The sequence below is a fragment of the Legionella nagasakiensis genome (genome assembly GCF_900639915.1).
GTDB lineage: Bacteria > Pseudomonadota > Gammaproteobacteria > Legionellales > Legionellaceae > Legionella_A > Legionella_A nagasakiensis.
This window is the reverse complement of sequence record NZ_CAAAID010000003.1, coordinates 115,343-173,013: the sequence shown is the minus strand read 5'-3', so window position 1 is coordinate 173,013 and position 57,671 is coordinate 115,343. Positions and strand designations below refer to the sequence as shown.

Sequence of the window (57,671 nt, the reverse complement as noted above, 5' to 3'; positions counted from 1 at the left end):
GAAATGCATGATTTGGCAGAGATGGGTGTTGCGGCGCATTGGAAATATAAGGAAGGTGGAGTACAGAAAAAAGAGAGCCACGAACGTAAGATAGAATGGTTGCGCGAAGTTTTAGCCTGGCATCGTGAAATGGCATCGAATCAAGGGGTTTCAGAAGCCATTGAGAGGGAGTTTCTCGAAGACCGAGTCTATGTGTTTACACCAGATGGTGATGTGCTTGATTTACCCCAAGGTGTAACGCCGCTTGATTTTGCCTATCAGGTTCATAGTGAAATTGGTCATCGTTGTCGTGGTGCAAAAGTGAATGGCCATATTGTACCGCTCACGTATGTTCTAAAAACAGGTGATAAAGTAGAAGTATTAACGGGCAAGGATGCTAGGCCGTCTCGTGATTGGATTAATCCTCATCTTAATTACCTGAAAACCTCACGCGCCAAAGCGAAGGTATTGCATTGGTTTAGAATGCAAGATTTTGATCGCAACAAGGCAGAAGGTCATGAAATACTGGATAAGGAATTAAAAGCATTAGGTCTTAAAACGGATCGTTTACAAGACGTGGCTGTTTCTTTTAATTTGAAAACGCTGGATGATCTATATGCAGCACTTGGACGAGGTGATATTAAGTTAGGACAGATTTTAAATCGTTTGACGCCTTCTGAAACGGCTGCAGAAACGGTACAAAATATTGTCAAGCCACAAACAAAACCAGGTGTTTCAGGAAGTGATTTACGAATTGAAGGGGTTGGCAATTTATTGACTCATATGGCACGCTGCTGTCAACCGGTGCCTGGTGATGATGTGATCGGTTATATTACTCTTGGTCGTGGTGTCTCCGTTCATCGCACGGATTGTCCTAATATTCTCCATGCTGGTGAAAGACAACGGCAACGATTTTTACAAGTGAATTGGGGCAGCAGCACACGTGAACACTATGTAGTTGATGTCCTTATCAAAGCGTTTGACCGTTCCGGACTCTTGCGTGATGTAACTTCGTTGCTTGCTAACGAGAAAGCGCATGTGTATGCATTGCAGACTCAAACCAACAAGCAGGAGAATACATCCTACATTACTCTAAAGGTTGAGATCGATGGTTTAAATAGCTTATCACGTTTACTCAATAAGCTGAGCCAGATTCCCAATGTTCTTGAAGCAAGAAGACAGGTATAAGAAGAGGTTTACCTATTTTGCTAACTTCGTAGTCTGGATAGCATGAAGCGATATCCGGGAATTACAAGACACTGAACCCTGGTTAACGCTTGCGTTAACCAGGCTACAAAGATGTTATTGATTGAATGTTTCCCATAGAGCGACATGAGCACCTGTTGGATCGGTGATGATGGCAAATTGCCCGAATTCTCCTGCTTTCGTTACTGGAACTTTAATCGTAGCGCCATGTTGTTGTACTTTTTTAAGACTGTTTTCCAGGTTTTCTACCAGGATATAACTCATCCAATGAGGTGGGATTTGATTCACTTGATCTTTAGGAATTTCCCAAATCCCTGCAAACTCTTTCTCGCCTAATTTAATTAATGTATAGGTCGTGCCATTCATAGAGTGATCAGAAAATTTCCAACCAAAGGCATTGCCATAAAATTCTTTGGCGGCTTTCACGTTTGGGGTTGCCAGCTCATTCCAGCAGAACTCTCCTACTTTGGGTCCATTCACCATGACTTATCTCCTATTGTGTTAAGTTTAGTTGACATTTGCTGATATGACGCGAAAATAAGGATGGTTTAGGTTATATTTAAGTAAATGTCAAATGTCAGAATACTTTAGACGAACGATTATCGAACAGACTCATAGCCAGTGGCATCCAATACTTTATGAAGCGCTTAACCATGTAGATGCTGATTATTTGCAGCACCTACAAACACATCATGATTGGTTACCTGGCGAGAAAAAATTGTTTGCAGCCTTTAGTATACCTTTGCAAGCTACTCAATACGTTCTCATGGGAGAATCGCCTTATCCTCGAGCCCAATCTGCAAATGGCTATGCTTTTTGGGATGATTCAGTGGGGTCACTGTGGAGCCAAAATGGATTAAGCAAAGAAGTCAATCGCGCCACTTCTTTACGCAACTGGATAAAAATGCTTCTCTATGCACGCGAAGATTTGCAAGAAGATTTTTCCCAACAGGCAATTGCCCAACTTGACAAAGAAGGTTATGTAAAAACAGCGCAGCAATTATTTAATGCTTTTATTAATCATGGATTTTTGCTTTTAAATGCCTCCTTAGTTTATAGTGAAGGAAAGGTGAATTACCATGCCCGCTACTGGCGGCCATTTATTCATGAATTGCTTAATCAATTGGCTGAATTAAAGCCATCTTTGCAATTGGTTTTATTGGGACATGTGGCAAAACAGGTTCCTGAAGCTGAACTTTTTCCAAGTCTTATCGCTGAACATCCTTATAACATTAGTTTTATCACTAACCCTGAGGTAGTGGCATTTTTTAAGCCACTGGATTTACTAAGAGATCATGAATAAGAAAACGACAATTGATTCACAAGAGATTGCTAAATTTGCCCAACTGTCTACTCAATGGTGGAATAAGGATGGTCCTCTTAAAACATTGCATGATATTAATGCCGCACGTCTTCAATTCATACAGAAATTTGTTGATTTATCTGCGTGCCATGTGTTGGACGTAGGCTGCGGTGGAGGAATTTTGGCGGAAAGTATGGCCAAGTTAGGAGCGAATGTTACTGGTCTTGATGTTGAAGAGGATGCAATTACTGTAGCGCGTGCTCATGCAAAAGAAAGTGGACTGGATCTCTGCTATGTAGGTCAACCAATCGAGTCTTTTGAGACAAGATTGTTTGATGTTGTGACGTGCATGGAAATGCTGGAACATGCATCTGAGCCGCAGGTGGTCATTGAACACTGTTCTCGTTTGCTAAAACAAGGTGGTTATTTATTTTTATCAACTATAAATAGAACGCCAATGGCGTATGCCACAGCAATCATTGCTGCCGAATATATTCTTGAATTGTTACCGCGCCAAACGCATGAATTTAAAAAATTTATTAGACCAAGCGAGCTGACAGCAATGACGCGAGCCGTTGGCTTGGAAAGCATTGCAATGTCAGGTATGTCTTATAATCCTTTTAGCCGCGCTGCTTCATTGCAGAAGTCGGTTCGTGTTAATTACTTATTGGCTTGTCAGAAGTCATAATCCGACATGCCACACGTTGTCTTTTTTACTAAAAATACGGTGTTGCGGAATGTTGGATAATTAAAGAAATCCACCTATTAGGCACGTGATTTGGTTTTTTTCTCTATATAGCGTTGCTGATAACGTTGATGAGCATATTTTGCTTGCTCATCAGTAACAACATCTACTTCATTTCCAAATAAATCCACCCGGGCAGCGTTTGCTTTTTGGCAATGAAGGTAAGCTGGCGATGCACTATAGTAATTTAATGCCTCACGTAAGGTTTTTTTACTAAATGGAGGGGCATCCAGACGTTCATAAAAATCAATGATGTCGTCAAATATACCTATTTTTAGCGGTTTAACCTGGTTTGCTTTTTTAAAAAAAGCAGCGGGGAAGTGTTCTGTTAGCCAGTCAATCGTCTTGAGTTTATCTTTTTTAGCAGTACTTTCTTGATTCATGTGAGGGCTCGGTAGCTTATTTCACTCACTTAAATTATCATAACTCAGAGTTATGAACAAATATAATTGCGTGTAATATTGCATATTTTGGCTTTAATCAGCATGAGTAAGGATTAATGACTTAAATCCTTATAAGAAATTTCTTGGTTTTTCTTGAGATATTACTTAAATTTAAGCATTTTGCGCTTGCCTATTTTATAACTAAATGAAAAATATAGATTAATTATTTAATCTATAAAACATATCATAAATAATTTCATCAGCTTGCCTTGCATATAGACAATTAGACTGCTAAATTTAAGAAAGACTTCAAGGAATGAAGCTCTTGAAAAGGACTTTGATCAGATGGATCTGATCGTCATGGACGAGTTGCAAGACACTATGTCTTGATTGGAAGACTGTGAAAAGCCAGGGTGTGCCCCTGGCTTTATTTTTTTTAGAGACTGACTCAGAGTCTTCAAACTTGAGCCAGAATGTGTTGATTTTTGAGTACCGCAGCGCAGTGTACATAGAAGTACATGAGCAGCGGAGTACAAAAAAATTAACGGTTTATGGCCAAGATCGGAGCTTTTGAATAGGCTTTAAGCAATGGCATATCCTGAGTGAGACAGATACTTCTTGTCAGGATAATAAGCAAATACAATAGAGCCGCCTTTAATTGTATTGATGACCGGCTTTGCTAGTGTTTGAGCGATGGATGGGCATCCCCAACTTCGACCCGCACGTCCTGCTTTTCTGATAAAATTTGGTTCTACATACCAAGCTCCATGAATGACTACCCGGCGATTGTATGCATTATCATTAAATCCCTTTTCGAGCCCATGCAAATTTAGTGAATAGCCTTTTGAACCAAAATAGGTGTCACGAGTTACATAGGTTCCCAGGCTGGTTTCTTTGCTAGATGGTGTATTTGAAAAATGATGAGGAATATCTAATCCGGAGTTTTTTCCATGAGCAACATGCGTGTTATATAAAAGTTTTTCTTTATTAATATCAAACACCCACATGCGCTGTTTTGAGGAAGGAAGCGAATAATCGATCACCGTAAGAACTGGTTTTTTTACCTTACCTTTTTCTTTTGCTTTTTGATAAGCAGCAAGTGCTAATTTAAGCACTTTTTTATTAAGCGTTGGCGCTTTTTGACTTAAGTGCTTCGTTTCCGTATTGATATCAAAAGCGGGCTTTGCAAAACTTGGCGCGCTTGATGTCATGTTGCTAGTCAGCAGTGCTACAGAAATTAAAGTAAAAATTGTATTCATAATACTCCATTTTCTAATTAGTTGCCCTAAAGGAAATGCGGCTATCTTCCATGGTCGTCATTAAACCTGAGTATATAGGTACTAAAAATCAACGCATGACTTTTAACCGCAATACGACCCACAGACCCGCTAGAAGCGTTTTAAACGTGGTTATTATATTGACAAGTTAGGTAAAAGTAAAATCACAAGAGTTTTGATTGTCCATCAAGGGGGAATATTAATCAATTCAGATGGTTAAAATATGCATAAAAGCAAATTTTGTTTTAATAAAAATAAAAAAGATCAATAATTGATCAAAATAATCCCCGGTTTTATTTGTTTTTAGTTTAATCAAAAAACTAAAAGTTCATTTGATGAACACAAAATATTCATTAAATGATGGATTAACAGGTAGAAAGCCACGTATCATGAGTAAAAATTATAAATTTAATTTAATTTAAGACTAAATTAAATTATCCTTCTCGAACATCAGAATTCTATTGGTTTGGGGGCAATATGCTGGACAGACGAACATTACAACCGCCGAAAGGGTTACGCGCTACAATTAATGAAGCTTATCATGAAAATGAATCAAAGAATATCATGCATCTGCTTGAAAATGCTACCTTGACTCACGAGCAGATAAACGCTGTAAAAGAGGTTGCAATCCAGTTAGTAGAGGCCGTTCGTCGCGAGCGTAAAAAAAGTACAGGTATTGATTCTTTTCTTACAGAATATGCTCTGTCCAGCAATGAAGGGATTGCATTAATGTGTCTTGCTGAAGCGCTTCTACGGGTCCCTGATGCGGCAACGGTCGATCGATTAATTAAAGATAAGATTGTTCATGCAGATTGGGAATCACATCGTGGTCAAAGCCCATCATTTTTTGTTAATGCTACGACTTGGGCATTAATGTTAACAGGTAAAGTATTGTCGCCTGAAAAAGCCGAATCGGTTTTAAGCAAAGCATTAATGAAAGTGGTTAATCGTAGCAGTGAAACGGTGATACGCAAGGCAGTAGATAAGGCCATGCGAATTATGAGTAAGCAATTCGTGATGGGACGTACCATTAAAGAAGCATTAACACGGGCGAAGAAAAAAGAAGCATATGGTTATCGTTATTCGTATGATATGTTAGGGGAAGCGGCACTGACAGCCATTGATGCGGAACGATATTATGATGCTTACAGTAAAGCAATTCATGCAATTGGAAGCCAAACTGCAACAAGAGGAAATGTTTATAGTAATCCAGGTATTTCAATAAAATTGTCTGCTTTATATCCCAGATATCAAGAGTCGCAATCTGAACAAGTCATAGAAGAATTAACACCAAGATTGTTAGCTTTAGCGCAGTTGGCAAAAAAATTTAATATAGCACTTACCGTGGATGCTGAAGAATCTGAACGACTTGATTTGTCGCTTGATGTTATTGAACGAGCTTTTAATGATCCCAGTCTGGATGGCTGGAATGGATTTGGAATGGCGGTGCAATCTTACCAAAAAAGAGCGTTTTATCTTCTTGATTGGATTGCCGCGTTGGCCCGAAGTAAGAAGCGGCGTGTGATGGTGCGTTTGATTAAGGGCGCCTATTGGGACAGTGAAATTAAAAAAACACAAATGCAAGGGTTGCAAGATTACCCAGTTTTTACTAGAAAACCATTTACAGATGTTTCTTTTCAGGCGTGCGCTAAAAAGCTGCTGACGATGACGGATGCAATTTACCCGCAGTTTGCTACTCATAATGCCTATTCAGTGGCTTTAATTTTAAATTTGGTTGGCGATTATCGTGATTTCGAGTTTCAATGTCTGCATGGTATGGGCACAGAACTGTATGATCAGATTGTACCTGTCAATCGTTATGGAATTCCTTGCCGTATCTATGCACCTGTTGGCAGTCATGAAGATTTGTTGCCTTATCTTGTGCGTCGTTTATTGGAAAATGGTGCAAATTCATCCTTTGTAAACCGCATTGTCGATGATAAAGCACCTATTAGTCATCTCGTTGAAGATCCAGTGAGTAAAGCAAAACAATTACTCAGTAAAATGAATCAGAATATACCGTTGCCAGCATCAATATTTTTGCCTGAGAGAAAGAATTCAACTGGAATTGATTTAACGAATAGAAAGTATATTGCTGATCTGCAACAACAATTCGCAAAAATGGATTTAACTCATTGGCAAGCAGCTCCTATTCTTGCAGGCAGAATGAAGGAAAATAGCGAGGCTTGTGATGTGATGTCTCCTCAGCATACAGGTCGTAAGATTGGGCAAGTGATTTATGCTACCAACCAGGATATTGATTGGGCTTTAACTAAAGCTGTGGAAACTTTTTCGCAATGGAGCACGACGACAGTAGAAGTCAGATGTGAATTAATCGAAACATTTGCCGGTTTGCTGGAAGAAAATAAAGCTACAATTCTTGCTTTGGCAATGCTAGAGGCCGGAAAAACTTGGAATGACAGCATTGCTGAGCTACGAGAAGCGGTTGATTTTTGTCATTATTACACAGCAAAAGCAAAGCAAATGATGACTAAACCAATACGTTTGCAGGGCTACACAGGTGAGTTAAATGAATTAAGTTTACATCCTCGTGGCGTGATTCTGTGCATCAGTCCATGGAATTTCCCATTGGCAATTTTTACAGGGCAAGTTGTTGCAGCGCTTGTGACAGGTAACTGTGTTATCGCTAAGCCTGCAGAACAGACATCGCTTATTGCTCATTTTGCGGTGCAATTGATGATTAAAGCGGGAATTTCGCCTGGCGTCATACAATTATTGCCAGGGCGAGGGGAAAGCGTTGGTGCAGCGTTGGTCGCTGATAAGCGTATAAAAGGGGTTATTTTTACCGGTTCAACCCAAACTGCTGCACACATCAATAAAACACTGGCAACTCGGGGTGGTGAAATTATTCCGTTGATAGCAGAAACAGGTGGACAAAATGCCATGATTGTTGATTCTTCTGCGCTGCTTGAACAAGTCATCATGGATGTATTGACTTCTGCGTTTGGATCTGCCGGTCAACGATGTTCGGCATTAAGAGTCATTTATGTACAGGAGGATGTTTATCCACGATTTGTTGAGTTGCTCAAAGGTGCTATGGCTGAATTATGTATAGGCGATCCTCAATGGTTAACCACAGATATAGGTCCTGTCATTGATAAAGAGGCGTTATTCGTATTAAAAAAACATGTAGAAACCATGAAGAAAGACTATGAGATCATTTATCAATGTAAATTAAGTGAAGATTGTGAGCAGGGGTATTTTATGCCGCCAACTGCCATTGCTATTGATAATATGAACGCTTTAGAGAAGGAAGTATTCGGGCCTGTTTTGCATGTGATTCGTTTCAAACATAAGGCTCTTGATGAGGTGATTGCGCAAGTGAATAATACAGGGTATGGTCTGACGTTAGGCATTCACAGTCGTATTAATCAAACGGTTGAATATATTCGCCAGCGGATTCATGCAGGAAATTGTTATGTCAACCGTAATATGATTGGTGCTGTAGTCGGGTTACAACCGTTTGGCGGAGAAGGATTGTCAGGCACCGGCCCCAAGGCAGGGGGGCCTCATTATTTACAGCGTTTATGCCATGAAAGAACTTATACCGTGGATACAACGGCTGCTGGGGGGAATGCGAGCTTGATGTCCTTACCTGAAGAATAGATGCACTCATTCATTCTTTTTATGGGTTCATTGGGCTGGATGGGCCCAATGAACCCATAAACTGTATCAGTGTAAATAGTCCTATATGGATTTATGTTTTTTTGCCAATAACCATGGCAGCAAGACAAAGATAACCAATCCGCCGATTAAAAACATTTCAAAAAACCATTTATTCTTAATTGGAATTTGAGTGGGAGGAACAAAGCCAATCATAATGGCTATAATGCAGCAAAGTATGCCTAGGCTTGCAACAAGCCACATGACAAAGTTGCCGCCAGGAATTTTATAGGCACCTGATTGCTCGGGCCGACTATAACGTAAGCGGATGGCTGCTGAAAACATAAATACATAAACTAATAGAGCCATTTGTGCACATAAATCGCTTAAAATCCAGTACGCTGCATTGATAGAGTCAAATAAAATAAATACACTGCTTAATAAAGTAAAGATAACCCCTTGTGTGATAAGAATAGTCACCGGCGCTCCATAGTGATTTACGTGAGTAAAAGCAGATGGAATACAGCCATCTCGCGCGGCAACCAGCAATCCTTTTGTTGGGCCGATAATCCAGGCAGAAACGCCACTGAGGCCGCCTAAGATGATAAATGCAGCCGTTAGGGACGTCATCCATGGCATGTGATAGGAATTAAAAAAAATCGCGTAGGCATCGATTAATCCGGAGACAACGCTTAGGGTATGATTGGGAACCACAATAACAATCGCCAGAGATCCAAGCACTAAGGTGGAAAATATAATAATCGTAGAATATAAGAGGGCGCGTGGATAATCGCGCTGAGGATTTTTTACTTCTTCTGCATGGACAGCCGACATTTCCATGCCGAGCAAACCAAACAATACGGCTGAAAATAAAGACAAATTACCTAGTGAACTAAAATCAGGTAGCCAGGTAATAGGCGTTTCAACAGCAAGAGGACGGCCTTGGCTTATCCATATAATGCCTAAAATAGTAATGCCTATCATGGGTAAGAGGGTACCAATGGATGCGCCAATAACGCTGACCAGACTCGAAATTTTCATGCCAAAACAATTCAGAAAGGTAAATAGCCAGAATAAACTGACAATTGTACCTAACAAATAGAATTTGTGATTGGCGAGTTGAGGGGCAAAAAGATAGGCCAGTGTGGCAGCAATAAATGCAAGAATCGTTGGATACCATACAACGTTGTAAATCCATTGTAACCATATCGTAATAAATCCTGCCCGTCGACCAAATGCTTCTCGCACCCAAATGTAGATACCGCCTGTTTCAGGATAGGCGGTAGCCAATTCGGCAGCAACTAAGGCAACGGGAATAAAAAAAGCGATGGCCGCAATTAAATAATAGGAAACAAGTGTTAGGCCAAGTTTTGCCGTCAAGGGTAACGTGCGTAAGCTATCAACGGCGATGACATTGATCATAACCAGCGAAAAAACACTTAAAACTCGTTTTGAATGACGCACGCATAGTCCTTAATGGCAAATAAGTGATGGGAGATAAGGTTATACTCAATTGTCGAAAAATTAACAGGTTCATTACGTAATTGCAATGAGCTTCGTCGTACTCTCAAGTTTTAAAAGATTCACTTTGATATTGATTGACAAGATTATGTAATGTTTCTTCTCGCTCAGAGAGCGCTAATCGGTCATAGTTGGGTAAGTTCTTATTTTGGATCATGTCATGTAATGCGATTCCTTGTTTTAACAAAGCAGAGATTAATTTCTTATTTTTCAATAATGCTGTTATTTGAATAATCATGTCATAAATAGCAAGAATAACTGTTAAATCGGATAATGCTGCCTGTCTTAATCGATTTAATCCAGCTTCAACAATGCCTTGATAAGTAAAAGATCGATAAGCTAGTAATATTTTGTCCTGATAATGAAATTCACTTAATTCAATGTGATCTTGATGTTCAAGATATAGAAATAATTCACCTAATAAAAAGACACAGTCACGTGCTGTATATGGGTCATTGATTCCGGGTGATAAAGCGCGTACTGCAATTTCTGAAATTTGTTCAAATCCATACTCAACATCTTGTTTCAGTAGTCGTATAGAAATGATATTAATTGTCGATTGTAGAGTGTTTAATGAAATTTTTTCTAATGTTTTTTCATCTTCAGCAGATATGATAATTACTTCATCTTGGTGATAGACATAGTCACCTGAACGAACATTAACTTGTAAGAATATATTATTTTCACATGCAATTGTTTTTAATTTTTTGTAATCAATTCCTTGTATATATCCATTTGTTCCTGCGGATACACTTTTTATTATTTTTCTGGGCTTTAATTCTGAGCTTTTATGACTGTTTGCTGTGTTTTCTTGCTGAATGGATGAAATGGCGGATTTAGTTTGGGATATAATTAAAGAAAGAATACCATCAATTTGAATCGATTTCATAACGTTGTTAACAAAGGCAACAAGAATAGTAATACAGCCAAGTGCTAAAATAAAAGCATAAATGGTTTGCGCACCACGTGTAATTGTGTTTGTTTCAGAGTAAATGCAAAATAAACAGTAAAGAAAGGTACCCAGAAAAATACCTAACGTTATTTGAGTGTTTTTAGAGTGGATAAAATTTGGTAATAAACGTGGGCCGAATTGATTAGATACAGTAGATAGAATTAACATGCTAATAGAAAACGTGACACTAATTAAAGTCATTAATGAACTGGCAAGAATATTAAGAATAGTTTGTTGTTTATCTTCAGATATTGAAAGGTAAGGGCTATTTATTATATTTTCTATGCCTAAGCTCAATGCAATTCCAATAAAATTTATGATGAGGACAAGAAGTGAAGGTAAAAGCCATGGCTTATCCAATAATAAAGAAAGTTTCTGCTGATTAATTTTATTCAATACCGACATAATGATTCCTTTTGGGGATAGCATTTCTTTGAATTATTCTACAATTAATGATTGATAGAACTTTTCAAAAATATAACGCTTTTTAAGTGATAAACTTGTTAAATGAGAATCCAGGCTGTTAGCAGCCAGGATTCTGGTTGAACTTAAGATAAGCAATATTCGTCAGTTATTTCAGATTTCGCAGAACATATTGTAAAATCCCACCATGCCGATAATATTCAAGTTCATTCAGTGTATCAATTCGACACAATACCTCAATGTGTTGTTCACTACCATCTTCGCGACTAATAGTAACATCGAGCAGATCACCTGGTCTTAGCGAATCATTCACGGCAATACTAATTCGTTCACTACCCTTAAGCTGCAGGGTGTTTCGGGTTGTGCCAGGAAGAAACTGTAACGGTAAAACACCCATTCCGATGAGGTTTGAACGATGAATACGTTCGAAGCTTTCTGTGATGACTGCTTTAACCCCTAATAAGTTGGTGCCTTTGGCTGCCCAGTCACGCGAAGAGCCTGTTCCATATTCTTTACCAGCAATAACCACTAATGGTTGTTGTTTTTGCTGATAAAGCATGGCTGCATCATAGATTGGCATCGTTTTATTGGTCGGAATATGTCGAGTAACACCACCTTCTACTCCTGGGGTCATTTCGTTACGGATACGAATATTGGCGAATGTGCCACGCATCATAACTTCATGATTGCCGCGTCGTGAGCCATAGGAGTTAAAGTCCGTTTCACTCACTCCTTTGGATTTTAAATAAAGACCTGCGGGGGAATTCGCTTTAATTGCGCCGGCCGGCGAGATGTGATCGGTGGTAATTGAGTCTCCTAAAAGAGCCAGAATATAGGCTTTATTCACTGGTTTAATAGGTTCTGGATGTTCTTTTAAGTCTTGAAAAAATGGTGGATGTTGGATATAGGTTGAATATTCATTCCATTCATAGGTTTTGCCATGACTGGTTTGGATGGCTTGCCATTGCTCATCGCCTTTAAACACTTCAGAGTATTCTTTCTTGAACATGCTGCCATTGACTTTTGCAACTTCAGAGGCAACTTCTAGGTGTGTTGGCCAAATATCTTTGAGATAGACGTCCTTACCTTCTTTATCTTTACCTATAGAGTCTTGAGTTAAATCAATGCAGGTTGTGCCCGTTAATGCATAGGCGACGACCAACGGGGGGGATGCAAGCCAGTTTGCTCGTACCTGAGGATGCACGCGTCCTTCAAAGTTACGGTTTCCGGATAATACAGAGCACACCACTAAATCATGATCTGTGATGCTTTCGGCGATGGAATTGGGTAATGGACCAGAATTACCAATGCATGTTGTGCAGCCATAACCGACTAAATTGAACCCTAATTGATCGAGATAGGTTTGTAAGCCTGCTTGTTTTAAATAGTCTGTGACAACTTTTGAGCCAGGAGCCAGAGATGATTTGACCCAGGGTTTTCTTTGTAATCCTTTCTCAATGGCTTTTTTGGCAACCAATCCTGCTGCCATTAGAACATTTGGATTTGATGTATTCGTACAACTTGTGATGGCAGCGATGACGACATCCCCATGGCTGAGCGTAAAGTCTTCATTTTTTACCGTAAATGTTTTGTCCTTTTCTTGTATTTTGTCAGCCTGTTTCAGGAAAGCAGAGAATTCTTGCGGCAGAGTGCTTAACGTTACTTTATCCTGAGGGCGTTTGGGGCCCGCCAATGAAGGTTCAACGGTGTCAAGATCCAAACTTATCGTATCGGTAAAGAGTGGGTCGCTTGCCTCTTCATCGTACCAAAGTCCTTGTGCTTTACAATACGTTTCAACCAAAGCAATGGTATGTTCATCACGGCCCGTTAGACGAAGATAGCGTAGTGTTTCGTGGTCAACAGGAAAAAATCCGCAAGTTGCACCATATTCAGGAGCCATATTTGAAATGGTAGCACGATCGGCAAGAGGCAATTGGGCAAGACCTGAACCATAGAATTCCACAAATTTACCAACCACCCCTTTTTGTCGTAACATTTGCGTTACTGTTAAAACCAAGTCGGTTGCAGTGATTCCCTCTTTTAATTTACCGGTCAATTTAAAGCCAATGACTTCAGGAATAAGCATTGATACAGGTTGGCCGAGCATGGCTGCTTCCGCTTCAATTCCCCCTACACCCCAGCCCAGAACACCTAAGCCATTAATCATTGTCGTGTGGGAATCTGTGCCGACGAGCGTATCGGGGTAGGCATAATGCATGCCATTTTGCTCGCTGCTCCATACCGTTTTGCCAAGGTATTCTAAATTCACTTGGTGGCATATGCCTGTGCCAGGGGGAACCACTTGAAAATTAGCAAACGCTTTTTGTCCCCAACGCAAAAACTCATAACGCTCTTTATTACGTTGCATTTCAATGGCTGTGTTGATTTTCATCGCTTCTTGGGAAGCGTATTGGTCGACCATGATTGAATGGTCAATGACTAAATCTACTGGCGATAACGGAGAAATTTTCTCGGCATTACCTCCCATTTTTTCAATAGCATCCCGCATGGCAGCCAGATCAACGACCGCAGGAACACCGGTAAAGTCTTGCATTAATACACGGGCCGGTCGATAGGCGATTTCGTGTTGTGAGCTTCTGGTGTCTAACCAATCCGCAATGGCCTTAATGTCATCCGTAGTGACGGTATGCCCATCCTCAAACCGCAATAAATTTTCAAATAAAACCTTAAGAGAATAGGGTAATCGGCTGATTCCTTTAAAATGTTTTTTTTCAGCTTCTTTAAGACTGTAATAATGATACGTTTTGCCATCAACGTGTAATTGACTGTGAGTGGATAGACTGTCTTGACCTACTTGCATAAACCAGCTCCTGAAATCAAAATGGCAATCATATCTTAAAATTGAAAAGTTTTCATGAGGGTATTCTGCTTTTTAAAAGAACGGATGAGTAATGGATGACGATTCGTGAGTTGGGATAACTCTAGTCTGTAAATCTATTTAACCTGGTTCATGCTTATGTATTGACCAGGTTAAATAAAGAATTGCAGGAATGTCTGTTGATGACGTACATGGATTAATAACAACGTCGTACGCAACGGATAACACGTCCCCAACGATTGACTAAACATCGTTGTTTGCAATAACGGTTAATACGTTGCCAGCCTGTCCAATAGCGACTATATCTATATCTAGGTCCATATCGATGTCGTGGGTAAGGGCCATAATAATAGCTTAAGACAAGTGGCGCTGATGCTGTTTCTGCAATATAGCCTGCAGTCGAATTTGCATGCGCGGCAGGTACAAACGATAAACTCAATAAAAACAATGATAATGCAAGTATTGAGGCTAGATAAATATTGTTCTGATGAATGTAGGTGTTCATAATTCAATCCTTTGCTTATGAATAGCATTTTAAATTATAGACGAATAGTAAATAAATTGCTCATTTTTCCTGGTAAACTATGACTTACTGTAAGGATAAGTTAGCCTATCATTTGTTAAATTAAAATTCATAATGTATAATATTCTTACAAATCATAATATGACAAGGACGCTACCATGAAACGACTTCTAATTCCTTTATGTATTCTTATTTCAAGCTTGGCGTTATCTAGTTGTGGTGTATATACTGCTTCCTGTGGCTCAACATGCCCAACAAGAACAACCTATGTGACTACGACTTCTACCTGCTGTGCGACATGCAATCCCTGTTATGGTTATGGATACAGTTGGTATTAACCAGCGATTGATTTCTTATTCTGGAACTTGAAAACGACACCTTAAATAAACAAGGTGTCGTTGTGGGGCATTGATACTTTGCTTTCACAGTAGGTCTATTTGTGACATGTCGATTATCCAGTTAATTTCTCAACGTAAGAACATCACAGGTTGCATGATGAACGACGGCATGTGCCGTGCTACCAAGAAATGCAGGCAGGGTTGTTGGTCTGTGACGGCCAATAATAATGAGATTACAAGCAAGTTCATTCACTTTTTGAAGAACGTGCATTTTAATTGATCCTACTTCAACAAATTGTTGGCTAGCAGGAATGTTCAGTGCTTCGCCTAATAGGTTCATCACTGCCCAGGCATCTTCTTTGAGTGGTTTATCGAATTCGGCAAATCCAAGCCCTTGCGCTAACTGCAGTGAAGGAGGAGGCTCAATCACGTGCAATAGAAACAGTTTGGCATTAAAACATTTTGCAATTTCTACTGCCTTTTCACTCATTTGAAAGTGATTTCTACTTAAATCGGTTGGATGTAATATATTCGTGTACACAAATCCCTCTTAACCTAAGGTAAACTTGCTCAAGTTTAATGGATTGGAATCAATAATATCAACCTATTTTAGACTCTATTAAGTGAGGAGTATTTGGCAAGCACTCAACAAAACCCGTGTTTTTCAAAGAACATGCAATAATAAAACGCGTGCAATGCACAAGGCCATTTTCTATCTTCTTGCCATCTGGTAATGTCAGATTCGGAGCAATTTCCAGCAAAGGAATAAGCACGAAATCACGCTTCATGATTTCTCGGTGGGGCACAACATAATCATATGTATTGATGCTTTGTGCACCATACAGTAATACATCGATATCTAATGTACGTGCCCCCCACTTTTTTTTACGTATTCTTTGGTGCTTTTTTTCAATGGCTTGACAAGAGCGTAATAAGTGTCTAGCTGAGAGCGTCGTATGAATGGCTAATACCATGTTGCAATATCGGGGCTGAAAACGGCTACCCATTGGGTTACTGAAGTAGAAACTGGAGGATTTGATAATCTTTGTTCGAGGTAATTTTTTAATGTTTGCTATTGCTTGATTCAATTGACGTTGAGGCCAGCTCAAATTACTGCCTAATCCTAAATAACAATGAGTCATGACGGCATTTTAGGCTTATAACGTCGACGTCGTTTATATGGTGTTGGCGGTGATAAAGCAGCAACCATTTCATGTTGTCTAGCTTCATCTTCTTCTTGGAATGTGGTCCACCACTGTGCAAGATCCATGGATTCATCACCAGCCAAGGCTCGAAGTGCAAGAAAATCATAAGCGGCACGAAAACGAGGATGTTGCAGTAAGTTAAAGGCACGTTTGCCATTTCGTTTAGGAAATCGATATTGCATGATCCACATTTCACGCATGATTTGGCTATATCGTTTGGGGATAGTAATGATTTGATTTTGTTCGGTAATAACCTGCGACATCGCTTTTTCCAGTGCAGGTAAGGGCTCCAAGCCTTCTTTTTTTAATTGGTCAGCACATGCGATTAAGGGAAACCATAGAAAAACAGCAAATAAAAAAGCCGGCGTTACCGGTTTATTATCACGTACGCGTGTGTCAGTATTTTCCAGGGCAATTCCAATGAGTGCATTGACCGGATAATTACTTTTTAGAAGCTTATTGGTTAGAGGAAAAAGCTGAGCAAATAAACCATATTTTACAAGCAAATTTTGTACTGATTCCGCCTCACCACACTGATAAATTTTTGTCATTTCATCGAATAATCGCGAACCAGATACATGGCGAATAAGGGTGCTTAACTCTAATAGAGGGGCAGCGGTTTTTGCTTCAAGTCCAAAATGCAATTTGGCACAAAAGCGAATCGCTCGTAACATGCGAACGGGATCTTCCTTATACCGAGTGGTGGGGTTTCCAATGATGCGAATCAGACGCGCATTAATGTCCTTAACTCCGCCGGTAAGATCAACAATGGAGTAATCATCAATGTTGTAGTACAGGGAGTTAATCGTAAAATCACGTCGCCATGCATCTTCTTCTAGGGTTCCGTACACATTATCACGAATTAACATGCCGCGATCGTTTGTTAACTGTTGGGTGTCAGCTGCTTCATGACTGCGAAAGGTGGCTACTTCAATAATTTCCCGATGAAAAATGATATGAACAAGCTTAAATCGTCGACCGATAATGCGGGCATTACGGAATAAGTCTTTGATTTGATTTGGTGTCGCATTGGTTGCTATATCAAAGTCTTTAGGCGCTTTGCGTAAAAATAAATCCCGCACGCTGCCCCCGACGAGGTAGGCTTCAAATCCCGTACTGTTTAGACGGTTTAATACTTTTAGAGCATTGATGCTGATGTCCGTCTTTGAAATATGGTGCTGGTTGCGAGGAATAATATAGCCGGAATCAATAGAAGATGTGCTGGTTTTGGATTTGCGCAACAGCTTTTTAATTAATTTAATGATTGGTGCCACCTGAGTCCTTGAAAATTAGCACAATATTATAGCTAAGGTGAAAACGAAAGTGAATCGTTAACATTTAAGTTTTGATATCAGTATAGATGGTCTTTATAATTGAATAAATAAGAGATAATCTTAAATAAAAACTTATATTCAAGTGATCAATGGAATTATTAGAAATTATATTAAGTTTATTTGCCTTGATTATTTTGGAAATTGTTCTTGGCATTGATAATTTGGTGTTTTTATCAATCTTAACTGAAAAATTACCCAGCGAGCAGCGTAAAAAAGCACGACGATGGGGGCTTACTTTTGCGTGGATGACGCGCCTTTTACTGTTGGCTTTTGCGGTATGGTTGGTGAGATTGTCTAAACCATTCATTACTATTGGTGATTTTAACTATTCAATTCGGGATCTTTTTTTATTTGTTGGTGGTAGTTTCTTAATTGCTAAAGCAACTCAGGAAATTCATTTTGAAGTAGGGATTGGTGAGACGGAGCTACATGAAAGAGGAAAGGCTTTAGTTACCTTCAAAGGTGTGGTAATCCAGGTTGCCTTAATGGATATTATTTTTTCACTTGATAGTGTGTTGACGGCAATAGGTTTAACGACACGTTACTGGGTTATGGCTTTAGCCATCACTTGCGCAATACTTGTTATGATTTATGCTAGCGAGCCGGTCAGTCGTTTTATTGAAAAATTTCCTACGGTAAAAATGTTGGCCCTTAGTTTTTTAATGCTAATAGGGATGATTTTAATCGCTGATAGTTTTTCTTTTCATATTCCGCGAGGCTATGTTTATTTTGCAATGGGATTTTCGCTTGGCGTAGAATCACTAAACTTGCTTAGACAATCTCGCAGATTGAAAAAGAAAACGAATGGGAAAGGTTCATAGCTTGATGATGTTAGTAATAAAAGCATTTCATGTTATCGCGATGGTCGCCTGGTTTGCAGGTCTGTTTTATTTGCCAAGGTTATTTGTTTATCATGCAGACGCCGCAGATGAGGTTAGTATGGCGCGCTTTAAGTTAATGGAAAGGCGCCTATATTATAGCATTATCTGGCCTTCCGCGGTGCTTACAACGCTCTTTGGGATTATATTGTTTAATTATAATCCACAGTATTATTTTCATGCTGGCTGGATGCATGCCAAGCTTATGCTTGTTCTTTTTTTATGGGTTTATCATTTAACTTGCGGCCATTTTGTCAAGCAATTTGCAAAAGATAGCAGCACGCACTCCTCTATTTTCTTTCGAGTGTTTAATGAGCTGCCAACCATTTTATTGATCGCAATTGTTTTCTTGGTTGTGGTTAAGCCATTTTAAGATCGGGTTTTACCGCATATCCAGCCCAAACCAATGAGTTTTTATACGCCATAAAGTGGTAAATCAATTTTAATATTTCTTTCCCAGGTTAATCTCAAGGCATTCATAATAGCAATGACATCAATAAATTCCTGAATAATAGCTCCGGTGACAGGAGGAACATAACCCAGTGCTGCAAAGCACATACCAATGACGCTCAATCCCATACCCCCAAGAGCACTTTGTAATACAATTTTTCTTGTTTTTAAGCTTAGATGAAAAAGCTCATCTACTTTGTTAAAGGTATTTTCCATAATTACAGCACTAGCAGCTTCTGCTGTTACATTACTGAATTCCCCAAATGCGATTCCTACTGTCGCGGCAGTTAAAGCCGGTGCGTCATTAATACCATCACCCATAAAAACTGTGGGAGCCTTTTTCACTTCTTCACGCACAATATCGAGCTTTTGCTCTGGTGTTTGAGAAGCATGAATTTCAGCCACCCCTAAGTGCGTTCCAAGATAGTTAACCTCCGACTCTCTATCACCAGAAACAATCATTATTTTGTTAAAATGATGAGCTGGTTTTAAATGGCTGATAAAAGACTTCGTTTCAGGGCGAGCCGGATCATGAAAGTTTAGCGTTGCAGCAACAATATTATCGATTATCACAATGCATTCAAGACCAGATTTCTCGCTGGGAAGCGTAGACTTAAATTCTGGGTGAATTTTCAATAGCTTTTTTCTTCCAGTGATATGTATTTTTTGATTATGAATTGTTCCTTGCAATCCTTGACCAGGTATTTCAGAAACGTTCGATGTTTCAAGAAGCGCAATACGTTCCTTTTCTGCTGCATTCAAAAGTGCAAATGAAAGAGGATGTTTAGAATAACGCTCAAGACTGGCAACATATTGAAGAACCTTCTCTCTTGTATAATCAGCAGTTACGTTGATATCTGTTAAGGTTGGCCGACCATAAGTTAGGGTACCTGTTTTATCAAAAATGGCCGTTTTGCAGATGGGTAATTGTTCAACCACCGTTGGGTCTTTAATAATAATCGATTGTTTTGCAGCTTTAGAGATAGCACTAATAATAGTAATAGGGATTGCTATTAGTAAAGGACAAGGCGTGGCGATAACCAGTACGGCAAGAAATCGAATGGAATCACCCGATATATACCAGGCTAAAACAGCAAATATCAAGGCAATTAGCCCAAAAAACATGCCTATTTTATCACCCAAACGCCGTATTGAGGGACGTTTTTGCTCTGCTTCTCCCAGAACTTTGACAATAGATGCATAACGCGAATTAGAGGTAAGTCGCGTGGTTTTAATAATTAAAGGTGAGTCTCCATTCAGAGCACCAGACAAAACAGATGCACCGGGTGCTTTTGAGATTTGGTAAGGTTCTCCTGTCAGATAGGATTCATCCATTGAGCCATGCCCCTCAATAACAATACCATCAACAGGACACGTCTCATGGGGATATACAACTATTTCATCATCGATTCTTATATGATCTAATTCGGTATCCTCTATACGATGACGTGTCTTTCGGTGAGCAATTAAAGGCATGCGCTGTTCAAGCGCCAATAATACTGATGAGGCTTTTCGCATGGCATATCGTTCTAATGCCTGACCACTGGCCAGCATTAAAACGATAAAGGCTGATGCAAGATATTCTTGTAAAATTACACCAGTAATCAAAGCTAAAGCTGCCAATATATCTGCACCCAAGTTACCTTTTATTAGTTTTAAAAGAATTTGAAATAACAGTGGCAAGCCCGCGGTAATCAAAAGAAAAAAAAGTGAATATTGGGCGTAAGGATAATGAAATAACTGTAACAATCCATAAATGATGATAGTAATGAGTGATAAAATTGAGATGCTTATTTGCCACGTATTTTTAAAGTTCATATTTGCCTTTTAATTTTATTGATATAGGCTTTAAGCGATAAATATTTACCATAGCCCAAGTGGGTATCGATAATTTTTTGAATGGGCACACCAAGTTTGTAGAGATGCAGAATTTTTTCCTTGTCTTTATCATACATGGATGCCTGGATGACTCCCTTCGGTTTACCTGGTTTATTCCTTTCGCAACTCGTGCGCGTAGTCCTTCTTTTGTTCGCTCAGAAATAAAATCTCGCTCCAGCTCCGCCAGCATGGAAAAAATAGTGATGAGCACTTTGTTGGTTATATGATTCTTTGCGGTTGGATTTAAATCTAAATTTTGCTTAATTAAAATTAATCTTGCCTGTTTTTCCTGAATAATCGTTTCTATGGTATTCAGCGTTTCCTTGATGGAGCGTCCAAGCCTTGATAATTCATAAGCAATAATAATATCGCCATGTTGCAATTTATTTAACAGCTCATCGATGCGGCGTAGGGATGTAGATTTACGGGAAGACATTTCCAATACTATCCACTCATCAACCATCATTTTTTGGTCAACGCAATAGCGACTGATGATGTTTTTCTGGCTGTCAACGTTTTGCTCTTGTGTGCTCACCCGAACATATCCATAAATCATGCAAATTTCACCCAATTGTCATTGTTTTTGTAATTCTGTTAGAGGATGAAGAAAGCAGGAAAACACTACTCACCATTATTCGCAATAGATCGACTTTAATCTGGCATTATGTCAATTTGCATGGGAATATGATTTTACTCAGGATATTGAAGGGCTGGATATGTGGTAAAACCCAAGATCAAGAAACTCAATGCATTTCTACCATTTCAAAATCTTCTTTTCCAGCACCACAATCGGGACAAAACCAATTTTCAGGAACGTCTTCCCATCGCGTACCAGGTTCTATGCCGTCTTCAGGCCAGCCCTCAGATTCATCATAGATAAAACCACAAATGACACAAATATATTTTTTATAAGGCTGCATCTTCATTGCTCAATATTAAAAAGAGTGTAATTTAGCCACTCAAGAGGCTTATGTAAAGAACAGAAGAGCATATCTGTAAAAATCTCTTGTTTGTGAACTCTAAATGCGAGATGCATTACAGACTTGTTTGTCTTGCTGTAATGATTGTAAACTTTGCATTCATATGATTTGACACGAGAGTTATGATGAGTCACTCACAGGAATTGTTTAAAAAAGCTCAGGCCATTATTCCAGGCGGTGTTAATTCACCGGTAAGAGCATTTAAGGGAGTGGGAGGGGAGCCTCTATTTTTTAAACAAGGAAAAGGCGCTTATTTAATTGATGTTGATAATAATCAATACATTGATTACGTAGGCTCGTGGGGGCCGTTAATTCTTGGCCATTGTCATCCCAAAGTAATTGCGGCTGTGGAGGAGGTTTTGCATATGGGCATGAGTTTTGGTGCTCCTACGGAACTTGAGATCAAACTGGCAAAAAAAATTACTTCTTTGATGCCTACTATTGAAAAGATTCGCATGGTAAATTCTGGAACCGAAGCCACCATGACAGCCATTCGTTTGGCAAGAGGTTATACAAATAGAAATAAAATTATTAAATTTAATGGATGTTATCATGGCCATAACGACAGCCTGTTGGTAAAGGCAGGCTCGGGGGTACTTACCTTAGGAATTCCGGCGACACCGGGAATTCCTGCAAGTATTACTGAACATACATTAACAGCGAATTTTAATCATTTAGAACAGGTAGCCGCTTTATTTGAGCAGTATCCAAATGATATTGCTGGTGTGATTTTGGAGCCGATTGCCGGCAATATGGGATTTGTTTTACCAAAACCTGGTTTTTTACAGGGCTTGCGAGAGCTATGTGATGCGTATGGGGCGCTGTTAATATTTGATGAAGTCATGACTGGTTTTCGCATTGCTTTAGGCGGGGCACAGCAATATTATCAAGTGACTCCCGATTTAACGACGCTCGGTAAAGTGATTGGTGGAGGGATGCCAGTAGGGGCTGTGGGTGGTAAAGCATCCATTATGAATCAACTCGCACCGGAAGGTCCTGTGTATCAGGCTGGTACTCTGTCTGGTAATCCTTTGGCCATGGCGGCAGGATTAGCAACTTTATCTGAACTGGAGAGTCAGCCTGATTTTTATCAGCGTTTGGGAAATACTTCTGCTGCTTTAATTCACGCCTTAAAAGACGTTGCTGAATCATTCAATATTTCTTTTTGTGCCTCTTCGCTTGGCGGCATGTTTGGTTTTTGCTTTAACGGTTTGAATGAAGTTAATGATTATTCGGATGTTGCTTCGTCTGATGAAAAACGCTTTAAAGCGTTTTTCCATGGTATGTTGCAACAAGGTGTTTATTTTGCTCCCTCCATGTATGAAGCGGGTTTTGTTTCCAGCGAACACCAGCAACAGGACATTCATCGTACACAAAAGGCAGCCGAATACGTTTTGCAGCAACTGGTTTGATATAACTTGTTTAGGATCTAAACGCACTAATAGGATCACTTAAAATCAAAATGCCATTCCCTTTATGTGTAGAATCCAACCTCTTGATACGAGATCGTATGGATGCTGTGCATAAAGCACAGCAAGTCGGTAAAAGAAAGGCCTTTTCTGCTCAATAATTAGATGCGTTTAGCCTGGGATCTGTTTACAAACACTAGACAGTAAGAAGTAATTAAGTAATTTTTGTAGTGCAATTTGGATATTCAGGGTGAGTACTCTTTTTGAAGCAATAATTCCTGCCAAGATTACTTGGAAATCAGGGTTACCTTATGCGCGTGCATTTGAAGATATTTATTTTTCTACTGAAAATGGTTTGCAAGAAGCACTTCATGTTTTTATCCATGGAAATCAACTGCTAGAACGGTGGAAAAGATTGCCTTGTGAGCAAAGCAGTCAATTTATTATCGCTGAAACGGGTTTTGGCAGTGGTTTGAACTTTTTATTAACATGGTCTTTGTGGCAAGCGCATGCGCCAAAATCAGCGAATCTTTATTTTATATCTTGTGAAAAACATCCCCTAACTCGTGATGATTTATTAAAATGCTTGGCTTTATGGCCTGCACTATCAGAGCAATCCTACGCTTTATTAGAGAGTTATCCCATTTTGACGCCTGGATTTCATTTATTGTCGTTTGAACAAAGACGGGTAAATTTAATATTAATGCTGGGTGATGCGTTCATTTGTTATGATCAATTATTAGTTTGCGGCGATGCTGTTGTTGAGAAACAATTACGTCGAGTTTCCATTGACGCTTGGTTTCTTGATGGGTTTTCCCCACAAAAAAATCCCGATATGTGGTGCGAAAAGTTATTCGCAGTCATGGGCAGATTGTCCAAAAGAAACGCCACATTAGCAACTTTTTCAGCGGCAGGGGTAGTAAAACGCGGCTTACAGGCAGCAGGTTTTACGGTGGTTAAAAAGCCGGGATATGGTTGCAAAAGAGAGATGATTTCTGCCAGATTCGATCAACCAATTCTACCGACTACAAGGCAGGTTTCTCGTTCCACGCCATGGCATGCAAGCTCGGTAAACCTCGTTAAAAATCGGCATGCCATTGTGTTGGGCGGAGGGCTTGCGGGATGTTATTCTGCCCATGCTTTGGCTCGACGGGGCTGGAAAGTGACCCTGCTTGATGAACAGGAGCAAGCAGGAAGAGGGGCTTCAGGGAACCGGCAGGCGGTCTTATACCCTAAAATATCTTCTTATCGTTCTCCTCTCACTGAATTTATGCTAACGGCTTATGTATTCGCAATTCGAGCTTATAAAACACTCTTGAATCCGCGTGTTGATGGGCATTTGTCTGGCCTCTTACAATTAGCCTGTGATTCTAAGGAGCAAGCCATTCAAGCAGGCTTAAGCGCCTGGCTAACTGATTATCCCGAACTGGGTCGATTAGTCGATAAACAACAGGCTTCGATGCTTGCTGGAATAACCTTAGAATCAGACGGGCTATTTATTCCTCACTCCGGTTGGATTGATTCATTTACTTTATGTCAATTCCTGATTGAGATGGAACAAATCAATTGGGTAGGTGGTCATAAAGTAAATGCTTTGCATTATACAAATGGGGAATGGAGCACTGGTCAATATCATGCTGAGGTGTTGATTATTGCAAATGGGCATCATGCTAACCAGTTTTATCAAACCCGCCATCTTCCTTTAAAACCGATCCGCGGCCAAATGACTGTCATTCAAAAGAATGAGGCAAGTTCCAAGTTAAAAATGCCATTATGTGCGGAAGGACATATCTTACCAGCATGGGAAGGGGGGCATTATTTGGGGGCTACGTATCATTTAGGTTCGACAGACGCGGAGTGTCAAAAAGCTGATGATGAAAATAATTTGGCTAGGCTGGATAAATTGCCCAGCGAATTAATTTGGTCTAAGGATATTATCAGTCATTGGTCGGCGGTTCGCGCAGCGACTCCTGATTATTTGCCTTTAGTAGGACCAGTCGCTGATCCTGAGTCGTTTAAGCAACAGTTTGCTAAGCTGGCAAGTAACGCTCAAGGCTGGCTGCCTTTTCCGGGACCCTGTTTGCCTGGATTATATGTTTGTACTGGTTTTGGCTCACGCGGATTGACCTCCGTTCCTATCAGCGCGGAATGGTTGGCGTCTATGATAAATCATGAGCCAGATTGTTTACCGCGCCGATTAATTCAGGCCATATCGCCTGCAAGATTTTTGCGTCGAGAGATTATTCGCAGCAGAAATAAGACTTAGGGCATGTCATATTTGCCACATGGCCATAAAATCAACCACGGATTGTTGAGCAAGCTTCTCAAGATCACTCATTGAGTGGATGATTTGTTCAACTTTTTCTGGAGAGAATCGTGTATTTAAATTATGTTCGAATTTTGCAAGTAAAACGGGTACACCTTCTTTACGTCGACGTCGATGGCCAATAGGATACTCAACCGTTATGAGATCTGTTTCACTACCATCATTGAATATTAGCTTGATGCTGTTGGCAATGGAACGTTTTTCGGGATTGAGATAATCTTTTGAAAATTGTTCATTCTCACGGACATGCATTTTTTTGCGCAATGCATCAATACGAGGATCCACGGCGGCCGAATCTTCATAGTGTTCTGCACGCAAATCACCATGGAGTAAGGCAATTGCGACCATGTATTGCAAACAATGATCACGATCAGCTGGATTATGAAGGGGGCCTTCTTTACTGATAATACGAATGGCCGATTCATGAGTGGTAAGTTCAATATGGGCAATATCTTCTATTCTGCCTTGTATTTGAGGGTGTAATGCTACGGCACATTCAACGGCGGTTTGTGCATGAAATTCAGCTGGATAGGATAGCTTGAATAAAACATTTTCCATCACATAGCTTCCATAAGGCCGTTGAAATTTAAATGGCTTTCCTGAAAACAATACATCATAGAATCCCCATTTAGGAGCCGTCAAAGCACTAGGGTAGCCCATTTCACCCGTAGCACAAATGAGAGCAAGCCGCGCCGCTCGAGAGGTAGCATCGCCGGCTGCCCAGGATTTGCGTGAGCCTGTATTGGGTGCGTGGCGATACGTGCGTAAACTTTGTCCATCAACAAAAACGTGCGATAAGGTTCGCTCAATTTGAACTTTATCACCCCCTAAAAGCATGGCTGTTACTGCGGCACTGGCCAGCTTAACTAAAATAACATGATCCAGACCAACGCGATTGAAACTGTTTTCCAGAGCAAGACACCCTTGAATTTCATGGGCTTTAATCATTGCGGTAAGGATCGTACGCATGGTCAATGCGTCTGCCTTTTTATTAATATTCTGGCGACTGATATAATCCGAAACAGCTAATATGGCGCCAAGATTATCGGAGGGGTGCCCCCATTCAGCGGCAAGCCAGGTATCATTGAAATCAAGCCATCGGATCATGGTGCCAATGTTAAAAGCAGCTTGTACGGGGTCAAGCTCATAAGAAGTTCCAGGGACTCGGGCACCACCAGCTAAGACGGCTCCTGGCACGACTGGTCCCAGTAATTTTATGCATTCAGGAAAATTAAGTGCCAAGAGGCCACAACCCAAGGTGTCCATCAAGCAAAGTCGGGCTGTTTCATAAGCTTCCTGGCTATTAATATCATAATTTAATACATAATCAGCAATATCACTGATGACTGTGTCATAGTTCGGTTTTATGTTTGTTTCTACGAATAATGAACTCATGATTATCCTCTGGAATCGATGGCAAGGTACGGACGCGGATCTGGCCCTATGTATTCTGATGTTGGACGAATAAGGCGATTATCTGCTCGTTGTTCAAATACATGTGCAGACCAGCCTGTTATACGTGACATGACAAAAATCGGCGTGAACAGCGGGGTTGGTATACCGCAATAATGGTAGGCCGAAGCGCTATAAAAATCGAGATTAGGGAATAATTTTTTCTCTCGTCGCATGACTTCTTCAATACGTTCGGAAATTTTATAAAGCAACATATCATCTTGTGATTGGGCAAGCTTTTTGGACCATGCTTTTATGATGTCCGAGCGTGGGTCACAATCCTTATAAACACGATGACCAAAGCCCATGATTTTGGCTTTATTTTTCAGCATTACCATTAATTGCTGTTCGGCTTCTTCTGGATTTTTGAATCGTTGAATCAATTCCATAGCTGCTTCATTAGCACCACCATGCAATGGACCACGTAGTGTGCCAATTGCACTGGTTATGGCCGAATAAAAATCAGATAATGTCGCAGCGGTTACTCGTGCTGCAAAGGTAGATGCATTAAATTCATGTTCAGCATAAAGAATTAAAGACACATTCATCATATCACGATGTAATTTTAGAGGTTTTTTGCCATGCAACAGTGCAAGAAAGTGTCCGCCCGTACTTTGTTCATCACTTTCGCCACTGATTTCTTTATCTTGATGATGATAAAGGTACCAATAGCAAAGCATCCCAGGGAAAATGGCAAGAAGTCGATCAGCGATATCGCATTGTTGCGAAAACTCATGTTCTGGCTCAAGGTTTCCTAATAAGGAACAACCCGTACGCAGCACATCCATGGGATGGGTTTTTTTAGGAATGAGTTTAAGTACTTTTTTCAAGGATTCAGGTAAAGAACGCAGACCAATTAGTTTATTAGTATAGGTGGCCAGTTCGGTACTTGTGGGAAGCTGGCCATAAAGTAAAAGATACGCAACTTCTTCAAAGGTGGCGTTTCCAGCCAAGTCATCAATTGAATAACCACGATAATTTAGCCCTTTTCCTTCTTGTCCAACGGTCGCAATGGCTGATTGACCGGCGACGATGCCAGCCAGTCCTGTCGATTTATTTACCATCCTGCTCTCCCCTCATTTCATCTAGTGTTTTTTCAAAGTCACGGTATTTTAATACTTTATATAGATCATCCCGTGTTTGCATCCTATCAAGCATTGTTTTTTGTGTACCTTGCTCAAGAATAGTGCGATAGACATGAAGTGCTGCATGAGACATAGCGCGAAATGCGCTGAGTGGGTATAAAATGAGTTGAACCCCAACTTCTTTTAACTCATCCTGAGTAAACAAAGGCGTTTTCCCAAACTCAGTAATATTGGCTAGCACCGGCGCTTTTAAATGCTGGGTAAATTCCTGATATTGTGCGAGCGTGGTTAACGCTTCAGGGAAAATCATATCCGCGCCAGATTCTACATAAAATAACGCGCGCTCTATGGCACTGTCCATCCCTTCATTGGCGAAGGCATCCGTGCGTGCCATAATGACAAAATGTTCATCCACACGCGCGTCAACGGCAGCTTTGATGCGATCACCCATTTCCTGCATGGATACAATGGCTTTATTAGGGCGGTGTCCGCAGCGCTTGGCCATCACTTGATCTTCAATGTGGATGGCAGCCACGTTGGTTTGTTCCATTAATTTAACGGTTCTGGCGATATTAAATGCATGTCCCCAGCCAGTGTCCACGTCTACCAGTAATGGTAGAGAACAGGCTTGAGTAATACGTCGTACATCTTCAAGTACTTCTGCAAGGGCTGTCATCCCCAAATCTGGTAAGCCGTAAGAGGCATTGGCAACGCCGGCTCCTGATAAATAAATGGCCTGGGCACCGGCATGTTCGGCAAGCATGGCTGAATAGGCGTTAATGGTACCGAGCACTTGTACTGGTGCTTGGGTGTTAATTAGCGTTCGGAATGTTTTCCCCATAGAATGCGGCATTAACGTTCACTCCTTGAAATAAAAAAGCATTTGTATCATGCTGGTTTTAGGATAGCAACACGCTTTAAATGACCAGATGACCTTTAAAATACCATTTGCAATGACCTGATATATGAATACGTTCGGCAAAAACGTCACATAATACTTCGCCTTTACGAAATGACCCTTGCAGTCCTCTAAGGCTCGTTTTATTTAATCGCTCAGACCAAAAGGGAGCTAATACACAGTGAGCTGAGCCAGTGACTGGATCCTCAGGAATATGATGTTTAGGATAAAAACAGCGCGAATAAAAATCTGCGTCGTTACTTTCGGCTGTTAATATCAGGCCTCGTTTAGGCATTTTCTCTAATGATTTTAAATCAACTTGGGCGTTTAAGACGTCGTTTTCATTTGAGAGTAAGATGAGATAATCCAGATCACTTGTAAAAATGCCACGGATTGATTTGTCAACCAAGTGGGTAAATGTTTCAGGTGATGGAATGGCCTCATAGTTTAGACGCGGAAAATCCATCACGAACCGGGTATTTCTTTTCACGACCACAAGGGAGCCGCTGAGGCTCGAAAAATGAATGGTATTGTTATTACTTTTACCTAATTCAAATAACAAGAAACCAGCGGCAAGCGTTGCATGACCACACAAATTGATTTCACCATTTGGTGTGAACCAACGAATTTGATAACCTTCTTTTGCTTCGATAATGAACGCTGTTTCTGATAAATTATTTTCAACCGCAATGGCTTGTAGCAGCTCATCATTCAGCCAATGTTTTAGTAAACATACAGCGGCAGGATTGCCATGAAACACTTTGTCTGTAAAGGCATCGATTTGAAAAATTTCAATACTATGCACAACTTACCTCAAGCGACGAATCGATGGGCGAAGATTAGCAGGTCATTTGTAAATAGCAAGTTTTTAGACCTATAGCTTACGTTTAAGCCCCGCGGCTGCCATAATTTTTGTGGTGATTTCTTCAATGGAGTAACGTGTTGAGTTAAGAAAAGGTATATGTTCTCTGCAGTACATGGCTTCAACTTCTGATACTTCAAGGCGACATTGCTCGCTGGAAGCGTATTGGCTATTTGGACGCCGTTCTGTACGAATTTGATGCAGTCGCGAGGCATCAATCGTTAGGCCAAATAATTTGCTTTTATACGGCCTTAATACGTTAGGAAAATGAAACTCTGACAGTTCTTCTTCTGTAAACGGATAGTTCGCAGCGAGGATTCCAAATTGTAATGCCATATATAAACAGCTGGGTGTTTTTCCACAGCGAGATACTCCAATGAGAATAATATCTGCTTTATCATAATCGCTGGTTTTTATGCCATCATCATGAGACAGAGCAAAGTTTACTGCTTCGATACGTTGATCGTAAGATTTTGTATTAGCCACTCCATGGGTCCGACCAACAGTGTAGGAGGATTTGATATTTAATTCTTGTTCAAGGGGGGCAAGAAATGTGTTGAAAAGATCAAAAATACAGGCATTTGCTTGTTTTATGTGTGCGCTGATTTCAGGATTTACCAGAGTCATAAAGACCAGCGGCTTGATTCTTGTTTCTGCAAAACATTGATTTAATCGGTTAATCACAATTTTGGCTTTTTCGATGGAATCAATATAAGGCATCGTTTGTTTTTCAAATTTAATTTGCTCAAATTGGGTCAGTAAACTATTGCCTAATGATTCTGCAGTTAAACCGGTGCCATCTGAAATCATAAAAACGTGTCTTGTCATTACTTGCTTCATTTTATTAGAAAAAATTATTATAGTTGGGAGGCTTATACTTGGCAATTACTGGGCTATCTGCTATGTTGATTGAATCATCAATGTGATGAGCAGTGGCTTTAATTATGGAACAAGATAGATATCAACAGAATCATTGGACTTATATTATCGGAATGATTTGTCTTGTTGTCGGCATGACATTGTTTGCGTTCAGTGCATACATTTTTCCTTTTTTAATATTAAAGGGCATCTATGATGTTCCTGAATTTATTCTTCGTTGGCGATACTCTTTTCAGAATGATTATGGTTTTGACCTGCGGGGAGCGTCATGGGCTGTTTTCTTGGCTTTTTTTATCCCGGCTTTGATAACTATTATAATAGCTTATATTTTTTCTAATCGAATCGACAACAGGCTTTATAATCTTGAAGAGCGGAATCAAGAGAAAGTTGAGAGGAAGCTGGAGGTTAAGGAAACGGTAAAAATTTTATCAAAAATCATAATGATTGTTATACTTGTATTTGTGATAATTACTTTATTTCAATGGTTGATTTATGTTCCACCGGTTGACTGAGAGGAGCAACTATGCTGTTTATAAAACGGTTTAAAATCAAGAGGCTCACCAAAAAAATTAAGGCATTACAACATAATCGGATTCATAACCAGCCGAGCGAAGACGCATTAAAAAAAGAAATCGCCTTATATCATACGCTTGCGGGCATCTATGAGTCTATGCATGGCAGAAAAAAACAGCCATTTGCGCGAGAAATGTCAATGGAATGCTATCGAGTGGCAGCTACCATTGAAGATTCTGAAGCTCAATATATTTTGGGAAACTATTTATTGGAGGCGGCAAAATTCAGAGAGGATTTACAAGCAAAAGGCATTTTTGCAAGCCCCAGTAATGAAAAACAAATGAAGGAGCATTATGAAGAAGCCTTGGCTTATCTAACTGCGGCTGAGCAACTGGGTCATATTAAAGCAAAACGATTGCATGGTTTGTGTTATATTAATGGTTGGGGTGTGGAGGCTGATAAAAAACGTGGATTTGAATTGGTCGTTGCAAGCATAGAGCAAGAAAATAGTTGGGACAAGGTTCCTCAAATCTTTGCGGCAATTGGTCTAAATAAACCGGAGTTTTTTTCTGCACTAACGCAATTTCGCAGTAAATCCTAGAATATTTTTCTTATAGAGATGTTTGGGTTTCCTACTGGGTTTCATAAGAGCCCATCCTATTTATTCCTTAGTATTTAGGGTGTGTCATCAATTTGATTTTCTTGCTTTTTTTAATGAATATATGTACAAATTTACTGATGCAAATCCAATAAAACCAATACATTTTGACTTGATATTGAACATTTATGGCAATATAATAAGGTAATCTTTATTTTTATATTTTTATTATGCCACCAAGACGACCCGGGATACCTGTAAGACCTCTTAGTCCAATGCTGGAAGCATTTAAAACCATTACCAATAAAGATAGGTTGCCTAGTGAAAGGGAAATCCAATCATTTTTGCGCTTATCCCGAACTTCTTCGGAATCTGTTTTATTGGAATTATTTCAGCCCTGGGAACGATTGATTCAACATGACATTGTCCCGTCCACCAATTACCTGTTAATGCTGAGTCGTTTGCTGAAGTCTTTACAAGATTCCGGACAAACTGTGTTGGCAGAAAATGCATTAAAGAGATTACATAGTGACTTTCCTTCACTTGCTCCCAAGGAAGCTGGTCGGAGTAGCTTTATTTCACAGTCACTGGCTCATTTAAATAAAGTGATCAAGGAAAACAGCCGTTATCAACTGACGTTAGGATCGGTGTACGGTGCTCGAGCAGGGATTCTCGATCCCGGCGTGTTTCTTATATATCTTGATGGTGGTGCAGTTCATTATGCTGTTGTCAATTCTGATGGTGAACTCGAGCAGGGTTTGCTGAATGTGCCTGGTGTATACAAAGATGCGATCATTGAATGTCTAGCTAGTGGCCGTGGTGGTTTAAGTCAGGATGCCCTTAAGTCAATCTCTGATTTTATGGAAACCAAAAAATACTATGTAAAATTGGTATTATCGTCCCAGACTCATGGAAAAATCACGGCATCCATGATGGCAATGAATTACATGGAAGCTATTCCAGCCGATTCTAGGCAATTTAACAACCTTGCCAAGGGAGTGTGTGCTGGCATTGCAAATATCTATGCTGTTTCCAGTTTGTTGGATGAGCAGGAAAACTTTGAAGCGCGTATTGCCTTTATCGATCAATTTCCTTCTCAATTATTGATTGATTTAATAAGTCTTGCACAAACGAAAGCTCCGCGTACAGGTTCTCTTGATGGGTTGCCGGCTGTTCATACCGATTTGCTTGAAATGCAGCCATTTTTCGATTCTGTGATCGTGCATCAGAATTTTTCTGAAGTGTCGGAAACATTATTTGGCCGTACAGTATTACCTCGGCAGGAACTATTGGATTCATTTAAATACATGGTGCCGGCAGAATATGGCCGAAGAGGTATAACAGTAAGTAAAGTGTCTGGATTTGCAGGGGCCTATGATCAGGAAACGTTGACTCATGGCTATTTTGCACCCTTACAGGAAAATTTACGAGGCATCACTTATCCTGTTTCATTTCTACTCTCGAGTGTTAATCATAGGATTGCCGTAGTATATCATCCACACCATGGTTGGTCGTTTTGTGACGGTGGTCATGTCGAGCAATGTGGAGGTGATATTGAGAAACTGGCAGGTCTTGTGGTAGGTGCATTTTCTACCAATGGTCAGACTAGCTTTACTTCAGACGTTTATGTAAACAGCGAGCATGCGAGCAATTTAGAGCGTCGTTTTGAGCAAACCTGCCGCCATGTCTCTTTTCAAGCGCTACATCGTCTTACTGCAGACAAATTAACCACAAAAGACAGTTATGGCCATGACTTAGCCAAAATGTTTACTTTGGCTAACCGCAAAGATGGATTGATTAGAAATGTTATTCATCAATATTTGTCTGGTGAACCAAGAGAAGATAAAATTCAACAATTTCAGTACGCTGTCTGTATGGGGCATCTTAAGGAAGTGGAAGCATTGCTTGCCGATGTAGATGATGTGATTGATTTTCTTAAAACGCTTAAATTATCACTGACCATAGGAACCGTTGACATAGAACAACCCATTTTTGATTTGGCACTGCACTCTGAGCATGCTGCAGAGATGGTTGCTTTATTATTCAGGAAAATATTGGCAAGCAACCCGATGTTTTTTGCGTCTGGGGAGAATAGTCTGTGGGAGTCAGAAGCCAAGATTGTCACTGCATTCACTGAGCAAGACAGGCACTTACCTCTTGTACAACATTTATTAAGTCAGGAAGGAGAGAATCATACGTTGCTGATTGCTTGTACACGTCTGGCTCAGTCCCCGCGTATTATGCAAGCATGCATTGATTTTTATAAGCGGCTGCCTCCAAGCATTCCATTGCGTGAGGAAATGAGAGCAAGTTTATATCAACAATTGAGCAAATGCATGCTTGGCCAGAACGGTTTGGATGTGGCAAGAGTTATTCTGGCGAGCATGGGAGACACCATTGACCATCGTCAGTTGTTACCTGTTTTAAGTAACTTCTCTGACAAACGTAGGGCGTCCAGAATTTTTCGTTTCTATAAGGAAACGGATGCCTTAACGAATGCTATTGCAGAGAATGATTTTCGATTTTTATCGGAATTTGTTGCAGCCATACCAACAGATAGTATGAATGTTTCTTTGGCGCATGGAGAAACGTTGCTGTGTTTAATTGTGGAGCATGTTGAGAAAAATCAGCATCACTTTGATGTTTTACAAAGAGACGCTGCTCAACGCCTGATTTTACGACTTATTGAGAAAGGTGCGGCCCTTTATCCTAATCATCCAATTACCACTGAAATGAAAGCTTCTTTGCAGAGAGCTTCTTTAGATCAAATGATTGAGCGTTTGCGTTTAGTAATGCCGCAAACATCGGCTCCTCGAGCAGAAGCACCTCGTCAACAATTTCTCAGGGTATTGCGTTTAGCATCAAGTGCTTTGGATGAAAAAATGTTGACGCAAGCTATTAGGCGATTAAGGGCAGAACCACATTTGTATCCAAAAGCAGAGCTTGCCTTGCAATTGAAAGAGCGACTAAAGGCTTGTCTAAAAAAAATGCATGAACGGTATGTTGAGGCTCCTCAACACGTTGCTGTTTACGTGGATGAGTTGAAAGAGCAATTTCTCAGAGAACTCACGCATTCAGATTATGATGAATTACGAGAACTTCCAGGTTGGCCGGATCTTTTTGATGGATTAAGAGCTGTCATCAATGGTTCCTCACAGCGTTTAACTCAAGAATCTCCCCGTACAACTGAGGCATCCCATCGTCCAATTCGACATGCGCCACCCGGGGTTGATAAATTACCATCCAGAGCGACGGTCAAAAACCGCAACAAAGGTCATGGTTCTTTATTTCAGCCTCCATTGAGCGGTGCCGAATTACCGGATGAGGCAACTGCGATTGCTGCTGGAATACGGGATTCTGACATGGCATTACCAATGGTAACTCCTGTGACTGTAGAATCACCAATTGCTTCCGCCAAAAAAGAATCCGTAAATCGAGATGAGGTTAAAAGGCGATTTTTGGATTTTTTGAGCGACTTTGAAAAGACAATAGCCGAGCGCTTGGCGCCTAAGGTCCTGACTATCATAGCAATGGATCGAACTTCCATTGAAGCAACAGCGGCAACTGCTTTGCGAGATAATTTATATCGTCATATTCGTGATGCTCGTAGTCAGTGTGAATCTTTAAGAAACAATCCACTGGATATTGCAAGGGAATGGCAGCGTAAAAGCATCGAAGAAGTAAATGACACGAAATATAAGGGGCGTAGTGCGAAGCAAATATTAGGTGAGCTTCATGGCATGAAGGCTATTCTTGACACGCTCATCAGAGGCATTAATGCTCTTATTTATTATCTGTCAGGTAAAAATTGCACTCATTTTTTTGCGCGGCCAGAAACCCTTCTCCCTATGGATGCTTTGAATGGGTTAGATCAAGAGTTTAGTTCAGATGGATCGTTATTACCCAACCCCTCTAAAGGAGGGGTGTCAAAATAAAGAGATTGAGATACCAGCGAATGATCTCATTGCCATGAAACAAGGCAATCAGGCCTGCCAGACATAAAAAAGGGCCAAAAGGAATGGGCGTATCCCTTGTTTGCCTGGTTGCTTTTAAATATATGAGGCCTGTCAAGGCACCAAGTATTGAAGCGATGAGCAAAATAAAAGGTAATTGTATCCAGCCAAACCATGCGCCAAACGCTGCAAATAATTTGAAATCCCCTTGCCCCATGCCGATTTTACCTGTTAATAGGTAAAATAGCTTAATGAATAACCAAAGCACCAGATAGGCTCCTGCGGCGCTTAAAACAGCAACAGAGAGGGGAGTGAATAAAGCCTGGATATTTGCTATTAAACCAAGCCATAAAAGACTTAAACTTAAACCGTCTGGAATCAGTTGGTGCTGGAGATCAATAAAACAAATCACAATCAGCAACCAAATAAATAAAAGAGCAAATATCAAGGTAATGTTAAACCCGAAATACCAGGCTGCCAAAAGAGACAAAACGAGGCAAAGCGCTTCAACTAATGGATAACGACATGAAATTGGTTGACGACATGTCGCGCAGCGCCCACCTAAAAGACAATAGCTTACAAGTGGAATATTATGCCAAAATGGAATTTTGTTCTTACATTGCGGGCAGAAAGAGCGAGGGAAAAACAAATTTATTTTTTTGATGGGTGCTTCATCAGGCAACTGCAATAAGCTTCGGCATTGAGATGCCCATTCTTCGTGGAGCATTAGAGGAAGGCGATGGATGATGACATTTAACAGACTGCCGACTGCAAGAGAAAAGAATGCAAAAAAAACGTAAATGGTAACAGGGTAAATGGATATTAGTTGAGCAAGCATACAATTTATACCACAGAGCCAAGTTTAAAGATAGGTAAATACATCGCGACGACTAAACCACCTACCAAGATACCTAATATTGCCATGATTATAGGTTCTAATAAACTACTTAATGAATCTACGGCATTATCAACTTCTTCTTCAAAAAAATTAGCCACTTTAGTAAGCATCTGCTCCAATGCACCGGATTCTTCACCAATGGCTATCATTTGTATCACCATATTAGGAAATAAGCCGGTATTTTCCATGGCAACCTGCATTTGTTGCCCATTGGATACTTCTTCTCGGATTTTATCGGTGGCTTCTGCATATAAAATATTACCCGTTGCTCCTGATACGGACTTCAACGCTTCAACCAGGGGCAATCCAGCAGCAAACGTAATCGATAAAGTTCGAGAAAAACGCGCTATGGCTGCTTTTTCAAGGATGGTGCCAACGACAGGCATTTTCAACATATAGCGGTCAACCTGATGGGCAAAATTGGACGAATGATTACGCGCATAAATAAATCCATAAATGGCTGCACCGAGTAAGCCAAATAGAATATACCAATAAGCTTGAAAAAATTCTGAAAGACTAATGATTGCACGAGTTAATGCAGGAAGATCCGCGCCAAAACCTTCAAATAACGATTCAAATTGAGGTACAACAAAAATTAATAAGCCGGTAGTAACGAGGAATGCTACGACGATGACGGCCATAGGATAGGTTAACGCTTTTTTTATTTTCTTTTTAATGGTTTCAATTTTTTCTTTATAGGTGGCGACTTTATCGAGCATCACATCGAGAGAACCTGATTTTTCACCAGCATCGACAAGATTACAAAACAGTTCATTAAAAAAAGCAGGATGTTTTTTTAATGATTCGGCTAATGTTAAACCGGATTCTACGTCTTTCTTAATGGTTTCAATCAAATCTTTCATACGCTGATTACTTTGCCCTTTGGACACAATATCAAACGCTTGTATTAGAGGAATACCGGCTTCAATCATGGTTGCCAGCTGTCGGCTAAAGATTGTAATGTCGGCTTGTTTAATTTTTTTGCTTTTACCAAACAGAGGTTTTCTTTTTTTGATGATTTTTCGGGTAATAATTCCTTGCTTGCGTAACTCTATTTTGGCAATGGCAAGACTGCGGGCGTCAATGATGCCATTGAGTTTTTCGCCAGACTGATTAACGCCTTCCCACTGATAAGTGGTTGTGATATTTGTATTTTTAGCCATAGTATTCTTAATCCACCGTTACCCGATTAACCTCTTCAATTGTGGTAACACCTTCTTTGATTTTTTCAAGGCCGGATTGATAAATGGTAAGCATTCCATCGTTCTGCGCATGTTTGAGGATATCGAGAGAATTTCCTCCAGACATGATTAATCGGCCAAGATCTTTAGTCATAGGTAACACTTCAAATAAACCAATACGCCCTCGGTAGCCATTCGTACATTGATTACAGCCATTTGCTTTATAGGCATTCAGGGTATGGGCTTCAGCCTCTGAAAAACCAAGCTCCACTAAACTGGCAATCGTAAAATCATCACGGATGACCTTACAGTGTTCGCACAAGCGCCTAACCAGACGTTGAGCGATGATCAAACTCACTGAACTTGCAATATTGAAAGAGGGGATGCCCATGTTTACCAGGCGAGTCAATGTTTCAGCGGCACTGTTAGTATGTAATGTGGATAAAACTAGATGGCCGGTTTGTGCTGCTTTGATTGCTATTTCGGCGGTTTCTAAATCGCGTATCTCGCCAACCATGATAATGTCTGGATCTTGACGTAAAAAAGCGCGTAGAGCCCCAGAAAAAGTAAGTCCTGCCTTAGGATTGATATTCACTTGATTGATGCCAGAAACTTTGATTTCCACTGGATCTTCAGCGGTTGAAATATTATGTTCAGTCGTATTGAGTTCGTTTAAAGCAGAATAAAGCGTTACTGTTTTACCACTACCAGTAGGGCCAGTAACCAGGATCATGCCTTGCGGGCGTTGAATAGCTTGTAAAAAATGCTCTTTTTGTTTAGGGCTAAATCCCAGTGATTCAACACCAAGTTTGGTTGAGCCTGGGTCAAGAATTCTCATGACTACTTTTTCACCTGCAATGGTTGGACAAGTGCTTACTCGGAAATCAACGGAACGAGTTGGCGATAATTTCATCTTAAAACGACCATCCTGGGGAATGCGACGCTCAGAAATATCCAGATTTGACATAACCTTAATGCGTGCGGAAATACGAGCTGCTAGACTGATTGGTGGTGCTGTGACTTCATTTAAAATGCCATCCTGTCGATACCGAATGCGGTAACTGCGCTCATAAGGCTCAAAATGAATATCAGAAGCGCTTTTTTTTATGGCTTCAACAATAATTCTGTTTACAAATTTTACGATAGGCGCATCTTCACTGGACAAGCCTGAAGTATCTGCCTCATTTTCATCTTCATCAGTACTGAATTCTAGACCATCAATATCCCTCGTTTCTTCAAAATAAGAGGCTAATCCCTGACTTTCTTTTTCGTGAATTAATTTGTCAATTAATTCATTTAATTTATCTGTTTCGACTACTAATGGCGTGGCATGCAACCCCGTATGAAATTGGATTTCTTTTAGTGAAGCATGTTTACTTGGATCGTCAATCGCTATATATAGCTGCTTGCCGCGATTGAAAAGTGGCACAAGTCCATGGCGTTGAATTAATTTATCACTAACCAAGGTGGTGGGTATTGCATCGATATCAATACAATCGAGATCAAGGACAGGAACCCCAAAGTTTTGAGCAACTGACAAGGCAATCTGTTTGGCTGAAATAATATTGCTATTTACCAAGTATTGTTGAAGGCTTTGTTTATTGCTTATCGCAATTTGCTGATATTTCAAAGCATTATCTTTATCAAGTAAATTTTCTTGAACTAAAAGCTGCGCAATGCCTTGCAAATGCTCTTCTGGCACAAAGGACATAATCAATTAACCTTATTAACTCTATGATAACTATAGACAAAAAAAGTGGTTATTGCATCATAACTTCCCATTCATTGTGAGAATAACCACTTATGCCGGTGGCATGCCATTAAATGTAAATGGTATAGTAGAATAACATTTATTTATGTAGGGTTAATCTTGGCATTGGAAGAGCAGGCAATTAAATATCGTTCACTTGATGATTGGTTTCAAACGCCACAAGGGATTAGGGTATCCTTGGCTTTTGCTTCTGAACTGAAAAATTTTTGCGAACAATTAACAGGCGAGACTTTATTACAATTAGGAAGTGGGGGGGAAAATCTCTGGTTGCCTTCATTACGTTTTCAGCACAAATGGATTGTCACTCCCTATATTGATGCGCAAAAGGCTTCTCTAAATGCCCCGCTGAATGGATTGCCTATTGATAGAAATAGCGTTGACTGCATTATTGCGCCTCTAATTATGGAAGCATTTCAGCGCGATAAAAATCCTTTGGATGAAATCGATCGTATTTTGAAATCTATGGGATATATTATATTTTTTGGCATCAATCCTTGGAGTTTTTGGGGTGTTTCATTAAAATGGGGACATTTGGCATGTTTTGGGCGCCTGCCAGCAAACTTAACTTCATCTTTTTCCGTAAAACGTACTTTGTTGCATCGTGGCTATAGTCAATACGTGCATACCAGCTTTTATTATGTGCCACCTGTTATCCAGGAAAATTTATTAAGAAAATTGGAATTTTTTAATGAGATGGGGAAAATGATTTGGCCATTTCCTGCCGGTTTTTATTGTCTTATTCTGCAAAAGCAGCAATCTTGTTCTCCTTCGGCATTATTGGACGCGGTTGAGGAGGAACGATTGCTTGAGTGTAAACCGTCCCTACCCGTGGTAGGTCAATTGCACAAACAGATCCTAATTTTTTAACGAAAATATCTTTAACTTATTGGGATAGATGTTTGAATACTGTCCTTATGTTTTTGTATACTATGTACCTTTTATTTTCCGGCTTATTCCATGACAAAAAAAACGCTTTATCGTATCACTTTTTCTCACTTAGATGCGATTTATGAAATCTATGCGCGTAAAGTGTGTGAAAGTGATATGTTTGGTTTTCTCGAGGTTGAAGATTTTGTTTTTGGAGAAACAACTTCTCTCGTTGTTGACCCTGCGGAAGAGCGTTTAAAAATTGAGTTTAATGGCATACAACGTACGTTTATCCCTATGCACTCTGTGTTTCGTATTGATGAAGTCAATAAAAGAGGTGTCGCTAAGGTGCGAGACAAATCATCAGATTCTAGTAAAATAAGCATGTTCCCTGTGCGAGGCAAGCCACAAGAATGATTAACCACTATCCCGGAAACCAAATGACTATACCAAATAAAATTCAAACTGTGTATAAACGTTCTTCTTGTCTTTATACGACGGAAGAGGTTGAAACTGCTTTAGACCGAATGGCCGTTGATATCCGGCAAGTGTTACATGATAAAAATCCCGTTATTATCTGTGTCATGATTGGTGGATTGGTTCCTATGGGTAATTTGTTGCCACGGCTTGATTTCCCATTGGAAGTAGACTATGTGCACGCGACTCGTTACCGTGGAGAAATAAGCGGTGGAGAGTTACATTGGAAAGTTAGACCCACCTCGAATTTACAGGGTCGGACAGTATTGGTTGTCGATGATATTTTAGATGGAGGGGTAACGCTTGCCGCCATTCTTGCTGAAATTAAAACTATGGGTGCGGCGCAAGTCTACAGTGCTGTATTGGTGGACAAGCATCATAAACGAGTAGACAACGGTTTGGAAAAGGCCGATTTTGTTGGGTTACGTGTCGATGATCATTACATTTTTGGTTATGGTATGGATTATAAGGAATATTTACGCAATGCGCCGGGTATATTTATTGTCGCGCCTGAGGATGAATAAAGGCTGTTGACCATTGAATTATTACATAAGCTAACAAAATATCTACGTGTCGTGGCTTGTCCCTGAATCTTATGCACATCCGGTCAAGCTCTACTCTCCGACGTCCCGCAGCTTGTTCGCGGGCGCGTAGAAAGAAAAAGCCGGGCCTCGTGTTTACTTAGATTATCTTTTTGGATGTGGGAAATTGGTTTAATGCCGTAGAGAGTTCTTTATATAATTCCGGCAACCATCTTGGTTGCGCAAATGTTGAGGTTGCAGGCTTTCCTCGGCGTAAATCATTTGGAGCAATGATCACTTTGACGTGGTTTAAACCAACACGACGTACCAATAAAAATAATTGATCAATTGCTTTATCGCCAACAGCAAGACAACCAACAGAAGAAGATTTCCCATGTAGGAAAATGTTACCTCCAAGTCTTGCGCGTCCATCCTTGCTGGCCTGAAGTCGATCAAAATAGTTTGGATAATCAATCATCATGGATAAATGATGCGCGCTGAATGGATTGAAAGACGTTAAATGATAAATGCCTTCAGGGATCTGAAGATCATGCTCCTTGAGCTTCGGTCCTAAACGCCCACTAAACGCCGTTAAGGGGTAGGTATGTATATAATGCCATCGTGTGTTTTCGTTTTTTGCCCATAATTCTATATATCGTTCTTTTTTAAAAGCCAATAAAGCAATATTTTGGGGTGGATAATCGACACCACCTTTGGCAAATAAGGCTTTTAAATGAGGCTCTGTTTGTAATCCATAGCGATTGACGGCATTATCAATTGCTTTATTCAGATTAACTTTTGGTGCCATCCCATGTATAAACGAATGGTAGGACAAAAAAAGAATAAGAAACAAATAGCGCATATTACTATCTACAGCTGAACTTTCGTGGATATAGTATCAAAAACAATTTAGTAGGACAATTTATAATCATAATAGTATTTTACGGTTCTCAGACTTTTATCTCTATGCTTTGCTGCAATTCATTCCAGTGGCTGCACCAGTTGTCGGCTTAAAAAATCAGGCGTAACATCCAGGTGGCCTACCGATGGAATAAATCCATAATGATTGGGACATAGATAACTTACTTTGCCATTTTTATCAATCTTATAAAATACATAACGGTAGGAACAATAGGCAGGTGGATTGAAGGAGGCAACTTGCATGAGTGCGGTTCCTTGCAGCCTGTTTGCAATAAATCGGGCATTTATCCAGAGGTTAATCAGTAAAAGAGTGCTGCCGGTCGCTAATAAGGCAAAAACAAGCCCAATTGAAGAGCGGAGATACTTTTTGTGAAATATCGGTGTATGGAGTATCCAATACAATAATGCACTGAGCATAGTCAATAGAGTTATCGTATAAAGCAAAGCTTTTTGATAGTCAAAATAGGTACCAAGTATTTCTCCACCAGCGCTTTGATATTGTAAATAAAGAGAGACAAGGGATAACCAAAGTGCAATTAACACGTAACGGGCATGTCGTTTGATCAGGCCGAGGGCCAGTATAACTAAGGACAATAAAGGAAGTATGTAATACGTTACACTGGCTAATGCATTCATAGCACGAATCTCTCATGACATGGCGAATTAAGGTTTATTTTATATCATCAAAATTGGGTTATCACCAGTATAGGTGGCTATTTCAAGTTAAGAAAAAAAGAATGCCATGGTTTGCTCAAACTTATTTTATGTGCATCATTTAAGGTTTTTTATTAGGTTCGTTCAGGCCTAGTGGTTCTTTAATGAAAAGCAATTCAGGTGAAACAGCATAAGGGAGTATTTTTATTCGTTTATCTTGTAGCATAATGCGATTAAACATGAAACCATCTAAAGCTGGTAAAATGTGTTCAAAAGGATCTGATGTGCTGATTTTATGAGAATATTGAGTTAATTTGTTTTTTTTACGTGAGAGATGGGGATGAATGCTGCCTAGCCAGATTGGCTGCCGGTAGTTAAGTAAATGATAATTTGAGCGCCATAATCTCAGTATCAGAATAGGTTTGTCCTTGTCAGGGTTATAAGTCATCACCAAGACTGGTTTTTTATTTTGATACAATTGTGCCATTAATGGCAATTCGTCTTGCGAACTTTGACCACCAGCCCGAATAAGCAATGAATATAAAAATGAGCTGGATTGCTTTTTCCATCCATAAGCTCCTAATGCTTGCTCAAGCGTCTCTATGGATCCGGCATATTGAATGTTAAATATCCCTGTACGTTGACCAATACGGTTGGTTGTATATAAAGGAAGTAAAAGGCGATTTTGATGCCACCAGACTTTATCCGTTAACATGTATTGCTTAAGGTAAGGATGGTGTGCGTTGATAAGCTTTTTATAGTAAAGCAGGTAAGAAGTTACCGCGGCTAGCAACAATAGCAAACAAGAAAATACAATGGGCAGTTGCGAATGTCCAATGGTTGGATACTTGCGTCGATAAAAGATCCAGTGACCAAGACAAATCGTTAGGCCGATAAAGTAGGCGCCCATAACATTACTTATCCAGTTATCTCCTAGATAAATAGAGCCTAATCCACTAAAAATTAGTAGCAAAAGCAGAACAATGCGAATGGTTAAAGTCAACGTTGTACGATATCGTGTACTGATGTACAACATTAAAAATCCAAAGAGCGTGGTAGCAAAGGTCAGAGTGAGCGCGGGATAAAATAAATCAGCTTGATGTTTTAATAAATTTTCTGGTTTGGGAACTTGAATTGTAATGGCAAGTAACGTAGTAATGACTGTGCACAAGAATCCAAGACTTAACCAATATTTTAAAGTGCGCCAATCACGATGATAAATTAAATAAATTGGGATTGATAAGAACAATGTTAATAAAGAAAGCGGATGAATAAATAGGCTGATAACAATAAAAAAAGCATCAAACGATTGAGTCCGTAAACTTTGTAAAAAATGATATATTGGTTCATTAATGATTGTTACCCAGGTTTCTTGAAAAGCCAGAACAGTCACGATAAGGGAGAGAAGAAACGTCAATAAACATAAAAAAATTAACGCGGCAGTTGGATAGTAATTGGTTTCATGTGGTGGTGTTAATATCTGAATATAATGGGCCATCCGTGGGTGGCTTTTAGACCATGTCCAGAATCGATGTAGATGAATGCGCAACATAAGATTAAGGTGTTTAAGAACCCATTTCATTGAAATGGTAAGCAGCCAGATCAAGATGAGTAAAATAAGAATGACTATAAAAAGCCGGCTTGCCGTTTCTGCCGAGAGTTCACTGCTGGCAGCACCGATTAATATACCTGGCATGACATAAAGGATTGACCAGCCAATGGCTGAAATGACGTTTGCCACCAGAAAATGCCAACGGTTCATATGCATCATACCAGCTATCACGGGAATGATAGAACGCAATGGACCTACAAACCGTCCTACTAATACACTTTTCCCCCCATGTTTTGCAAAATAATCTTTTCCATAATGCAGCCAATTGGGATAACGACTAAACGGCCATATATTGGTTATTCGGTTCCTGAATGTATAGCCTATAAAGTAACTGGCGCTGTCACCAGCAACAGCACCTAAAGAGGCTGCCAGTAGGGTCAGATCAATACGCATGATTCCGGAACCAGCAAGAATACCAATAGCTGTCATTGTTACTGAGCCTGGAATAATACTGCCGATGATTGCAAGAGACTCACTAAAAGAAATTAAAAAGGTAATAAACAATGCCCAATTTGGATTGGCATAGATCCAGGTTGTTAATGGTTGCAAATAATCCGAAAATAGATGCATGGTTTCTCAATGTTCAAATAGCGTTAAAAAATTTTGAATGAATTTTTGGCTGACCTCTTTAATATGAATCGTCGGCACAAAGTCCTGGATTTGGGTCATCTGCATTTTTGCATATCCGCATGGATTTATACCAGAGAATGGCTCTAGATTCATAGCGACATTGAGTGCTATTCCATGATAGGTACAGCCATTTTTAACACGTAATCCAATAGATGCAATTTTTTTCTCATGCACATATACACCAGGAGCACCGCATTGGGTTTGAGCGTTAATATTATAGTTTTTTAATACGTTAATCAGAACTTGTTCTAATTGAGATACCAATGAACGAATACCGAGATGGCGCCGTCGTATGTCCATAAGTACATAGGCCACTAATTGTCCTGGCCCATGATAAGTGACTTGGCCTCCCCTGTCGCTTTGAACAATGGGAATGGTTTGAGAATTTAGTATATGTTCTGCTTTTCCCGCTTGTCCCAGAGTATAAACAGGTGGGTGCTGAAGCAGCCAAAGTTCGTCTTCGGTTGCTTCATGGCGTTTAAGTGTAAATTGTTTCATTGCATCCCATACATCGTTGTAGGGTTGAATCCCAAGATGGTGAATGGCGATCATTACAACACCATTTTAATATCAGGATGACGAGTTAATTCCATATAAAGTGCGTCCAGGGTAATTTGATCCTGTGCATAAACAATAATCGTTATGGAAAGATAGTTTCCTTGTTGGCTGGGTTGAGTGCTGATGGATTTATTCTCAAGGGCTGGAAAGTGTTTTCGGGCGATAGTGATTATTTCAGAAACGAACATTTCTTTATTGATTCCAATGACTTTAATAGGAAAATCACATGGAAATTGTAGGAGCGTTTTATCTTTCTTCATGGTTTTGCTTTATTAATTGCTGGAATTTTGCTTCTAATTGTTGCCAGTATTTTCCTCCATATCCGCTTCCTATGGTTTTGTTGTTTATGCGGGTTATAGGAAAAATTTCTTTCGTTGTACTGGTCAACCAGACCTCTTGGGCATTAAGTAGATTGTCTTCACTTATTATTTTTTCTGCTAATGGCCAGTTTAATTCAGTGATTAATTCTATCACTATTTCACGAGTAATGCCGGGAAGACACAGGTTATTTTTGAGAGGAGTACAAATAGTGCCATCAGCATCAACGATAAAAACATTACTGGTGCTACCTTCTGTAACAAAGCCATCGCGTGTAAGAATTGCAGTTTGAGCACCGGCTGAAACTGCTTCATCATTGAGAAGTATGTTGGCAAGCATTGAAGTGGTTTTAATATTGCATCTTAGCCAGCGAATGTCATTGACTAAATAAGCGTGTATACCAACCTTTTTCTCAGCGTAAGTCGGATAGGGCACATGTAAAGTAAAAGCGATAATGGTAGGTGCTGGATTTTTTGGTAAATCATGATGGCGCTTTCCCTGATTACCACGGGTAATTTGTAAATAGATTTGCATATCACCTGAGCCATTCCGTTTAATCAGCTCTTGAAAAATCATTTGCCAATCTATAGAAGGCATGGTCATTTTTATATTTTTTAAGCTTAATGCAAGGCGAGCCATATGCCTTGCAAAGAAATATACTTTTCCCTGGTAAACAGGGATAACTTCATAAACACTGTCTCCAAAGAGAAAACCACGATCAAAAACAGAAATTTTTGCCTTGGAAGCAGTGACATATTCCTCATTGATATAGACGATTGGTTCCATAATAAGTGCACGTATCAATTAGGAACCAAACCAACGTTTAAACGTTAAGCGTACGCTGTCTTTTACACGTGTAAAAAAGCCGCCTTTAGGGACTGTTTGCAGGGCATACAGAGGCTGGGTAACAATGATTTTATCATCAAATTGAACTAACAATTCACCAACTTCGTCGCCTTTTTTGATTGGGGCTTGTAAATGTTTTGGAATGCGAGTATTGACACTTAAGCGCTGATATTGACCTTCTGGGATGGTAACAAATTGATCTTTTAGGAGACCAACAGTAACTTTATCGGTTTTCCCTTTGTATAAAGGAAGCTCTGCAATTCTCTTGCCAGCTTGATATAAGGTATGTGTTTCATAGAAACGAAATCCATAATTGAGCAAACGTTCACTGTCATCTGCCCTTGATTTTTCATTCGGTGAGCCAAGTACAACAGCGAGCAGGCGCATGTTGTTACGCTTTGCCGATGAAACCAGGCAATAACCTGCCTCATTTGTATGGCCTGTTTTGATTCCATCAACTTGATTGTCTCGCCACAAAAGCCGGTTGCGATTTGGTTGGCGGATTCCATTGAACGTAAACCATTTCTGCCTGTATAAGTGATAATATTGTGGAAAGTCATTCACAATAGCTCGACCAAGTATCGCTAAATCTTTCGCAGTGGTGTAAAGCTCTTTATCAGGCAGGCCGGTACTATCAGTGAAGTGGCTGTTTTTCATTCCTAAGTTGTTCGCTTGATGATTCATAATATCAGCGAATGCCTGTTCGCTACCCCCTAAGTACTCAGCCATGGCAACACAAGCGTCATTGCCAGAATCGACAATAATTCCTTTTATGAGATCGCCAACACTGACTTGCTGCCCTTCTTTAACAAACATGCGAGAACCACCCGTTTTCCATGCCTGCTCACTGATGCGTACATTATCTTTAAGATGAATTTGCCCGTTGCGTAATGCATTTGAGATAACATAAAGCGTCATCATTTTTGTTAAACTGGCCGGTGGCAGTTTTTCTTCACTGTTTTTTTCAGCCAGAATTTTTCCACTGTTAACATCAATAAGAATGTAAGCCTTGGCGTTCAAGGTAGGCGGAGCAGGGGTAATAAGAGGGCTGTTGTGAACGGCATTGGTATCGGGCTGAGTTAATCCTTGCGATAAAGGAGGATTAGCATAAAAAATAGCAGAGTAGATTAATAAGTGGATGAACAATACGGTTTTTATTAGAAAAAGAGATGGTTTGCTCATGTCGTTACCCAAGATTAAAAAATGGGATCATCTTATCACAGCCTTGAGCTCCCAACCAAATGACAAAATTGCATTTTTGAATAGAGAATCTTACTAAAATTTCGTAAGAAACAAAAAACAAGCCATTGGGGCAAAATAAATGGTTGCTTGAGGTGAATATCTGTCTTATTGAATAAATTTAAGAGATTATTTTTGATAATATGTTTGTTTTTTTATTTCCTAAAATAACGTTAGGGCATTCCTAATATTTCTTAGTTCAAATGTGCTTTTGTGTCCCTCGCTTTTTTATTGCGCGCAGGTATATAGTATGGTTAGGTAAAGAGCTGTTGCGCTAATAAGCGCTATAATTAATCGTAGGCAGAGTTAAATGATGAGGCTTTTATTATTGTTCATGATGGTGTTACTAACGGGCTGTCAACAAAAAATGATGACAAGGGACGTCGAGGCAGTACTGCAGAAGAAAAATAATCCGAGTAAACTTTCTGATGGTTCACATAAGCACACCATTGAAAAGATAACTCATAAAGACATGAATGAGAATCGTGATGGACCTCCTGCTGGTCCTCTTCCTGTGTCGTTTGCTGAAGTAAAACCAACAACAGAGCCATTGAGTCGTTATGGAAATCGGGGAGCCTATGAGGTAAATGGCCGAACTTATGAGGTGATGACGACAGCAAGTGGCTATCGAGCTCGTGGCTTGGCTTCTTGGTATGGGACTAAATTTCATCGCAAACGAACATCAAGTGGTGAAGATTATGATTTGTATGGATTGACGGCTGCTCATAAAACATTACCGTTACCAACGTATGTAAAAGTTAAAAATTTAAAAAATGGGCGGGAAGCCATTGTTAAAGTCAATGATAGAGGGCCCTTTCACGCCGACAGATTGATCGATTTATCCTATGGCGCGGCTGTGAAGTTGGGTTTATTACCTGAAGGTACGGCGCCCGTTGAAATTGAAGCGTTAACAACCAATGGACCAAAGGGGCAGGTGGCGCATTATTATCTGCAAGCCGGCGCTTTTTCCTCTAGGGATTACGCGCAGTCATTACAGAATAAATTAGCAAAATTAACGCCATCACCTGTTTTTATTGAACCATACCAGCTTTATTACCTAGTAAAAGCAGGACCATTTGCGAACAAAAAAATGGCCGATGATTTAAAGATGATATTGGTAAAAAATGGCGTTACCGGTGCTTTTTCAGTGTTACAGTAATTTGTTTTTAAAGGAAACAGCGACATGGTGAGTGATTTAAATTCTAAAATCCAACAGTTCAATCAAATGGCTCTCGAACGAGAATTGACCAGCTCGTTAATTATTAAACACCAACTGCAAGCGATGTTCGCTGATTTTGAAAGCCGTTTCCCTAACAGCGAACAGGCTGTTAGGATTCAAACAGAGATCATGAGAGCGGTTGATGACAGCATAAAGGGTATGTTGCATGCAGAAAATAAAGAAGTATTTAGTTTGCAATCCGAACGCCTGAAAAAATTGGTTGGGCAATTAAAAGAAAAATTTGGCTTACAAGATAAAGAAGCGGAGGCAGCGCTGAGCCATTATCGCTTCATGCGAAGTATTCTTCGGGCATTAAATGAAATTGATTACGAGAAAAGAGAGCAATGTTTAAATACTTTGCCAGAATGGTGTAAGACGTACCCTGAGTATGATGCTTGGGCAACTCGGCTGCACACATTACAACAGTCGTCTGAAAGTGATTTTGAGCAACAGAAGACGCAGATTATGGCGGACATACTGAAAGAAATCCATGAAAAAAAATTGGATAGTTTATCTTCTCTAGCGCTTGTTGAGGAAAATATAAAATTATTAAACGAGACTCGCTTGGCTTATCTTGAAGAATCTAAAAGCCGTTCCAAATTGATAAAAAGTATTGGCTGGGTTGGTCTTGGCGTCTTGTTAACGGTTGGTGCAGCAGTTTTGGCGTTGGCATTTCCGGTAGTGGCTATTCCCGGTATTATTGTTGGTAGTATCGTGGTTGGTTATGGCACCATTGATTTTTCTAATAAAGGTGCGAAGTTTTATCTGGACGCTCGTACTGTACCTATTGGAAGCCGCCAAGAAAACGAGCAAACCAAGGCTCATTTGCAAGAATTGGCGGATAAATTGGGTATGCCTGATTTTCTTGCGAAACAACAATTACAAGAAAAAAAACAATCGAACGAAAAAAAATGGGTTAAAAGACTTGGGATGGCTGCGTCATTGACGGGACTTGTCTTAGGAATCGCAGCGTTAGCGGTTGCTTTACCCTTTGTCGGCGTACCGCTTGTTGCAGTGATAGTCATTGCTGTCGCTTCGTTGGCGATTGCAGCACTTACAACGAGTTTTTTGGGTTATAAGATGCATAAACAGAAAACGGAATGGCAACAAACAGAGCAAGGCATTCAACAACAAATGACAGAAGATAATAAGTTAATTGATGAGATTTCTTTACAAGACCATGCACGTATGCAATTGAGTAGTACGGCAAAAGTTATTATGGATGAAGAAATAGTCAGTGAACAGCTGCAAGAACATTCAACGGCAAAGCCAGCACCCGAACCCGAGCCCGAACCTACGGCCCAAATGGAGATGAAACCAATGGTTACCTCGGACGATGTCGCCATTCCTGTGGGAAAAGACTTAGAGCGTGAAATAGAGCATGTGTATCCGAATACTGAAAGCATTTTTAGCAGCAGAAAAAATAAATCAGTAACGAACAGAGATACTGCCTCTGATAACCCTGACGATAGAGATGAGGATGAAATGAATGAAACGTTATGAGTCTACGGTCATAGAGCTTGACTCAAATTTCAGGCTACTAAACACTGCAAAACAGTATTATTTGGTTTAACCTTCAACAGAATCTATGATGACTCGAGTTCCCTTCACACCGTAGCCAGGAAGGTCAATAAATTCCTCGTTAAGCCAACGGGCGTCCTCAATGAACATCCGCACACAGCCATGGCTGGCACGGTAGCCTGGTACTGTATCACTACCATGTAATGCAAATCCACGAAAAAAATGCATGCAATAGGGCATTTCAGCGCCACCATTATTGCCATCAGCCCGTCTTGGGAATGCTGTTGAAATACAATCAATATCTTGTTTACGAATAATTCGGAATGAACCAGGAGGCGTTTGACAATAATTGTCTCTTGGTGAACAATGGCCAGTCCCTGATGAAATGGGGCCCCACCATACCAATTCTCCAGCTTCATCGTAAGCTCCCCAGGCCAGTTGTTTTTGACTGACGTAAATGGTTTTTTCACCATCGGATTCAATATAACGAGGGAAAGGTGACACATCATAGATCGTTAAGCGTTCAATATTTTTAGGGATGGCAATGACCATGCCTTTTCTTAAAGAAATGTTCATGCGGTTAATACGTCTAACAATATCGCGTTCTTCGATATTGGGAAAAATGCTTTCCCAGCTTTCGCCTTGTTTGACGTGAATACAAAAATAATCTGGAGAATTGCATAATGATTCCCCATAACGTTGTTTTGAGAAAACGGTTTGCGTCATTAATAGGAATACAGCGGTTATTATTATCACAAATGTTTTCATGACAACCTCACTGCTGATAATTTATTCATCTTATATGATAGATAACGGCTATTTTATTAAAAACTTAATATAATCGTTGTATCGCTTTTATAATCTTCTAAAATGAGCAGCGAGTTGCAAAAAGTTTATTGGCTTTAAATGACGTGCAAATTTATAATAAGCTTGCTATTCGATTTATTTTCTTGATTTAGTGTGCTCTGAATGGCACCTAATGTGTATTTTGACTAATACGGATTAATTTTATGAGTTGGCTAAAGAAACTGTTGCCTTCAAAAATCAGAACAGAAACTTCACAAAAGAAAGGTGTTCCCGAAGGTATATGGATTAAATGTCAAGGATGTAATGAGGTGCTGTATCGCACTGAGTTAATAAAAAATCTTTCTGTTTGCCCGAAATGCAATCATCATCATCGTTTATCTGCTCGTGAGCGCCTCACTCAATTTCTTGATGCAGATGGTCATGAAGAAATTTCTGCGGATCTTGAACCCATAGATCGTTTAAAATTTAGAGATTCTAAAAAATACAAAGATCGTATTACTCAGGCACAGAGGGCTACAGGAGAAAAAGAGGCTTTGATTGTGCTTAAGGGTGGTTTAGAAGGACGCCTGGTTGTTGCGAGCGCATTTGAATTTAATTTTATGGGTGGTTCGATGGGGGCGACGGTTGGTGAAAAATTTGTTCGTGCTATTCAGGCCGCAACCTCGGCAAAGTGTGCTTATATCTGTTTTACAGCCAGTGGTGGGGCCAGAATGCAGGAAGGTTTATTTTCATTGATGCAAATGGCCAAAACTTCCGCAGCACTTGCTCACTATGCAAAAACCGGATTGCCATTCATTATTGTCTTAACTGACCCGACGATGGGTGGTGTTTCTGCCAGTTTTGCTAGCCTTGGTGATGTCATTATTGCAGAACCAAAAGCGCTCATTGGTTTTGCTGGCCCCAGAGTCATCGAGCAGACGGTGCGACAAACCCTCCCTGAAGGATTTCAAAGAAGTGAGTTTTTATTGGAGCATGGTCATATTGATATGATCGTTGAGCGAAAATTTTTACGTCCTACGATCGCGGAGTTGGTTGATAAACTAACGCAATATAAGTCTTTACAAGATTGATTTAATGTCTACGTACCATCAATTTACCCTTGATGAATGGTTGTATTTTCTCGAGAATCGTCATCGCAAAGAAATTCAATTGGGTTTATCACGCATCCGGGTTGTAGCAAATCGATTGAACCTTATAACCTTCGATGCACAGATCATCACTGTTGCTGGTACCAATGGTAAAGGTTCTACGGTAGCGGCACTTGCAGCAATTTACCAAACGGCAGGATATCAGGTTGGATGTTATACTTCACCGCATTTGCTGAAATTTAATGAGCGTATTCAGGTTAATCAACAATCTATCTCTAATGAAAGCCTCTGCTCTGCCTTTGCCGCGATCGAAGAAATTCGCGGAGAAATAGAACTGACTTATTTTGAAATGGTGACATTGGCTGCATTGTGGTATTTTAAACCACTTAAGCTTGATATAATCATCCTGGAAGTTGGCATGGGTGGACGTCAGGATGCAACGAATATTATTGATGCTGATTTAGCAATCATTACAACGATTGATCTTGATCATCAGGAACATCTGGGAAATAGTAAAGAAGCAATCGGCTATGAAAAAGCTGGTATTTTAAGAGCAAATAAACCATTTGTTTATGCAGACTCCAATCCTCCTTTAAGTATAATCAATGAATCCATGCGGCTGGATGCGCCAATGTATTGCATGGATAAGGATTATTTCTTTAATACATCTAATGCATGCTTTCGTATGGTTTTTCCTAATGGGAAAACGATTGAATTACCTTGTCCATCCATTAATCATAAAGCGGCTGCGGCCGCTCTTATGGCCAGTGATGTTTTAAATCATGTTCTTCCTGTGAAATTTGCGTGTCTTTATCAGGCGGTGCAGAATGTTAGGATTGCAGGCCGGCAGCACGTCATTCATGAGAATGTGATTACGATTTTAGATGTGGCACATAATCCTCAGGCTGTAGCATCGCTGGTTGATTTTATTCACCAGTTTCAAACTAAAAAAAATGTTTATGCGGTCTTTTCAGCGTTGCAAGACAAAGATCTTTGCGGTTTAATTAAGCCTATGAGTTCTTGTGTTGATTTTTGGTATCCAGCTTTACTGACGGGAAAGCGTGCAGCTACAAAATCGACTTTAATGAAGGCCTTTAGAGAAGCAATTCACGATGAACCACCATGTTTTGAAAATCCTTTGGATGCTTATCGTGGCGCATGCAAGCAAGCAGAGTCGAACGATGTAATTATCGTTTATGGGTCATTTTTAACAGTTCATGCCATATTATCTGCAAAGTATCATTGCCGAGATGGCTAGGTCTACTAAAAAAACTCAAAATGTGTTATTTTTCTCTATTTGATAAAAAAAAATTACTGTCAGTTCTATTATTGACAAAATTATTCAAGATGCGCCAAATATAGCTTTTCGGTGAACGTGGTAAATAGCTACAATAGGCTCTTATAAAGCAGGAGAAAACAAATGAAGGTTGTGCTGGATGAACGCCGTAAACATCGCTTAGTAGGTGTTGTGGTGATACTGTCAATTACCATTGTGTTTTTACCAGCCATTCTGAAAAAGTCTAATGAGCACTTAGATGAGAGAATTAATTTATCCGTGCGGCTTCCTGCGAAACCGTCATTGCCCGATGTTGTGAAATCGGAAGAAAAATCAATGTTTCAATCCATCAAAGTGGCTCATGTTGATATAACTGAGGTCAGGGAACTTGCACCACCCGTACATTCAGTGAAAGCTGAGCCATTAAGTAAGATCACGGCGATTGATCTTCGCAAGAATCTCCCGACAAACATAGCGGCCAACCAGGCAGATATGATGGCAAAACAAGCAAACATTAAGGATAGTGCTTTGCAGCAAACAACTGAAAAGAAAATGGTTGAAGAAGGCAATAAGAAAACAGTAAAACTGGCCACTCAATCCAAAGAGAACCTGACTTTATCAGGAACCAATAGCAAAAATACTTATTCAGTGCAAATCGGTTATTTCTCCGTCAAAAGTAATGCTGTATCCCTAGTATCAAAATTACGGAATAAAGGGTATAAAGCCAGCTATACAAAATCAAGCAACCAAAAAGGTGATTTTTACAAAGTAATGGTTGGTGAGGTCAGTCATAAGGAAGAAGCAAAAAATTTACAAAAGCAATTGGCAGAACAAATACAATTAAATGGTTTTGTTGTTAAAACGGGAGTGAGCTAGGTATGGCCTGGCATTGGGTAGATTATTTTATTTTAATTATCATTGGCGTGTCTGTCATTACTGGACTATGTCGTGGCTTTATCAAGGAACTCATCGCATTAAGCGTTTGGGTGCTTGCTATTTGGCTTGCTTTTCATTATTCCTATATACTGGATCCTTGGCTTCAACCTTATTTGCAAGATAGTACAGCACGGACTGCTGTTGCTTTTATTGCTGTTTTGTTAACCACTTTAATTGTTGGTGGATTATTTAATGCCTTGCTGGGTTTTATATTAACCAAATCAGGATTAAGCGGGACTGATCGGATATTGGGGATAGGATTTGGGTTTGTTCGTGGCATTTTCATCGTCGCCTTGATCATGCTAGTCGTCAAATTAACGTCACTTCCTTATCAAGAGTACAGTCAGCAATCCCATTTATATGCTAAATTTGATCCAGTGGTTAATTGGCTGTCTGGTTTTATGCCTGATTTTGTAAAACAGGTTAAAGTTTATGATAAAAATGAAATGATTATTGATATAGACCCTGCTCCTTGATGTAATGATATACCGCTGGAGGTAAATAGTGGTGAACATCCATTCCGGTTTTTATCTGTTGTCGCAACCACGAAGAAGAAATGTCATATTGACCAGCATCATAACGGACTATTTTTCCATTCGCTTCTGTCAGGAGGCTATTTTTTTCTGTGGTTTCTCTATGCGATAACAGCGTTTTTAATGATTGGGGGATATTTAATGGATTCGTGCCAGGACGTTCGATAACTAGAATATGGCTGAGTTCTAATAATTGTCGCCATTGATGCCACTTTGGTAGATGAAGAAAAGCATCTAGCCCCATCAGGAGGGTTATTGGGGTTTTTTCACCGACTTCTTGGCGAAAACTTTCTAAGGTATTCACCATATAGGATGGGGCATGACGTTCAATTTCTCGCGTATCAACATCAAATTTTCGATAAGGAAGCAGTGCCAAACGTAACATGCTAATACGCTGGGCGCATGAGGCCATGGTTACTTCTTTTAGCACGGGTATTTTACAAGGTAAAAATAAAAACCGATCAAAATGAAACTCATTTTGTACAGCAATAGCTGTTTTTAAATGACCATTATGGGGGGGATCAAAACTTCCACCATATATAATTAAATGACGCATTTTGTACCTAATCCCATGCCATAAAGGATTCAATTTTGGCATCTGCTTTTCGCCCAAAGGGGAAAGTAGAATGCCCCGTTTTACTTTTTAAAGCCTCATCTAAAGTTACAAAGCGATAACCATGTTGGCGATACATTGCAATGATATCTGGCAAGGTGTACGCGTTCAGCAAATTAGCATGAATAAGCAGTATTTGCGGTTGCTCCGATTTCCGTGATGTGCGATGACGTTCCTCTGCTTTAATCGTCTGTTGCCACAGAAAATCAAGATAGGCTGGCTTTAATACAGTCATAAATGATCGTCGGTTATTTTCAGGCACTGCTAATAGAAGCTGATTGAAAATAAAATCTTTACTGTCTATAGTGACCGGAGCAATTTGATAATTTTTTGCAGCAAGATACTGTAATACTTTTTTCTTTTTGCTGTTAGTTCCCATTTCCAAATAAGGATAACGAAAATATTTGGGTTCACTGAGTATGGGTTCTAATAGCTTGTCTGCTTCATCAACGTCTTGGATATAAACATCGGCATCCACCTTATTTAAATTAATGTGCGACGAGGTATGATTTCCTAATCCTAATCCTGCGTCACGGAATTTACGCAGCATTACCCAGTGTTCCGGCTTAACATTTCCTGCAATAATAAAGCCGGTAGCAGGGACTTCATTTTCTTTAAACGATTCAATAATCATGTTTAAATGAAAGTTTTTACTTTCGCCAACAAAGGGCAAGTCATCCATGGTAATAGCGATTTGCCTGTTTTGAGCGAAACTTATGCTTGTCAAAGCAAGAAAAACAATGGTGTGCAAAACATAATATAATTTAGACAAAACAATTCTCGGTTATATATAGTTAAATTTAGCAAGATTTATGGTATATGATTTAACCTAGATAGGTAAAACTTAACCAATTGAGATCATAAGACAATACAATCCTAAAAACAATCGAATGGCGTGTAAAATCCAGATTCTGCCCACTCTTCGTGAGAGCTTATGTTACGCAAAACAGGATGGCTAAGCGTTCCAACCCATGCCAGATTTGATTGCTTTGATTGGACTTAATTTGTTCATCAAGCTGCTTACTTAAACGCAATAATTGATACAATTTATTTAGAGAAAAACGTGTTGAGGCTGTTTGATATAATTTGGTGCGTTGTGGCCAGATGTTTAATTGGCTACACGCTGCACTAAAAGATACAGATTGTTGCATCTTATATGATAATTGAATCAGTTGTCGAATTTCTTGCGTCATCAACCATAAGATTAAGGTAGGTTCTTGGCGATTATAGTAGGCTTGGCGCAAAAGATGGATGGCTTTTTCTATCTGGGCGGTTAAGCAGGCATCTGCTAATTCATACAATTGATAGTCGCATTGGTCTGTTAAATGGGGCATGACATGCGCTTCGGTCAGCACTTCATTCCCCACATGTA

The 57,671-nt window shown here is 39.9% G+C and carries 53 protein-coding genes (2 of these 53 running past the window's edge); 21 read left to right on the top strand and 32 right to left on the bottom strand.

Translation table 11 applies throughout. The annotated features are described in order from the left end of the window. On the top strand, nt 1–1,167 hold the 3' portion of the coding sequence (gene relA / locus E1O52_RS03750; RefSeq protein WP_133127365.1) for a GTP diphosphokinase. The gene continues 1,038 nt to the left of window position 1, outside the view; 1,167 of the gene's 2,205 nt are visible here — the last part of the coding sequence; its start codon lies beyond the left edge, outside the window; its stop codon occupies nt 1,165–1,167. A gap of 114 nt (nt 1,168–1,281) precedes the next feature. On the opposite strand, the gene E1O52_RS03745 is transcribed toward relA, so the two are convergent. After that, a complete protein-coding gene (locus tag E1O52_RS03745; protein ID WP_133127364.1) occupies nt 1,282–1,668 on the bottom strand; it encodes a VOC family protein in 387 nt (128 codons plus the stop codon). A 91-nt stretch (nt 1,669–1,759) separates the two neighbouring features. Here E1O52_RS03745 and E1O52_RS03740 point away from each other — a divergent pair, with 91 nt between their 5' ends. Together E1O52_RS03740 and ubiG are read left to right on the top strand one after the other, a co-directional pair. Continuing rightward, the gene (locus E1O52_RS03740) at nt 1,760–2,488 is read left to right on the top strand and encodes a uracil-DNA glycosylase family protein (protein WP_133127363.1); all 729 of its coding nucleotides are present in this window, start codon (nt 1,760–1,762) and stop codon (nt 2,486–2,488) included. Continuing rightward, the gene (gene ubiG, locus E1O52_RS03735; protein ID WP_133127362.1) at nt 2,481–3,176 is read left to right on the top strand and encodes a bifunctional 2-polyprenyl-6-hydroxyphenol methylase/3-demethylubiquinol 3-O-methyltransferase UbiG; all 696 of its coding nucleotides are present in this window, start codon (nt 2,481–2,483) and stop codon (nt 3,174–3,176) included. Before E1O52_RS03740 ends, ubiG begins: the two co-directional genes overlap by 8 nt. Before the next feature lie 77 nt (nt 3,177–3,253). Here the strand turns inward: ubiG and E1O52_RS03730 are convergent, their stop codons facing one another. Both E1O52_RS03730 and E1O52_RS03725 read right to left on the bottom strand, forming a co-directional pair. After that, nucleotides 3,254–3,616, bottom strand: a complete 363-nt coding sequence (locus tag E1O52_RS03730; protein ID WP_133127361.1) for a ProQ/FINO family protein — start codon at nt 3,614–3,616, stop codon at nt 3,254–3,256. A 581-nt stretch (nt 3,617–4,197) separates the two neighbouring features. Then, nucleotides 4,198–4,875: a murein L,D-transpeptidase catalytic domain family protein gene (locus tag E1O52_RS03725; protein ID WP_133127360.1), complete on the bottom strand. Its 678-nt coding sequence runs from the start codon at nt 4,873–4,875 to the stop codon at nt 4,198–4,200. 495 nt (nt 4,876–5,370) lie between these two features. Between E1O52_RS03725 and putA the strand changes: the two genes are divergently transcribed. Next, nucleotides 5,371–8,520, top strand: coding sequence for a bifunctional proline dehydrogenase/L-glutamate gamma-semialdehyde dehydrogenase PutA (gene putA, locus E1O52_RS03720; RefSeq protein WP_133127359.1), 3,150 nt, complete (start codon nt 5,371–5,373; stop codon nt 8,518–8,520). Between the two features lie 81 nt (nt 8,521–8,601). On the opposite strand, the gene E1O52_RS03715 is transcribed toward putA, so the two are convergent. The 4 genes from E1O52_RS03715 to E1O52_RS03700 form a co-directional block, all read right to left on the bottom strand. Beyond that, nucleotides 8,602–9,981, bottom strand: a complete 1,380-nt coding sequence (locus E1O52_RS03715; RefSeq protein WP_133127358.1) for an APC family permease — start codon at nt 9,979–9,981, stop codon at nt 8,602–8,604. 103 nt (nt 9,982–10,084) lie between these two features. After that, the gene (locus E1O52_RS03710) at nt 10,085–11,395 is read right to left on the bottom strand and encodes a DUF2254 domain-containing protein (protein WP_133127357.1); all 1,311 of its coding nucleotides are present in this window, start codon (nt 11,393–11,395) and stop codon (nt 10,085–10,087) included. Nucleotides 11,396–11,561: 166 nt separating this feature from the next. Continuing rightward, nucleotides 11,562–14,234 (bottom strand): aconitate hydratase AcnA, encoded by a 2,673-nt coding sequence (acnA, locus tag E1O52_RS03705; protein WP_133127356.1) that lies wholly within the window; start codon nt 14,232–14,234, stop codon nt 11,562–11,564. Nucleotides 14,235–14,448: 214 nt separating this feature from the next. Continuing rightward, entirely contained in the window at nt 14,449–14,757 is a 309-nt protein-coding gene (locus tag E1O52_RS03700) for a hypothetical protein (RefSeq protein ID WP_133127355.1), read from the bottom strand. Between the two features lie 176 nt (nt 14,758–14,933). On the opposite strand from E1O52_RS03700, the gene E1O52_RS03695 reads away from it, so the two are divergent. Further along, entirely contained in the window at nt 14,934–15,113 is a 180-nt protein-coding gene (locus E1O52_RS03695; protein ID WP_133127354.1) for a hypothetical protein, read from the top strand. A 121-nt stretch (nt 15,114–15,234) separates the two neighbouring features. On the opposite strand, the gene E1O52_RS03690 is transcribed toward E1O52_RS03695, so the two are convergent. Genes E1O52_RS03690 through pcnB form a run of 3 tightly spaced genes read right to left on the bottom strand, consistent with a single transcriptional unit; the run spans nt 15,235 to nt 17,562 of the window. Then, nucleotides 15,235–15,654 (bottom strand): universal stress protein, encoded by a 420-nt coding sequence (locus E1O52_RS03690; protein ID WP_133127353.1) that lies wholly within the window; start codon nt 15,652–15,654, stop codon nt 15,235–15,237. Between the two features lie 58 nt (nt 15,655–15,712). Further along, nucleotides 15,713–16,255 (bottom strand): 2-amino-4-hydroxy-6-hydroxymethyldihydropteridine diphosphokinase, encoded by a 543-nt coding sequence (folK, locus tag E1O52_RS03685; RefSeq protein ID WP_133127352.1) that lies wholly within the window; start codon nt 16,253–16,255, stop codon nt 15,713–15,715. Then, nucleotides 16,252–17,562, bottom strand: coding sequence for a polynucleotide adenylyltransferase PcnB (gene pcnB, locus E1O52_RS03680; protein ID WP_133127491.1), 1,311 nt, complete (start codon nt 17,560–17,562; stop codon nt 16,252–16,254). Before pcnB ends, folK begins: the two co-directional genes overlap by 4 nt. Nucleotides 17,563–17,741: 179 nt before the next feature. Here pcnB and E1O52_RS03675 point away from each other — a divergent pair, with 179 nt between their 5' ends. Continuing rightward, nucleotides 17,742–18,473, top strand: coding sequence for a TerC family protein (locus tag E1O52_RS03675; RefSeq protein WP_133127351.1), 732 nt, complete (start codon nt 17,742–17,744; stop codon nt 18,471–18,473). A 7-nt stretch (nt 18,474–18,480) separates the two neighbouring features. Then, on the top strand, nt 18,481–18,903 hold the full coding sequence (gene hemJ / locus E1O52_RS03670) for a protoporphyrinogen oxidase HemJ (RefSeq protein WP_133127490.1): 423 nt from the start codon (nt 18,481–18,483) through the stop codon (nt 18,901–18,903). Nucleotides 18,904–18,944: 41 nt separating this feature from the next. On the opposite strand, the gene E1O52_RS03665 is transcribed toward hemJ, so the two are convergent. The 3 genes from E1O52_RS03665 to E1O52_RS03655 form a co-directional block, all read right to left on the bottom strand. Then, on the bottom strand, nt 18,945–20,798 hold the full coding sequence (locus E1O52_RS03665; RefSeq protein ID WP_133127350.1) for a heavy metal translocating P-type ATPase: 1,854 nt from the start codon (nt 20,796–20,798) through the stop codon (nt 18,945–18,947). Next, a complete protein-coding gene (locus E1O52_RS03660) occupies nt 20,788–21,414 on the bottom strand; it encodes a recombinase family protein (protein WP_242602144.1) in 627 nt (208 codons plus the stop codon). Before E1O52_RS03660 ends, E1O52_RS03665 begins: the two co-directional genes overlap by 11 nt. A 187-nt stretch (nt 21,415–21,601) precedes the next feature. Then, nucleotides 21,602–21,778 (bottom strand): rubredoxin, encoded by a 177-nt coding sequence (locus E1O52_RS03655; protein ID WP_133127349.1) that lies wholly within the window; start codon nt 21,776–21,778, stop codon nt 21,602–21,604. 185 nt (nt 21,779–21,963) lie between these two features. Here E1O52_RS03655 and hemL point away from each other — a divergent pair, with 185 nt between their 5' ends. Together hemL and mnmC are read left to right on the top strand one after the other, a co-directional pair. Next, a complete protein-coding gene (gene hemL / locus E1O52_RS03650) occupies nt 21,964–23,250 on the top strand; it encodes a glutamate-1-semialdehyde 2,1-aminomutase (RefSeq protein WP_133127489.1) in 1,287 nt (428 codons plus the stop codon). Between the two features lie 247 nt (nt 23,251–23,497). Then, on the top strand, nt 23,498–25,513 hold the full coding sequence (gene mnmC, locus E1O52_RS03645; RefSeq protein ID WP_133127348.1) for a bifunctional tRNA (5-methylaminomethyl-2-thiouridine)(34)-methyltransferase MnmC2/FAD-dependent 5-carboxymethylaminomethyl-2-thiouridine(34) oxidoreductase MnmC1: 2,016 nt from the start codon (nt 23,498–23,500) through the stop codon (nt 25,511–25,513). A gap of 6 nt (nt 25,514–25,519) precedes the next feature. On the opposite strand, the gene E1O52_RS03640 is transcribed toward mnmC, so the two are convergent. From E1O52_RS03640 to ppsR, 5 genes are all read right to left on the bottom strand, one after another. Then, entirely contained in the window at nt 25,520–26,968 is a 1,449-nt protein-coding gene (locus E1O52_RS03640) for a bifunctional 2-methylcitrate dehydratase/aconitate hydratase (RefSeq protein WP_133127347.1), read from the bottom strand. 2 nt (nt 26,969–26,970) lie between these two features. After that, nucleotides 26,971–28,089: a bifunctional 2-methylcitrate synthase/citrate synthase gene (gene prpC / locus E1O52_RS03635; protein WP_133127346.1), complete on the bottom strand. Its 1,119-nt coding sequence runs from the start codon at nt 28,087–28,089 to the stop codon at nt 26,971–26,973. Further along, nucleotides 28,079–28,963 (bottom strand): methylisocitrate lyase, encoded by an 885-nt coding sequence (gene prpB, locus E1O52_RS03630; RefSeq protein WP_133127345.1) that lies wholly within the window; start codon nt 28,961–28,963, stop codon nt 28,079–28,081. Before prpB ends, prpC begins: the two co-directional genes overlap by 11 nt. Nucleotides 28,964–29,027: 64 nt before the next feature. Continuing rightward, entirely contained in the window at nt 29,028–29,813 is a 786-nt protein-coding gene (locus E1O52_RS03625) for a PhzF family phenazine biosynthesis protein (protein WP_133127344.1), read from the bottom strand. 69 nt (nt 29,814–29,882) lie between these two features. Next, the gene (gene ppsR, locus E1O52_RS03620; protein ID WP_133127343.1) at nt 29,883–30,698 is read right to left on the bottom strand and encodes a posphoenolpyruvate synthetase regulatory kinase/phosphorylase PpsR; all 816 of its coding nucleotides are present in this window, start codon (nt 30,696–30,698) and stop codon (nt 29,883–29,885) included. A 116-nt stretch (nt 30,699–30,814) separates the two neighbouring features. Here ppsR and E1O52_RS03615 point away from each other — a divergent pair, with 116 nt between their 5' ends. The 3 genes from E1O52_RS03615 to E1O52_RS03605 all read left to right on the top strand — a co-directional run bounded on the left by E1O52_RS03615 (nt 30,815) and on the right by E1O52_RS03605 (nt 35,795). Next, nucleotides 30,815–31,261, top strand: coding sequence for a hypothetical protein (locus E1O52_RS03615; protein WP_133127342.1), 447 nt, complete (start codon nt 30,815–30,817; stop codon nt 31,259–31,261). An 11-nt stretch (nt 31,262–31,272) separates the two neighbouring features. After that, the gene (locus E1O52_RS03610) at nt 31,273–31,863 is read left to right on the top strand and encodes an SEL1-like repeat protein (RefSeq protein WP_133127341.1); all 591 of its coding nucleotides are present in this window, start codon (nt 31,273–31,275) and stop codon (nt 31,861–31,863) included. A 227-nt stretch (nt 31,864–32,090) separates the two neighbouring features. Continuing rightward, nucleotides 32,091–35,795: a hypothetical protein gene (locus tag E1O52_RS03605; protein WP_165474694.1), complete on the top strand. Its 3,705-nt coding sequence runs from the start codon at nt 32,091–32,093 to the stop codon at nt 35,793–35,795. Here E1O52_RS03605 and E1O52_RS03600 read toward each other — a convergent pair. Genes E1O52_RS03600 through pilB form a run of 3 tightly spaced genes read right to left on the bottom strand, consistent with a single transcriptional unit; the run spans nt 35,773 to nt 39,603 of the window. Continuing rightward, on the bottom strand, nt 35,773–36,651 hold the full coding sequence (locus tag E1O52_RS03600) for a prepilin peptidase (RefSeq protein ID WP_133127339.1): 879 nt from the start codon (nt 36,649–36,651) through the stop codon (nt 35,773–35,775). The genes E1O52_RS03605 and E1O52_RS03600 overlap by 23 nt on opposite strands. Nucleotides 36,652–36,656: 5 nt before the next feature. Beyond that, on the bottom strand, nt 36,657–37,874 hold the full coding sequence (locus E1O52_RS03595; protein ID WP_133127338.1) for a type II secretion system F family protein: 1,218 nt from the start codon (nt 37,872–37,874) through the stop codon (nt 36,657–36,659). A 7-nt stretch (nt 37,875–37,881) separates the two neighbouring features. Beyond that, nucleotides 37,882–39,603, bottom strand: a complete 1,722-nt coding sequence (gene pilB, locus E1O52_RS03590) for a type IV-A pilus assembly ATPase PilB (RefSeq protein ID WP_133127337.1) — start codon at nt 39,601–39,603, stop codon at nt 37,882–37,884. A 159-nt stretch (nt 39,604–39,762) separates the two neighbouring features. Between pilB and E1O52_RS03585 the strand changes: the two genes are divergently transcribed. The 3 genes from E1O52_RS03585 (at nt 39,763) to E1O52_RS03575 (ending at nt 41,531) form a co-directional block, all read left to right on the top strand. Then, nucleotides 39,763–40,530, top strand: coding sequence for a methyltransferase (locus tag E1O52_RS03585; RefSeq protein ID WP_133127336.1), 768 nt, complete (start codon nt 39,763–39,765; stop codon nt 40,528–40,530). 90 nt (nt 40,531–40,620) lie between these two features. Continuing rightward, nucleotides 40,621–40,947, top strand: coding sequence for a DUF1820 family protein (locus E1O52_RS03580; protein WP_133127335.1), 327 nt, complete (start codon nt 40,621–40,623; stop codon nt 40,945–40,947). A 23-nt stretch (nt 40,948–40,970) separates the two neighbouring features. After that, nucleotides 40,971–41,531 carry a hypoxanthine-guanine phosphoribosyltransferase gene (locus E1O52_RS03575; RefSeq protein ID WP_133127334.1) on the top strand — a complete coding sequence of 187 codons (561 nt, stop codon included), beginning with the start codon at nt 40,971–40,973 and terminating at the stop codon, nt 41,529–41,531. A gap of 157 nt (nt 41,532–41,688) precedes the next feature. Here the strand turns inward: E1O52_RS03575 and E1O52_RS03570 are convergent, their stop codons facing one another. The 7 genes from E1O52_RS03570 to E1O52_RS03540 all read right to left on the bottom strand — a co-directional run bounded on the left by E1O52_RS03570 (nt 41,689) and on the right by E1O52_RS03540 (nt 48,249). Next, nucleotides 41,689–42,390, bottom strand: coding sequence for a L,D-transpeptidase family protein (locus tag E1O52_RS03570; RefSeq protein WP_133127333.1), 702 nt, complete (start codon nt 42,388–42,390; stop codon nt 41,689–41,691). 119 nt (nt 42,391–42,509) lie between these two features. Further along, the gene (locus E1O52_RS03565) at nt 42,510–43,085 is read right to left on the bottom strand and encodes a type I secretion system protein LssZ (protein ID WP_133127332.1); all 576 of its coding nucleotides are present in this window, start codon (nt 43,083–43,085) and stop codon (nt 42,510–42,512) included. Between the two features lie 139 nt (nt 43,086–43,224). After that, nucleotides 43,225–45,285, bottom strand: coding sequence for a VTT domain-containing protein (locus tag E1O52_RS03560; RefSeq protein ID WP_133127331.1), 2,061 nt, complete (start codon nt 45,283–45,285; stop codon nt 43,225–43,227). A 6-nt stretch (nt 45,286–45,291) separates the two neighbouring features. Next, nucleotides 45,292–45,894 carry a lipoyl(octanoyl) transferase LipB gene (gene lipB / locus E1O52_RS03555; protein ID WP_165474703.1) on the bottom strand — a complete coding sequence of 201 codons (603 nt, stop codon included), beginning with the start codon at nt 45,892–45,894 and terminating at the stop codon, nt 45,292–45,294. 2 nt (nt 45,895–45,896) lie between these two features. Beyond that, complete coding sequence (locus E1O52_RS03550; RefSeq protein WP_133127329.1) at nt 45,897–46,163, bottom strand: HP0495 family protein; 267 nt, start codon at nt 46,161–46,163, stop codon at nt 45,897–45,899. Next, on the bottom strand, nt 46,150–47,007 hold the full coding sequence (locus E1O52_RS03545) for a D-amino acid aminotransferase (RefSeq protein WP_133127328.1): 858 nt from the start codon (nt 47,005–47,007) through the stop codon (nt 46,150–46,152). The genes E1O52_RS03550 and E1O52_RS03545 overlap by 14 nt, the downstream gene beginning before the upstream one ends. Nucleotides 47,008–47,025: 18 nt before the next feature. Beyond that, nucleotides 47,026–48,249 carry a D-alanyl-D-alanine carboxypeptidase family protein gene (locus E1O52_RS03540; RefSeq protein ID WP_133127327.1) on the bottom strand — a complete coding sequence of 408 codons (1,224 nt, stop codon included), beginning with the start codon at nt 48,247–48,249 and terminating at the stop codon, nt 47,026–47,028. Nucleotides 48,250–48,616: 367 nt separating this feature from the next. On the opposite strand from E1O52_RS03540, the gene E1O52_RS03535 reads away from it, so the two are divergent. After that, entirely contained in the window at nt 48,617–49,465 is an 849-nt protein-coding gene (locus E1O52_RS03535; RefSeq protein ID WP_423202705.1) for a septal ring lytic transglycosylase RlpA family protein, read from the top strand. A gap of 24 nt (nt 49,466–49,489) precedes the next feature. After that, nucleotides 49,490–51,028: a phage holin family protein gene (locus E1O52_RS03530; protein ID WP_133127326.1), complete on the top strand. Its 1,539-nt coding sequence runs from the start codon at nt 49,490–49,492 to the stop codon at nt 51,026–51,028. Between the two features lie 66 nt (nt 51,029–51,094). Here the strand turns inward: E1O52_RS03530 and E1O52_RS03525 are convergent, their stop codons facing one another. After that, nucleotides 51,095–51,814 carry a L,D-transpeptidase gene (locus tag E1O52_RS03525; RefSeq protein WP_133127325.1) on the bottom strand — a complete coding sequence of 240 codons (720 nt, stop codon included), beginning with the start codon at nt 51,812–51,814 and terminating at the stop codon, nt 51,095–51,097. Nucleotides 51,815–52,056: 242 nt separating this feature from the next. Between E1O52_RS03525 and accD the strand changes: the two genes are divergently transcribed. The 4 genes from accD to E1O52_RS03505 all read left to right on the top strand — a co-directional run bounded on the left by accD (nt 52,057) and on the right by E1O52_RS03505 (nt 55,629). Then, nucleotides 52,057–52,923: an acetyl-CoA carboxylase, carboxyltransferase subunit beta gene (gene accD, locus E1O52_RS03520; RefSeq protein WP_133127324.1), complete on the top strand. Its 867-nt coding sequence runs from the start codon at nt 52,057–52,059 to the stop codon at nt 52,921–52,923. 4 nt (nt 52,924–52,927) lie between these two features. Next, the gene (folC, locus tag E1O52_RS03515; RefSeq protein WP_133127323.1) at nt 52,928–54,199 is read left to right on the top strand and encodes a bifunctional tetrahydrofolate synthase/dihydrofolate synthase; all 1,272 of its coding nucleotides are present in this window, start codon (nt 52,928–52,930) and stop codon (nt 54,197–54,199) included. A 162-nt stretch (nt 54,200–54,361) separates the two neighbouring features. After that, nucleotides 54,362–55,093: an SPOR domain-containing protein gene (locus tag E1O52_RS03510; protein WP_133127322.1), complete on the top strand. Its 732-nt coding sequence runs from the start codon at nt 54,362–54,364 to the stop codon at nt 55,091–55,093. Between the two features lie 2 nt (nt 55,094–55,095). Beyond that, nucleotides 55,096–55,629 carry a CvpA family protein gene (locus tag E1O52_RS03505; RefSeq protein WP_133127321.1) on the top strand — a complete coding sequence of 178 codons (534 nt, stop codon included), beginning with the start codon at nt 55,096–55,098 and terminating at the stop codon, nt 55,627–55,629. Here E1O52_RS03505 and nadD read toward each other — a convergent pair. From nadD to holA, 3 genes are all read right to left on the bottom strand, one after another. Continuing rightward, nucleotides 55,604–56,242: a nicotinate-nucleotide adenylyltransferase gene (gene nadD, locus E1O52_RS03500; RefSeq protein ID WP_165474692.1), complete on the bottom strand. Its 639-nt coding sequence runs from the start codon at nt 56,240–56,242 to the stop codon at nt 55,604–55,606. The genes E1O52_RS03505 and nadD overlap by 26 nt on opposite strands. A 7-nt stretch (nt 56,243–56,249) precedes the next feature. Next, nucleotides 56,250–57,071, bottom strand: a complete 822-nt coding sequence (locus tag E1O52_RS03495; RefSeq protein ID WP_242602143.1) for a polysaccharide deacetylase family protein — start codon at nt 57,069–57,071, stop codon at nt 56,250–56,252. A gap of 160 nt (nt 57,072–57,231) precedes the next feature. Continuing rightward, nucleotides 57,232–57,671 carry the final stretch of a DNA polymerase III subunit delta gene (holA, locus tag E1O52_RS03490; protein ID WP_133127319.1) on the bottom strand. Its footprint extends 559 nt past the window's final position, so 440 of the gene's 999 nt are visible here — the last part of the coding sequence; its start codon lies beyond the right edge, outside the window — the gene reads right to left on this strand; its stop codon occupies nt 57,232–57,234.

Excerpts from the sequence above, each read along its gene's own strand:
- E1O52_RS03745 (WP_133127364.1), bottom strand. The coding sequence starts at position 1,668 with ATGGTGAATGGACCCAAAGTAGGAGAGTTCTGCTGGAATGAGCTGGCA.
- E1O52_RS03740 (WP_133127363.1), top strand. The coding sequence starts at position 1,760 with ATGTCAGAATACTTTAGACGAACGATTATCGAACAGACTCATAGCCAG.
- ubiG (WP_133127362.1), top strand. The coding sequence starts at position 2,481 with ATGAATAAGAAAACGACAATTGATTCACAAGAGATTGCTAAATTTGCC.
- E1O52_RS03730 (WP_133127361.1), bottom strand. The coding sequence starts at position 3,616 with ATGAATCAAGAAAGTACTGCTAAAAAAGATAAACTCAAGACGATTGAC.
- E1O52_RS03725 (WP_133127360.1), bottom strand. The coding sequence starts at position 4,875 with ATGAATACAATTTTTACTTTAATTTCTGTAGCACTGCTGACTAGCAAC.
- putA (WP_133127359.1), top strand. The coding sequence starts at position 5,371 with ATGCTGGACAGACGAACATTACAACCGCCGAAAGGGTTACGCGCTACA.
- E1O52_RS03710 (WP_133127357.1), bottom strand. The coding sequence starts at position 11,395 with ATGTCGGTATTGAATAAAATTAATCAGCAGAAACTTTCTTTATTATTG.
- acnA (WP_133127356.1), bottom strand. The coding sequence starts at position 14,234 with ATGCAAGTAGGTCAAGACAGTCTATCCACTCACAGTCAATTACACGTT.
- E1O52_RS03700 (WP_133127355.1), bottom strand. The coding sequence starts at position 14,757 with ATGAACACCTACATTCATCAGAACAATATTTATCTAGCCTCAATACTT.
- E1O52_RS03695 (WP_133127354.1), top strand. The coding sequence starts at position 14,934 with ATGAAACGACTTCTAATTCCTTTATGTATTCTTATTTCAAGCTTGGCG.
- folK (WP_133127352.1), bottom strand. The coding sequence starts at position 16,255 with ATGACTCATTGTTATTTAGGATTAGGCAGTAATTTGAGCTGGCCTCAA.
- E1O52_RS03675 (WP_133127351.1), top strand. The coding sequence starts at position 17,742 with ATGGAATTATTAGAAATTATATTAAGTTTATTTGCCTTGATTATTTTG.
- hemJ (WP_133127490.1), top strand. The coding sequence starts at position 18,481 with ATGTTAGTAATAAAAGCATTTCATGTTATCGCGATGGTCGCCTGGTTT.
- E1O52_RS03665 (WP_133127350.1), bottom strand. The coding sequence starts at position 20,798 with ATGAACTTTAAAAATACGTGGCAAATAAGCATCTCAATTTTATCACTC.
- E1O52_RS03660 (WP_242602144.1), bottom strand. The coding sequence starts at position 21,414 with ATGATTTATGGATATGTTCGGGTGAGCACACAAGAGCAAAACGTTGAC.
- E1O52_RS03655 (WP_133127349.1), bottom strand. The coding sequence starts at position 21,778 with ATGCAGCCTTATAAAAAATATATTTGTGTCATTTGTGGTTTTATCTAT.
- hemL (WP_133127489.1), top strand. The coding sequence starts at position 21,964 with ATGAGTCACTCACAGGAATTGTTTAAAAAAGCTCAGGCCATTATTCCA.
- E1O52_RS03640 (WP_133127347.1), bottom strand. The coding sequence starts at position 26,968 with ATGAGTTCATTATTCGTAGAAACAAACATAAAACCGAACTATGACACA.
- prpC (WP_133127346.1), bottom strand. The coding sequence starts at position 28,089 with ATGGTAAATAAATCGACAGGACTGGCTGGCATCGTCGCCGGTCAATCA.
- prpB (WP_133127345.1), bottom strand. The coding sequence starts at position 28,963 with ATGCCGCATTCTATGGGGAAAACATTCCGAACGCTAATTAACACCCAA.
- ppsR (WP_133127343.1), bottom strand. The coding sequence starts at position 30,698 with ATGACAAGACACGTTTTTATGATTTCAGATGGCACCGGTTTAACTGCA.
- E1O52_RS03615 (WP_133127342.1), top strand. The coding sequence starts at position 30,815 with ATGGAACAAGATAGATATCAACAGAATCATTGGACTTATATTATCGGA.
- E1O52_RS03610 (WP_133127341.1), top strand. The coding sequence starts at position 31,273 with ATGCTGTTTATAAAACGGTTTAAAATCAAGAGGCTCACCAAAAAAATT.
- E1O52_RS03605 (WP_165474694.1), top strand. The coding sequence starts at position 32,091 with ATGCCACCAAGACGACCCGGGATACCTGTAAGACCTCTTAGTCCAATG.
- E1O52_RS03600 (WP_133127339.1), bottom strand. The coding sequence starts at position 36,651 with ATGCTTGCTCAACTAATATCCATTTACCCTGTTACCATTTACGTTTTT.
- E1O52_RS03595 (WP_133127338.1), bottom strand. The coding sequence starts at position 37,874 with ATGGCTAAAAATACAAATATCACAACCACTTATCAGTGGGAAGGCGTT.
- pilB (WP_133127337.1), bottom strand. The coding sequence starts at position 39,603 with ATGTCCTTTGTGCCAGAAGAGCATTTGCAAGGCATTGCGCAGCTTTTA.
- E1O52_RS03580 (WP_133127335.1), top strand. The coding sequence starts at position 40,621 with ATGACAAAAAAAACGCTTTATCGTATCACTTTTTCTCACTTAGATGCG.
- E1O52_RS03575 (WP_133127334.1), top strand. The coding sequence starts at position 40,971 with ATGACTATACCAAATAAAATTCAAACTGTGTATAAACGTTCTTCTTGT.
- E1O52_RS03570 (WP_133127333.1), bottom strand. The coding sequence starts at position 42,390 with ATGCGCTATTTGTTTCTTATTCTTTTTTTGTCCTACCATTCGTTTATA.
- E1O52_RS03565 (WP_133127332.1), bottom strand. The coding sequence starts at position 43,085 with ATGAATGCATTAGCCAGTGTAACGTATTACATACTTCCTTTATTGTCC.
- E1O52_RS03560 (WP_133127331.1), bottom strand. The coding sequence starts at position 45,285 with ATGCATCTATTTTCGGATTATTTGCAACCATTAACAACCTGGATCTAT.
- E1O52_RS03550 (WP_133127329.1), bottom strand. The coding sequence starts at position 46,163 with ATGAAGAAAGATAAAACGCTCCTACAATTTCCATGTGATTTTCCTATT.
- E1O52_RS03545 (WP_133127328.1), bottom strand. The coding sequence starts at position 47,007 with ATGGAACCAATCGTCTATATCAATGAGGAATATGTCACTGCTTCCAAG.
- E1O52_RS03540 (WP_133127327.1), bottom strand. The coding sequence starts at position 48,249 with ATGAGCAAACCATCTCTTTTTCTAATAAAAACCGTATTGTTCATCCAC.
- E1O52_RS03535 (WP_423202705.1), top strand. The coding sequence starts at position 48,617 with ATGATGAGGCTTTTATTATTGTTCATGATGGTGTTACTAACGGGCTGT.
- E1O52_RS03530 (WP_133127326.1), top strand. The coding sequence starts at position 49,490 with ATGGTGAGTGATTTAAATTCTAAAATCCAACAGTTCAATCAAATGGCT.
- E1O52_RS03525 (WP_133127325.1), bottom strand. The coding sequence starts at position 51,814 with ATGAAAACATTTGTGATAATAATAACCGCTGTATTCCTATTAATGACG.
- accD (WP_133127324.1), top strand. The coding sequence starts at position 52,057 with ATGAGTTGGCTAAAGAAACTGTTGCCTTCAAAAATCAGAACAGAAACT.
- folC (WP_133127323.1), top strand. The coding sequence starts at position 52,928 with ATGTCTACGTACCATCAATTTACCCTTGATGAATGGTTGTATTTTCTC.
- E1O52_RS03510 (WP_133127322.1), top strand. The coding sequence starts at position 54,362 with ATGAAGGTTGTGCTGGATGAACGCCGTAAACATCGCTTAGTAGGTGTT.
- E1O52_RS03505 (WP_133127321.1), top strand. The coding sequence starts at position 55,096 with ATGGCCTGGCATTGGGTAGATTATTTTATTTTAATTATCATTGGCGTG.
- nadD (WP_165474692.1), bottom strand. The coding sequence starts at position 56,242 with ATGCGTCATTTAATTATATATGGTGGAAGTTTTGATCCCCCCCATAAT.